Annotated in this window: 54 protein-coding genes and 1 pseudogene (1 of these 55 cut by a window edge); 32 read left to right on the top strand and 23 right to left on the bottom strand. The window is 69.5% G+C overall.

Annotated features, from left to right (window positions below; genetic code table 11):
* Positions 1-275: 275 nt before the first annotated feature.
* On the top strand, positions 276-1,235 hold the full coding sequence (locus JHY01_RS02575; RefSeq protein ID WP_205324014.1) for an ROK family glucokinase: 960 nt from the start codon (positions 276-278) through the stop codon (positions 1,233-1,235).
* A gap of 60 nt (positions 1,236-1,295) precedes the next feature.
* Here JHY01_RS02575 and JHY01_RS02570 read toward each other — a convergent pair whose 3' ends face one another.
* From JHY01_RS02570 to JHY01_RS02550, 5 genes are all read right to left on the bottom strand, one after another.
* Entirely contained in the window at positions 1,296-2,423 is a 1,128-nt protein-coding gene (locus tag JHY01_RS02570; RefSeq protein ID WP_205324013.1) for a right-handed parallel beta-helix repeat-containing protein, read from the bottom strand.
* A 206-nt stretch (positions 2,424-2,629) separates the two neighbouring features.
* Positions 2,630-4,195, bottom strand: a complete 1,566-nt coding sequence (locus tag JHY01_RS02565) for an RICIN domain-containing protein (protein ID WP_205324012.1) — start codon at positions 4,193-4,195, stop codon at positions 2,630-2,632.
* 299 nt (positions 4,196-4,494) lie between these two features.
* Positions 4,495-7,218: a cellulose binding domain-containing protein gene (locus JHY01_RS02560; protein WP_205324011.1), complete on the bottom strand. Its 2,724-nt coding sequence runs from the start codon at positions 7,216-7,218 to the stop codon at positions 4,495-4,497.
* A 324-nt stretch (positions 7,219-7,542) separates the two neighbouring features.
* Complete coding sequence (locus tag JHY01_RS02555; protein WP_205324010.1) at positions 7,543-8,787, bottom strand: TIGR00300 family protein; 1,245 nt, start codon at positions 8,785-8,787, stop codon at positions 7,543-7,545.
* Between the two features lie 88 nt (positions 8,788-8,875).
* Positions 8,876-10,177: an MFS transporter gene (locus tag JHY01_RS02550; protein WP_205324009.1), complete on the bottom strand. Its 1,302-nt coding sequence runs from the start codon at positions 10,175-10,177 to the stop codon at positions 8,876-8,878.
* A gap of 507 nt (positions 10,178-10,684) precedes the next feature.
* Here JHY01_RS02550 and bioA point away from each other — a divergent pair.
* From bioA to bioD, 3 genes are read left to right on the top strand one after another with little or no spacing between them, the layout of a single operon-like run.
* A complete protein-coding gene (gene bioA / locus JHY01_RS02545; RefSeq protein WP_205324008.1) occupies positions 10,685-12,007 on the top strand; it encodes an adenosylmethionine--8-amino-7-oxononanoate transaminase in 1,323 nt (440 codons plus the stop codon).
* Positions 12,004-13,149, top strand: a complete 1,146-nt coding sequence (locus tag JHY01_RS02540) for an aminotransferase class I/II-fold pyridoxal phosphate-dependent enzyme (RefSeq protein ID WP_205324007.1) — start codon at positions 12,004-12,006, stop codon at positions 13,147-13,149. Before bioA ends, JHY01_RS02540 begins: the two co-directional genes overlap by 4 nt.
* Complete coding sequence (gene bioD, locus JHY01_RS02535; RefSeq protein ID WP_205324006.1) at positions 13,146-13,820, top strand: dethiobiotin synthase; 675 nt, start codon at positions 13,146-13,148, stop codon at positions 13,818-13,820. The genes JHY01_RS02540 and bioD overlap by 4 nt, the downstream gene beginning before the upstream one ends.
* 180 nt (positions 13,821-14,000) lie before the next feature.
* On the opposite strand, the gene JHY01_RS02530 is transcribed toward bioD, so the two are convergent.
* Complete coding sequence (locus JHY01_RS02530; RefSeq protein ID WP_205324005.1) at positions 14,001-14,525, bottom strand: NUDIX domain-containing protein; 525 nt, start codon at positions 14,523-14,525, stop codon at positions 14,001-14,003.
* Between the two features lie 57 nt (positions 14,526-14,582).
* The gene (locus tag JHY01_RS27570; RefSeq protein ID WP_205324004.1) at positions 14,583-15,704 is read right to left on the bottom strand and encodes a cytochrome P450; all 1,122 of its coding nucleotides are present in this window, start codon (positions 15,702-15,704) and stop codon (positions 14,583-14,585) included.
* Between the two features lie 153 nt (positions 15,705-15,857).
* Between JHY01_RS27570 and JHY01_RS02520 the strand changes: the two genes are divergently transcribed.
* Together JHY01_RS02520 and JHY01_RS02515 are read left to right on the top strand one after the other, a co-directional pair.
* The gene (locus tag JHY01_RS02520; RefSeq protein WP_205324003.1) at positions 15,858-17,213 is read left to right on the top strand and encodes an NAD(P)/FAD-dependent oxidoreductase; all 1,356 of its coding nucleotides are present in this window, start codon (positions 15,858-15,860) and stop codon (positions 17,211-17,213) included.
* Positions 17,210-17,842, top strand: a complete 633-nt coding sequence (locus JHY01_RS02515; protein WP_205324002.1) for a hypothetical protein — start codon at positions 17,210-17,212, stop codon at positions 17,840-17,842. Before JHY01_RS02520 ends, JHY01_RS02515 begins: the two co-directional genes overlap by 4 nt.
* A 38-nt stretch (positions 17,843-17,880) precedes the next feature.
* Here JHY01_RS02515 and JHY01_RS02510 read toward each other — a convergent pair whose 3' ends face one another.
* Positions 17,881-18,396: a DUF308 domain-containing protein gene (locus tag JHY01_RS02510; protein WP_205324001.1), complete on the bottom strand. Its 516-nt coding sequence runs from the start codon at positions 18,394-18,396 to the stop codon at positions 17,881-17,883.
* The gene (locus JHY01_RS02505) at positions 18,389-19,159 is read right to left on the bottom strand and encodes a carboxylesterase (RefSeq protein ID WP_205324000.1); all 771 of its coding nucleotides are present in this window, start codon (positions 19,157-19,159) and stop codon (positions 18,389-18,391) included. The genes JHY01_RS02510 and JHY01_RS02505 overlap by 8 nt, the downstream gene beginning before the upstream one ends.
* A gap of 225 nt (positions 19,160-19,384) precedes the next feature.
* Here JHY01_RS02505 and JHY01_RS02500 point away from each other — a divergent pair, with 225 nt between their 5' ends.
* Positions 19,385-20,062, top strand: a complete 678-nt coding sequence (locus tag JHY01_RS02500) for a 1-acyl-sn-glycerol-3-phosphate acyltransferase (RefSeq protein WP_205323999.1) — start codon at positions 19,385-19,387, stop codon at positions 20,060-20,062.
* Between the two features lie 173 nt (positions 20,063-20,235).
* On the opposite strand, the gene JHY01_RS02495 is transcribed toward JHY01_RS02500, so the two are convergent.
* On the bottom strand, positions 20,236-20,925 hold the full coding sequence (locus JHY01_RS02495) for a Crp/Fnr family transcriptional regulator (RefSeq protein WP_030158415.1): 690 nt from the start codon (positions 20,923-20,925) through the stop codon (positions 20,236-20,238).
* 328 nt (positions 20,926-21,253) lie between these two features.
* On the opposite strand from JHY01_RS02495, the gene JHY01_RS02490 reads away from it, so the two are divergent.
* Positions 21,254-21,808, top strand: coding sequence for a polyadenylate-specific 3'-exoribonuclease AS (locus JHY01_RS02490; RefSeq protein ID WP_205323998.1), 555 nt, complete (start codon positions 21,254-21,256; stop codon positions 21,806-21,808).
* A 109-nt stretch (positions 21,809-21,917) separates the two neighbouring features.
* Positions 21,918-22,943 (top strand): 6-phosphofructokinase, encoded by a 1,026-nt coding sequence (locus JHY01_RS02485; RefSeq protein WP_205323997.1) that lies wholly within the window; start codon positions 21,918-21,920, stop codon positions 22,941-22,943.
* Between the two features lie 508 nt (positions 22,944-23,451).
* Here JHY01_RS02485 and JHY01_RS02480 read toward each other — a convergent pair.
* Complete coding sequence (locus JHY01_RS02480; RefSeq protein ID WP_205323996.1) at positions 23,452-23,856, bottom strand: hypothetical protein; 405 nt, start codon at positions 23,854-23,856, stop codon at positions 23,452-23,454.
* Positions 23,857-24,070: 214 nt separating this feature from the next.
* Here JHY01_RS02480 and JHY01_RS02475 point away from each other — a divergent pair, with 214 nt between their 5' ends.
* Positions 24,071-24,832 carry a hypothetical protein gene (locus JHY01_RS02475; protein WP_205323995.1) on the top strand — a complete coding sequence of 254 codons (762 nt, stop codon included), beginning with the start codon at positions 24,071-24,073 and terminating at the stop codon, positions 24,830-24,832.
* Positions 24,833-24,837: 5 nt separating this feature from the next.
* On the opposite strand, the gene JHY01_RS02470 is transcribed toward JHY01_RS02475, so the two are convergent.
* From JHY01_RS02470 to JHY01_RS02460, 3 genes are all read right to left on the bottom strand, one after another.
* The gene (locus JHY01_RS02470) at positions 24,838-25,443 is read right to left on the bottom strand and encodes a hypothetical protein (protein WP_205323994.1); all 606 of its coding nucleotides are present in this window, start codon (positions 25,441-25,443) and stop codon (positions 24,838-24,840) included.
* Positions 25,444-25,632: 189 nt separating this feature from the next.
* On the bottom strand, positions 25,633-26,481 hold the full coding sequence (locus JHY01_RS02465; protein WP_205323993.1) for a bifunctional 5,10-methylenetetrahydrofolate dehydrogenase/5,10-methenyltetrahydrofolate cyclohydrolase: 849 nt from the start codon (positions 26,479-26,481) through the stop codon (positions 25,633-25,635).
* Positions 26,478-27,101 carry a cyclodeaminase/cyclohydrolase family protein gene (locus JHY01_RS02460; RefSeq protein WP_205323992.1) on the bottom strand — a complete coding sequence of 208 codons (624 nt, stop codon included), beginning with the start codon at positions 27,099-27,101 and terminating at the stop codon, positions 26,478-26,480. The genes JHY01_RS02465 and JHY01_RS02460 overlap by 4 nt, the downstream gene beginning before the upstream one ends.
* 158 nt (positions 27,102-27,259) lie before the next feature.
* Between JHY01_RS02460 and JHY01_RS02455 the strand changes: the two genes are divergently transcribed.
* Positions 27,260-28,642 (top strand): class II 3-deoxy-7-phosphoheptulonate synthase, encoded by a 1,383-nt coding sequence (locus JHY01_RS02455; RefSeq protein ID WP_307814169.1) that lies wholly within the window; start codon positions 27,260-27,262, stop codon positions 28,640-28,642.
* A gap of 38 nt (positions 28,643-28,680) precedes the next feature.
* Complete coding sequence (locus JHY01_RS02450) at positions 28,681-29,712, top strand: LLM class flavin-dependent oxidoreductase (RefSeq protein ID WP_205323990.1); 1,032 nt, start codon at positions 28,681-28,683, stop codon at positions 29,710-29,712.
* Here JHY01_RS02450 and JHY01_RS02445 read toward each other — a convergent pair.
* From JHY01_RS02445 to JHY01_RS02425, 5 genes are all read right to left on the bottom strand, one after another.
* Positions 29,660-30,655: a hypothetical protein gene (locus tag JHY01_RS02445; protein WP_205323989.1), complete on the bottom strand. Its 996-nt coding sequence runs from the start codon at positions 30,653-30,655 to the stop codon at positions 29,660-29,662. The two genes, JHY01_RS02450 and JHY01_RS02445, sit on opposite strands and share 53 nt — an antisense overlap.
* Positions 30,656-30,812: 157 nt before the next feature.
* Complete coding sequence (locus JHY01_RS02440) at positions 30,813-31,340, bottom strand: hypothetical protein (RefSeq protein ID WP_205323988.1); 528 nt, start codon at positions 31,338-31,340, stop codon at positions 30,813-30,815.
* Entirely contained in the window at positions 31,337-31,846 is a 510-nt protein-coding gene (locus JHY01_RS02435) for a hypothetical protein (protein WP_205323987.1), read from the bottom strand. The genes JHY01_RS02440 and JHY01_RS02435 overlap by 4 nt, the downstream gene beginning before the upstream one ends.
* A gap of 252 nt (positions 31,847-32,098) precedes the next feature.
* Positions 32,099-32,992: a TIGR01777 family oxidoreductase gene (locus JHY01_RS02430; protein ID WP_205323986.1), complete on the bottom strand. Its 894-nt coding sequence runs from the start codon at positions 32,990-32,992 to the stop codon at positions 32,099-32,101.
* 9 nt (positions 32,993-33,001) lie between these two features.
* Positions 33,002-33,490, bottom strand: coding sequence for an Rrf2 family transcriptional regulator (locus JHY01_RS02425; protein ID WP_205323985.1), 489 nt, complete (start codon positions 33,488-33,490; stop codon positions 33,002-33,004).
* Between the two features lie 143 nt (positions 33,491-33,633).
* Here JHY01_RS02425 and JHY01_RS02420 point away from each other — a divergent pair, with 143 nt between their 5' ends.
* Positions 33,634-34,125, top strand: coding sequence for a cupin domain-containing protein (locus JHY01_RS02420; protein WP_205323984.1), 492 nt, complete (start codon positions 33,634-33,636; stop codon positions 34,123-34,125).
* Between the two features lie 58 nt (positions 34,126-34,183).
* Here the strand turns inward: JHY01_RS02420 and JHY01_RS02415 are convergent, their stop codons facing one another.
* The gene (locus JHY01_RS02415) at positions 34,184-35,092 is read right to left on the bottom strand and encodes an acyltransferase domain-containing protein (RefSeq protein WP_205323983.1); all 909 of its coding nucleotides are present in this window, start codon (positions 35,090-35,092) and stop codon (positions 34,184-34,186) included.
* Positions 35,093-35,158: 66 nt separating this feature from the next.
* On the opposite strand from JHY01_RS02415, the gene JHY01_RS02410 reads away from it, so the two are divergent.
* Together JHY01_RS02410 and JHY01_RS02405 are read left to right on the top strand one after the other, a co-directional pair.
* The gene (locus JHY01_RS02410; protein ID WP_205323982.1) at positions 35,159-35,488 is read left to right on the top strand and encodes a hypothetical protein; all 330 of its coding nucleotides are present in this window, start codon (positions 35,159-35,161) and stop codon (positions 35,486-35,488) included.
* Positions 35,485-35,829 carry a DUF3817 domain-containing protein gene (locus tag JHY01_RS02405; RefSeq protein WP_205323981.1) on the top strand — a complete coding sequence of 115 codons (345 nt, stop codon included), beginning with the start codon at positions 35,485-35,487 and terminating at the stop codon, positions 35,827-35,829. The genes JHY01_RS02410 and JHY01_RS02405 overlap by 4 nt, the downstream gene beginning before the upstream one ends.
* Positions 35,830-35,883: 54 nt before the next feature.
* Here JHY01_RS02405 and JHY01_RS02400 read toward each other — a convergent pair whose 3' ends face one another.
* Both JHY01_RS02400 and JHY01_RS02395 read right to left on the bottom strand, forming a co-directional pair.
* The gene (locus tag JHY01_RS02400) at positions 35,884-37,095 is read right to left on the bottom strand and encodes an Ig-like domain-containing protein (RefSeq protein ID WP_205323980.1); all 1,212 of its coding nucleotides are present in this window, start codon (positions 37,093-37,095) and stop codon (positions 35,884-35,886) included.
* Positions 37,096-37,177: 82 nt separating this feature from the next.
* Positions 37,178-38,215 carry a hypothetical protein gene (locus tag JHY01_RS02395; RefSeq protein WP_205323979.1) on the bottom strand — a complete coding sequence of 346 codons (1,038 nt, stop codon included), beginning with the start codon at positions 38,213-38,215 and terminating at the stop codon, positions 37,178-37,180.
* A gap of 251 nt (positions 38,216-38,466) precedes the next feature.
* Between JHY01_RS02395 and JHY01_RS02390 the strand changes: the two genes are divergently transcribed.
* The 9 genes from JHY01_RS02390 to JHY01_RS02350 all read left to right on the top strand — a co-directional run bounded on the left by JHY01_RS02390 (position 38,467) and on the right by JHY01_RS02350 (position 49,022).
* Positions 38,467-38,985: a MarR family winged helix-turn-helix transcriptional regulator gene (locus JHY01_RS02390; protein ID WP_205323978.1), complete on the top strand. Its 519-nt coding sequence runs from the start codon at positions 38,467-38,469 to the stop codon at positions 38,983-38,985.
* Between the two features lie 65 nt (positions 38,986-39,050).
* Positions 39,051-40,553 carry a UDP-N-acetylmuramoyl-L-alanyl-D-glutamate--2,6-diaminopimelate ligase gene (locus JHY01_RS02385; RefSeq protein WP_205323977.1) on the top strand — a complete coding sequence of 501 codons (1,503 nt, stop codon included), beginning with the start codon at positions 39,051-39,053 and terminating at the stop codon, positions 40,551-40,553.
* Positions 40,554-40,598: 45 nt separating this feature from the next.
* Complete coding sequence (murF, locus tag JHY01_RS02380; RefSeq protein WP_205323976.1) at positions 40,599-41,969, top strand: UDP-N-acetylmuramoyl-tripeptide--D-alanyl-D-alanine ligase; 1,371 nt, start codon at positions 40,599-40,601, stop codon at positions 41,967-41,969.
* Complete coding sequence (gene mraY, locus JHY01_RS02375; RefSeq protein WP_205323975.1) at positions 41,966-43,090, top strand: phospho-N-acetylmuramoyl-pentapeptide-transferase; 1,125 nt, start codon at positions 41,966-41,968, stop codon at positions 43,088-43,090. The genes murF and mraY overlap by 4 nt, the downstream gene beginning before the upstream one ends.
* 4 nt (positions 43,091-43,094) lie before the next feature.
* Complete coding sequence (gene murD, locus JHY01_RS02370; protein WP_307814166.1) at positions 43,095-44,492, top strand: UDP-N-acetylmuramoyl-L-alanine--D-glutamate ligase; 1,398 nt, start codon at positions 43,095-43,097, stop codon at positions 44,490-44,492.
* On the top strand, positions 44,489-45,784 hold the full coding sequence (ftsW, locus tag JHY01_RS02365; protein WP_205323974.1) for a putative lipid II flippase FtsW: 1,296 nt from the start codon (positions 44,489-44,491) through the stop codon (positions 45,782-45,784). Before murD ends, ftsW begins: the two co-directional genes overlap by 4 nt.
* 2 nt (positions 45,785-45,786) lie before the next feature.
* Positions 45,787-46,899: a glycosyltransferase gene (locus JHY01_RS02360; protein ID WP_374199480.1), complete on the top strand. Its 1,113-nt coding sequence runs from the start codon at positions 45,787-45,789 to the stop codon at positions 46,897-46,899.
* The gene (gene murC, locus JHY01_RS02355; protein WP_240192230.1) at positions 46,896-48,308 is read left to right on the top strand and encodes a UDP-N-acetylmuramate--L-alanine ligase; all 1,413 of its coding nucleotides are present in this window, start codon (positions 46,896-46,898) and stop codon (positions 48,306-48,308) included. The genes JHY01_RS02360 and murC overlap by 4 nt, the downstream gene beginning before the upstream one ends.
* 105 nt (positions 48,309-48,413) lie before the next feature.
* Positions 48,414-49,022, top strand: a complete 609-nt coding sequence (locus JHY01_RS02350; RefSeq protein WP_205323972.1) for a Uma2 family endonuclease — start codon at positions 48,414-48,416, stop codon at positions 49,020-49,022.
* Here JHY01_RS02350 and JHY01_RS02345 read toward each other — a convergent pair.
* Positions 49,019-49,936 carry a siderophore-interacting protein gene (locus tag JHY01_RS02345; RefSeq protein WP_205323971.1) on the bottom strand — a complete coding sequence of 306 codons (918 nt, stop codon included), beginning with the start codon at positions 49,934-49,936 and terminating at the stop codon, positions 49,019-49,021. The two genes, JHY01_RS02350 and JHY01_RS02345, sit on opposite strands and share 4 nt — an antisense overlap.
* Positions 49,937-50,033: 97 nt before the next feature.
* Here JHY01_RS02345 and JHY01_RS02340 point away from each other — a divergent pair, with 97 nt between their 5' ends.
* The 8 genes and pseudogenes from JHY01_RS02340 to JHY01_RS02305 form a co-directional block, all read left to right on the top strand.
* Complete coding sequence (locus JHY01_RS02340; protein WP_205323970.1) at positions 50,034-50,768, top strand: cell division protein FtsQ/DivIB; 735 nt, start codon at positions 50,034-50,036, stop codon at positions 50,766-50,768.
* 75 nt (positions 50,769-50,843) lie between these two features.
* A pseudogene (gene ftsZ / locus JHY01_RS02335) lies at positions 50,844-51,789 on the top strand (cell division protein FtsZ); the annotation flags it as partial.
* Positions 51,790-52,119: 330 nt separating this feature from the next.
* Positions 52,120-52,827: a YggS family pyridoxal phosphate-dependent enzyme gene (locus JHY01_RS02330; protein WP_205323968.1), complete on the top strand. Its 708-nt coding sequence runs from the start codon at positions 52,120-52,122 to the stop codon at positions 52,825-52,827.
* A 141-nt stretch (positions 52,828-52,968) separates the two neighbouring features.
* Positions 52,969-53,598: a cell division protein SepF gene (locus JHY01_RS02325; RefSeq protein WP_205323967.1), complete on the top strand. Its 630-nt coding sequence runs from the start codon at positions 52,969-52,971 to the stop codon at positions 53,596-53,598.
* Between the two features lie 22 nt (positions 53,599-53,620).
* Positions 53,621-53,914 (top strand): YggT family protein, encoded by a 294-nt coding sequence (locus JHY01_RS02320; RefSeq protein WP_205323966.1) that lies wholly within the window; start codon positions 53,621-53,623, stop codon positions 53,912-53,914.
* A gap of 82 nt (positions 53,915-53,996) precedes the next feature.
* A complete protein-coding gene (locus JHY01_RS27190; RefSeq protein ID WP_205323965.1) occupies positions 53,997-54,980 on the top strand; it encodes a DivIVA domain-containing protein in 984 nt (327 codons plus the stop codon).
* A 240-nt stretch (positions 54,981-55,220) separates the two neighbouring features.
* Entirely contained in the window at positions 55,221-55,889 is a 669-nt protein-coding gene (locus tag JHY01_RS02310) for a hypothetical protein (protein WP_205323964.1), read from the top strand.
* A gap of 480 nt (positions 55,890-56,369) precedes the next feature.
* Positions 56,370-56,706 carry the 5' portion of a TraR/DksA family transcriptional regulator gene (locus JHY01_RS02305; protein ID WP_374199479.1) on the top strand. 83 nt of this gene lie beyond the right edge of the window, so only the first 337 of its 420 coding nucleotides appear in the window; it begins with the start codon at positions 56,370-56,372; its stop codon lies off the right edge, out of view.

The following is a 56,706-nucleotide window of genomic DNA, read 5'->3' as shown; positions in this document are numbered from 1 at the left end:
TCATGTTACCGGTGGGTCAACTTCCGATGGAAGAGGGACTGTGAGGCAGACCATGATGCTAAGGGCAGCTTAGCGGAGCAGGGGCCGAACCGTCGAACGCCGGTTGCAGTCTGTCACTCAAGCCGCCGTCGAGGAATCCCCGCGGTGATACCTTCGCCGAGTGGGACGGAACGGCCGATTTCATCTCCAGGTCATCGCGCTGTAAAGTCCTCGGTGGCCCGCAGCGTCGCGCGGCATCCAACGCCTCAAACCGTGATCCGCTGGAGGGTACAGCAGTGAGTCTGACTATCGGAGTCGACATCGGGGGCACCAAGGTCGGCGGCGGCGTCGTCGACGAGAACGGCAACGTCCTCGCCACGACCCGGCGCCCCACCCCAGCGGACGACACGCCAGGCGTCATCCAGGCCGTCAAGGAGGTCGTCGAGGAACTGCGCGGGAGCCACGACGTGGAGGCCGTCGGCATCGGCGCGGCGGGCTGGATCTCCTCCGACCGCTCCACGGTGATGCTCGCCCCCAACCTCTCCTGGAAGAACGAGCCCCTGCGCGACAAGGTCGCCGCTGCGATCGACCTCCCCGTCGTCGTCGAGAACGACGCGAACGTCGCCATCTGGGGCGAGCACAAGTACGGCGCCGCCAAGCGCCACCGCTCCTCCGTGCTCTACACGATCGGCACCGGCGTGGGCGGCGGCATCGTCGTCAAGGACAACCTGCTGCGCGGCACCAACGGCGTCGCGGCCGAGATCGGACACATCCGCTCCGTGATGCCCGGCGGCCGCGCCTGCGGCTGCGGCCGCAACGGCTGCCTCGAGCAGTACGCCTCCGGCCGGGCCCTCACCCGCGCCGCCCAGGAGGGCGCCGCCGAGCACCCCGACAAGGCCGCGATCCTCCTCAAGCTCGCGGGCGGCGACCCCGAGTCGATCACCGGCCGCCAGGTCACCGAGGCCGCCCGCCAGGGCGACGAGGTCGCCTTGGGCGCCTTCGACTTCATCGGCTTCTATCTCGGCAACTCCGCCGCGGACATGGTCAACCTCATCGACCCCGGCGTCATCCTCATCGCCGGCGGCGTCGTGGACGCGGGCGACCTGCTCCTCGACCCGATCCGCAGGCACTACCGGGAGGCCCTCGGCAACCGGGCCCAGGTGCCCGTGGCCGAGGTCCGCGCCGCCGAGCTCGGCTCCAAGGCCGGCGTCATCGGCGCGGCCGACCTCGCCCGCCACCGCGAGATCATCCCCTAGAACGCGAAGACGAACAGGGCCGGAGCTGCACACTCCGGCCCTTTCCCTATGCGGCCCCGGTCAGCACACGTTCACGGACGCGTTGCCCGTGATCGTCCAGTTCGTGTTCTCGCCGCACGGCGACTCACGCACGGACGTGTTGTCGACCCTCAAGGTGATCCAGACGTCCTCGTTGTTGGCGAACTCCGTGCGGGCCGCGAGGCGCACCTCGCCGCCGCCGTTGACCGTCCCGCCCCTGATCGACACGTTGTAGCAGTTCTCGATCAGGATCGCGTTGTTCCCGTTGTTCGCCAGGTCCACGTTCTTGATGACCACCCCGCCCGACTGCGAGACGCAGAAGACGCCGCGCCCGCCGCCGCGGGAGATCACGTTGTCGACCCAGATGTTGGTGGCGTAGCCGCCGCTCGAGGTCTTGCCGTTGGTGTTCGCCATCCGGAAGGTCGCGTACCCGGTGCCGGCGGCGACGTTGTCGCCGTCGACGGTGCCGACCCAGCCGTTGCGCGAGTTCTGGATCAGCAGACCGGACTGGCCGACGTTCCGCGCCGTCACCCTGGTGATGTTGAAGCCGTCGATGTTCCAGGTCTCGACGGCGTGCGAACCCGCGCCCGACACGTAGACGTCGTTCATGGTCACGTCGTAGTTCCAGGCGGCGTCGCGGTCGAAGCGGATGCCCAGGCCGCCGCTCAGGGTCAGGTCGATGTCGCCGAGCTCAAGGCCGTTGGTGCCGGAGAACCGCAGTCCGAAGTACGGGTTGCCGCTCATCTTCAGGTACGCGATGTTGACGTTCGTGGTGTTGATCGCCTCGATCGCGCCGCGCCCGGAGCGGTTGCCGACGGTGATCATGCCGCAGCCTTCGAAGGTCTTGCCGCTCTGGATGGTGATGGTGCTGGCACCGATGTTGCCGGAGGCCATCACCGCGACGCGCTGGCCGCTGGAGATGGTGTCGACGCCCGCCTGCACGGCGGCGCGGTAGTCGCCGCCGGAGTAGACGGTGGTGGAGCCCTCCTTGGTGACGTAGGCGCCGCTGGAGCCGGTGACGGTCGCGTGGGGCGAGTTGGCGCCGCACGCGGTCTGGGCGACGGCGGCGCCGTCGAGGGCGGGGAGTGCGACGACGCCGGCGGCGCCCGCGATGCAGGCGGCGGCGGTCGCGAGGAGGGTGCGGAGTCTTCGCTTCGGTGCGACTGACATGGGTACTCCTGAGCGTGGTTCCGGTGAAACGATTCAATTGAGATATTGATATGAATCGATTAAAAGGGATCATAGCGGGCGGACCGCGGTCTGGAAAGCGCTACCCCCGGACACATCGCATGTATCCAGCAGGCCATGGCAAAAGTGGCGACAGGACGGGGACCGATCGCGGTGAGCGGCCCCCGTCCTGCCCGGTCACGCGGCCGTCAGCAGATGTTCCTCGCCCCGTTGCCGGAGAGGTTCCATGTGGAGTTGTCCGCGCAGGGCGACTCCCGCACCGAGGTGTTGTTCACCGTGAGCGTGATGTCGGTGTCGCGGGTGTTGGGGAATTCCGAGCGCGCCGCGATGCGCACCTCCCCGCCGCCGTTGACGGTGCCGCCGGCGATGGTGTAGCCGTAGCAGTTCTCGATGAGGATCGAGTTGTTGCCGTTGTTCGCCAGGTCGACGCTGTTGATGCGCACGCCGCCGGACTGCGAGACGCAGAAGATGCCGCGCCCGCCGCCGCGCGAGACGACCTTGTCGACGTAGATGTTCGTCGAGTACGAGCCGTTCGCGAGCCGGCCGGCGGTGTTGGCGGTCCGGAAGGTGGCGTAGCCGGTGCCGGTGGCGACGTTCTCGCCGTCGACGAGCCCGATGTCGGCGTTCCGGGTGTTGTTCAGCAGCAGCCCGGAGTAGCCGGTGTTGCGGGCGACGACGGTGCCGATCTCCAGCCCGTCGATGTTCCAGGTCTCGACGCCGTGGCCGCCGCTGCCCGAGACGTAGACGTAGTCCATCGTCACGTCGGTGCTGCCCGCGAAGTCGCGCTCGAAGCGGATGCCCGCGCCCCCTGAGAGGTTGAGGTTGACCTGTCCGAGGTGCAGGTTCGAGTTGCCGTAGAAGCGGGTCGCGAAGTACGGGTTCCCGGTGATGTTCAGGTACGGGATCGAGACGTTCGAGGTGTTGAGCGATTCGATCGCGCCCCGGCCCGACCGGTTGGCGGTGTCGATGGTCCCGCAGCCTTCGAAGATCCGGTTGCTGGGGATGGAGATCGTGGAGGCCCCGATCGAACCGGAGGCCATCACCGAGGTCCGCTGGCCGCTCCCGGTCGAGTCGACGGCGGCCTGGATCGCGGCCCGGTAGTCCGATCCGGAGTAGACGGTGCTCGAGCCGTTGCGGGCGGTATAGCCGCCGCTGGAGCCCGTCACCGTGGCGGTCGGGGTGCCGGAGCCGCAGGCGCCGGTGCCGGGATCGCCGCCGCCGCCGACTTCGACCAGCTGGAACTGCTGGTTCGAGCCCCCGGTCGGGGTGTACTGGGAGATCCGGGTCCCGGCCGTGGTGGAGTTCTCCCACACGTCGAGGGCCTTGCCCGAGTGCCGGTTGACGAAGGTCGCGTAACCGCCGCTCTCCTGGACCTGCCACTGCTGGTTGGTCCCGTTGAGGTCGGTCCACTGGGCGATGGTCGCCCCGTTGGCGGTGTTCCACTCGTACGTCTCGAGCACGAGGTTGGAGTGGCGCGCCTGGATGCGGAAGTAGCCGCCGCCGGCGTCGATGAACCGGAACTGCTGGTTCGTGGCGCCGGTGGCCGTGTACTGCAGGAGCTGGGCGCCGGTCGCGGTGGAGCGGCCCTCGATGTCGAGGTAGTGCCCTGAACTGCGGCTGACGATGTTGTACCAGACGCCGGTCTCGACGGCGTTCGCCTGCGGGACTGCGAAGAACGTGACGGCGATCCCGGTGACGGCCGCGGCGATGGCGCCTGCGATGAGGAGGAGTCTTCGTTTGAGCGCTCGGGTCATGAGGGTTCCTTTGCGGAGAGGGATTGCTCGATGTGTTCGCTATGGAGGGAGGCGTGGTTCGGTCGGCTGCCTCCGATATGAAACGATTCAAACTAAATATTGATATGAATCGATATAACGGATCATAGCGACCGGGGCCCGATTTGGAAAGCGTCGGCCCTCACGATTTCGCTCGCCCTCGCCCTCGCCCTCGCCCTCGCCCTCGCCCTCGCCCTCGCCCTCGCCCTCGCCCTCGCCCTCGCCTCCCGCCGGAAGTCCAGGGGCCGGCAGCGCCTGCGCGCTCCCGGCCCCGCACCGTCCTAACTGAGCGTGCAGGTCGGCGTCAGCCTCGCCGGGGCGCTGCCCGACATCGTCGCCGTGTAGCCCACCGTCGCCGTCGCACCGCTCGCCAGCGACCCGTTCCAGCCCTCGTTGGCCACGCTCACCTGGGCGCCGGTCTGCGACCAGGTGCCGCCCCACAGGCTCCCCACCTGCTCACCGCCGGGGAACGTCCACGTCAGCGTCCACCCGGACTTCGCCGAACCCGAGTCGTTCTTGACGACCACGCTCCCCTGATAGCCCCCGGGCCATGCGTTCGTCGACGACCACGTCGCCGTGCAGCCGCCCGTGGGCCCGCCCGTCGTCGGCTCCTCGGTGGGCGTCTCGCTCGGCGTCTCACTGGGCGTCGCCGACCCGGTCGGCGAGACCGTGGCCGAACTCGTCGGATCGGTCGGCACGTAGTCCGAGGACTCGCCCACGATCACGCCGCGCCCGTTCGTGCCGATGTAGACGCGCCCGAACACGTTCGGGTCGCCCGTTATCGCCGAGCCGGTCCAACCCCACTGGTGCGCCTCGTCATTGATGCGCTTCCAGCTCACACCCTGGTCGACCGAGCGCCAGATCCCGCGTTCGCCACCGCGCGAGGCGCTGGCGTAGATCGCGGGGTAGTCCTGGCCCGGAGCCGCGGCGCCGAAGCCCACGGTGTCGGCCGCGTCGAACCCGGCGACCTGCGACCAGGTGGCGCCGCCGTCGCTGGAGCGCCACATCCCGTACGTGCCGTCGTCCTCGCCGCCCGCGAGCCACACGTGCCCGGCCTCGCCGGGGACGGCGCCGAACCGCACGTTCCCGCTCGCCGGGAAGCCCGTGTACGGGGCGGCGGTGAAGCTCGCGCCGCCGTCGGCGCTGGAGTAGAACGTTCCGGCCGCGAAGCCGTAGACCCGGTTCGCGTCGGCGCGGTCGGACTCGACGCGAGCCCCGGTCGGCAGGCCCGTCACCGCCGTCCACGATGAGCCGTACGTAGTGGACCGCTGCGGTGCGAGACCGTCGGGGGCCCAGACGATCGCGCCCGCGTCCGCGGTGACGGCCACCGTGCCGCCGCCGGTCGCACCGCTCGGCAGCTGCCCGGCCCACCACGATCCGCCGCTGTTGGAGGAGATCCCCATGTTGACGGTCCCGTCGAGCTCGCCGACCCGCACCACCACGCTCGGGTTGAGTTCGGCGAAGTCGATCGAGCGGGCGGTCGTCATCGTCGGGGCGGTGAAGAACGAGTCGGGCACTTCGTCGAGGTCGGTGTGCGCGAACCCGCCGATGTCGCCGAGGGCGCTGTAGAGCTCCGGCCCGGTGGGCGGCGCGGCGAGGTCCTGCACGGAGGTCTCCTCCAGACCGTGGACCATCGGGGTCACGTCGAAGGTCTGGCCCGCGTCCCAGTTCGTCAGGTTCTCCGAGCCGTAGATGGTCGCGCCGGTGCCCCACATGACCCGGTCCGAGTCGTGCGGGTCGATGGCCATCGAGTCGATCATCCAGCCGTACTTGGGGCTCTTCTCGCCCTCCGCCGGGTTGGTGACGCCCCAGTCGAGCCAGCCCACCGACGAGTGGTCGATGGCGAAGCGGTCGACGCGGTTCGGCCAGCCCTCGAAGGTCCAGGACTGGGTCCAGGTGGCGCCGGAGTCGGTGGAGCGGTACGTGGTCTCCTCGGGCCACCAGGCGTTGACGCTGGTGACCATGAGCGTGCCGGGGTCCTGCGCGTCCAAGGTCAGCCCGCCGAAGCCGAAGCCCTCATAGGAGGCGCCGTTCGGGCCGGGGTGGATCTCGGTCCAGGCGCCGGTGGCGATCGCATACCGCCACACCGAGCCGCCGCGCGCGCCTTCGGCCGGGCTCCCGTTGTAGGGACCGGGATCCCATGAGGTGATGATGTACATGTAGCCGTTCACGGCGTCGATCGCGGCCTGTTTGGGCACGTTGTCGTAGCCGTCCACGGTGCCGATCTGGGAGGCACCGGGGAGCGGCGACCAGGTCGCGCCGTCGTCCGTGGACACGTAGACGGGGTTGGCCGGATCGGCGACGCCCACATAGACATCGTCGCCGTAGAACTCGGTCCAGAGCACGCCCTGGTTGTCGCCGAGGTAGGAGTCGCCGGGTGTGACGACGAAGTTCCCGGGGTTGGGGAAGGCGGTCACTTCGGCCCAGGTGCGGCCATAGTCCTGGGACTTCCACAGCCCGTTGCCGCTCGGCGTGCCGAGGTAGAGCGTGGAGTTGTCGGCCGGGTCGATCGCGAGGCGCTCGCCCATGCCGCGGCCGGGCATGTTGCCGCCCTGCTTGAACGGCAGCTCGGCGATACCCCAGGTCTCGCCCCTGTCGTCGGAGTACAGGACGGCGCCGTTGCCGGGGTCCCAGTCGTTGGTGTAGGTGCCGACGGCCGCGTAGACGCGCTCGGGTTCGACGGGGTCGGTGGCGACGGAGACGACGCCGGTGTAGCCCCATTCGTCCCAGCCGACCCAGTCGAGGAGGGGCTTCCAGGTCTCGCTGCTCTGCTGCCAGCGGTAGAGGCCGCCGATGTCGGTGCGGGCGTAGATGAGGTCGGGTTCGGTCTCGTTGAAGACGATGCCGGGGACGAAACCGCCGCCGGCGACCTGGGCGTTGCTCCAGGTGTAGGTCTCGGCTTGCGCTTCGACCGCTTGGGAGTGGGCGGTCACGGTGGCGACGGCCGCGGTCGCCAATGTAACCGCTCCCACCGTGAGGAGTCCAATGGCTCTGGTTCGTTTCATGGGACTGCTTTCCTTCTGCGCCAACGCATGGCGCGTTTGCGTCGCCCTCGGCCGGCGTGCGGCTCGCGGGCGTCGCGTGAGGGGCATCGAAGGCGAGGGGGCAGAGGCGCCGATCTCTCCGAGGCGCCGTGACGCGCCACGGCGTCGGTGTGCCGAGAACCGAAGTCGCCGAAGGGATGCCGGAATTAGTTGGTCGCCCAAATATAAACGTCTATCAATGTGATGTCAATCTCGGCATGCGAAAGGGCGGTCGACCCAGTCGACCGCCCCGCGCAACTGCCGGTGCCATATCACCTGTCTATGGCGTTTGGCGCGACCGAACCGCTAGTCGCGCTTGTAGCCGACCACGAGCTCGCCCGCGAGCTGCTCGCAGAACAGGCCGATGTCGGTGATCACGCCGATGGCCTGCGCCGATCCCCGGTCGGCGAGCTTCGTCACGGTCGCGGGGTTGATGTCCACGCTCACGAGCGGCACCTTCGCGGGCAGGAGGTTGCCGGTCGCGATCGAGTGCAGCATCGTCGCGACCATGATCGCGAAGCCCACCCCCGGCAGCGCGGCGCGCATGGCGCGCTGGCCTTCGATGACGTCGGTGTGCACGTCGGGCAGCGGGCCGTCGTCGCGTACGGAGCCGACGAGCACGAACTCCTTCTTGTTCTTGACCAGTGCGTGCATGATGCCGCCCTTGAGGACGCCCTGCTCGACGGCCTCGGCGATCGACCCGCAGGTGCGGATCTTGTTGATGGCCCGGATGTGGTGCTCGTGGCCGTGCGGGACGCCGTGCCCCTTGTCGAGGTCCACGCCCAGCGAGGTGCCGAACAGGTTCGCCTCGATGTCATGCGCGGCAAGGGCGTTCCCCGCGAAGACGACGTCGGCGTAGCCCTCGTTGATGAGCGCTTCGAGGGCCTTCCCGGCCCCGGTGTGGACGATGGCGGGGCCGCCGACCCACAGGATCTTCTCGCCGCGGGCCTTGACCTCGCGCATCCGCTCGGCGATCTGGCGCACCTGCAGCGCTTGGGGCCGTTCGGAGGAGACGCCGCCGCTCATGAACTCGAAGTTCGAGGACTCGGGGCTCGTGCGCTCGGGCTCGGGCAACGGGAGGACCTTCACGCCCTCGCCGCCGCAGACGACCAGTTGGCCCTCCTTGACGTCGGAGACGGGGAGGGTCCAGGCGCGGGAGCGATCCTCGGCGACGATGATGCCGCAGTCCATTTCGGAGTTCTCGACGTCCATCCAGTTGCCGTTGAGACGGATCTGGGTGTCGAAGTTGGTGGTGGAGTAGAAGTCCTCGGGGAAGACGCCGTCGCGTGGGGCGGGTTTGAGCGCGGCGATGCCGGGGTCGAGCGGGTTCGCGCCGTGCGTCTGGAGGCGCATGACGATGCGTTCGACCAGCTCGAGCGTCTCGGCGGAGACGGTGAGCTGGACGTAGGACTCGTCGGTGTGGTGGCGGCCCACGTCGAAGCGGTCGATCGTGTAGGCCCCCGAGTATTCGAGGACGTCGTCCATGACTCGGGCGAAGATGCCCTGGTCGATGAGGTGTCCGCGCAGCTCGACGGTCTTTGCGTGTTCCACGTTTGGTGCTCCTGTTGCTTCCCGGCCTCGACTGTGCCGAGACGAGCGTAGCTCTCGGCGCGGGGGAGCGGCGGCTGGCTCCTCGGGGTCAGACCGCGGCGGGGGGCGGCGCGGCCGCGGCCTTGGCGGCCTCGATCTCCTCGGGCGCGGGCCAGTTCCGGGTGACCAGGTACTGGATCAGGAAGCCGCAGAGGCCCCAGGCGCCCACCACGTACGGCAGGGTCGCGCCGAACTCGACGATGAGGCCGATCCCGGCGATGGCGATGCCCTGGCTCAGCTGCAGCCCGGAGTTGGCGGCGGACACCACGCGGCCGCGCCAGCCGTCGGGGATGCAGTGGGCGAGGGTCGCGTTCATCGGGGCCATGATCATGTTCGCGACGCCCGCGCCCATCGCGATGAGGAGCACCCCGGCGAGCGGCGGGTCGAGCAGTGCAGTCGTCAGGACCGCGGGGCCGATGAAGGCGAGCGGCCGGATGAGCTTGTCGCGCGTCGAGGGCCGTACGAACCGCGTGAACAGGAGGGTCGCGATGACGGCTGCGGCCGCGTCGACCGCCATGATGAGGCCCTGCGTCCTCGAGTCCGCGTGGAGGTGCACCGACCACAGCACCGCGACGCCCTCGGGGACGGCGGTGAGCGCGAACAGGCCCCAGATTCCGATCGAGACGGTGCGCAGGACCTTGTTGTCGCGCAGCATCCGCAGGCCGTCGGCGGTCTCGACGAGCACGTGGCGGCGCTCTTCGCGCTTGTTGGCCGGCGGCCGGTACTGCACGAGCAGCGAGATCGCGATCGCGCTGATCACGAAGAGCCCGGCGTTGATCGCCAGGGCGACGTGCGGGTCGAGCGCCGCGAGCAGGCCTCCGGCGAGGTAGCCGATGATCTGGGCGGTCGCGGCGGCGCTGAAGGTGAGCGCGATCGCGACCGACAGGGCGTCGCCGGTGAGGATCTGGGCGAGGGTCGCGACGCGGGCGGCGTTGTAGGCGGGCTGGACGGCGGCGACGGCGAAGACGATCGCGATCATCGCCGCGATCGGGAGGCCGGGAATGAGCAGCAGCGCGATGAGGCCCGCGCGCAAGAGGTCGCACACGATCATGACGTTGCGATACGAATAGCGGTCCACAATGGCCCCGAGGATCTGGGCGAGGCCGAGATAGGGCGCGAAGCTGATCGCGAACGAGGCGGCGGCGAGCGCCGAGGACTCGGTCTGCTGCCAGACGAGGAAGGTGACGGCGACCCGGTTGAGCATCGCGCCGGCGTTCGAGATGCAGAAGGCGAGAAGGAACGCGGCCGCTTCGCGGTCGCCGAAGACCTGGGAAAACGTCGGCCTGCGGTCGGATTCCGCCGCGTCGTCTGCTTGTCCGGCCGGAGCCGGCGGGGGGTTCTGGTTCGACACAGGGCCTTCCTCGTTCTCGGCTCCGCGAGCGTCGGCCTCGGGCGCCGGTCTGCACCGTTGCAGCTGGCCGCCACGGGGTCGTGATGCGGCGTCGCCGTCCGCGTCGGACACGGATGGGGCCGTGTCGGCGCAGGGATTCCCGAGCCTCCGCACTGAAGTGCAGTGGCACCTGAAGGGCGGTAAGTGACAATCCTCCGCGATTGCCGCAAGTGTCACCAGTCTGCCCGTGGCGCATGGGGTTGTCAAGCGTCCCACTGTGTTCAAAGTGCAATAACCCGGACGGAGCAGGTGGGTCCGTTATGACCGCCCAAAACTACGCCTGCCGCCTCAAGAGGACGGCGGCGGCCTCGGTTCGATAACGGTGAAGTCAAGAGGATCGCACGGTGTCGATAACGCAAGGCTCACAGGCCGCGCCGAGAGGGAAACGATTGTGCGCCCCTGCCTCGCCGAAACACCCCGGAGGTATCCTCCAATACGTCTTGTAGGAACCATCTAAGGAGTCGAGCGATGACCGCCAGCGCCGAATGGACCGCCCGGGACGCGTCGACCGTGTGGCACCCCTTCACACAGCACGCCCAATGGACCGGCGACCGGCCCGTCGTCGTCGACCGCGCCGAAGGCCCCTGGCTCATCGACGTCGACGGCCGCCGCTACCTCGACGGCGTCTCCTCACTCTGGACCACCACCCTCGGTCACGGAAACCCCGACATCAACGCCGCCATCACCGCCCAGCTCGCCAAGCTCGACCACTCCACGTTCCTCGGCACCACCCACACCCCCGGCATCGAACTCTCCGAAGCGCTCGTCGAGCTGGCGCCGAAGGGTGACGGGCCGCCGCTGACCAAGGTCTTCTACGCGGGCGACGGCTCCTCGGCCGTCGAAGCCGCACTCAAGATCGCCTACCAGTACTCGACCCAGACCGGCCGCTCCCGACCCAAATTCGTGCGGCTCGAGCACGCCTACCACGGCGACACCCTCGGCGCCGTCGCCGTCGGCGGCCACGACCTCTTCCACGAGGCCTACAAACCCCTGCTGCTGAAGACGATCGGCGTCTCCTCGCCCGGCGACCGCGCCCTCGGCCCCGACCGCAACGCGAAGGCGATCGCCGACCTGCGCGCCGTCATGCGCGACGAGGGCGAACAGGTCTGCGCGATCATCCTGGAACCGATGATCCAAGGCGCCGCCGGCATGCTCGACTACGACGCGGCGTTCCTGCGCGCCGCCCGCGAACTCGCCGACGCCCACGGCGCGTTGCTCATCTTCGACGAGGTCGCGACCGGCTTCGGCCGCACGGGGAAGATGTGGGCCGCTGAGCACGCAGGCGTCGTCCCCGACCTCCTCACCTGCGGCAAAGGCATCACCGGCGGGTACCTGCCGCTCTCGGCGGTACTCGCCGCCGAACACGTCTACGAGGCGTTCCTGACCCGGCCCGGCGACACGACGCCGCGCACGTTCTTCCACGGCCACACCTACACCGCGAACCCGCTGTGCTGCGCCGCCGCACTCGCGAACCTGCGGGTGATGGGGGAGCAGGACGTGATCGGCCGGGCCGCCGCGCTCGGGGACCGGCTCGCGAAGCTGCTGGAACCGGTCGGCTCCAACGCGGGCGTGCTCGAGATCCGGCAGCTGGGGACGATGATCGGCGTCGAAGTGGCCCCGGTCGGCGCACGCACCGGCTTCGCGGTCTGCCAGGCCGCGCGCGAGCGGGGCGTGTGGCTGCGCCCGCTGGGCGACACCGTGGTGCTGATGCCGCCGCTGACCCTCGGCGAAGCCGAGACGGATCTGCTCGTGAACGCCCTCGCCGAAGCGATCGACGAGGTCCTCGCATGAACGACGCGGCGCTCTCCGGCGCCACCGACCTGTGGAACCGCTTGGGCCGCAAAGCGGACCTCCGCGCGAAAGCCGGGTTGACCCGCACCGTCCGGACCCGCGCCGACGCGATCGACCTGGCCGGCAACGACTACCTCGGGCTCTCCCGCCACCCCGCCGTCCTGAGCGCCGCGGCCGCCGCGCTCGCCGAACACGGCCTCGGCGCGGGAGGCTCGCGCCTCGTACGCGGCACCACCGGCGTCCACGAAGCCTTCGAAGCCGACTTCGCCCGCCATACCGGCACCGAGACCGCCGTCCTCTACTCCTCGGGATACCTCGCGAACCTCGGGGCCGTGACCGCGCTGGCCGGACCAGTCCTGCTCGACGCCCACGCCCACGCGTCGCTCCACGACGCCGCCCGCCTCGCGGGGGGACGCTCGGACACCTTCGCGCACAACGATCTCGACGATCTCGAACGCCAACTGCGGACGCTGCGGCCTGCACTCGTGGCGGTCGAATCGGTCTACTCGGTCCTCGGCGACGCCGCGCCGCTTCGTGAACTCCACGCCCTCACCAGTGCGCACGGGGCGATCCTGCTCGTCGACGAGGCCCACGGGATCGGCACGGTCGGCCCGCAAGGCGCGGGCGGGGTCGCGGCCGCCGGACTCGCCGGCGATCCCGGCGTGGTCGTCACGGCCACGCTCTCGAAGGCTTTGGGTGCGGCTGGCGGCGCAGTGGCCGGTCCGGCCGCGCTGCGGCGCCACCTGCACGACACGGGTCGCACGTTCATCTTCGACACCGCGCCGCCGCCCGCGGTCATCGCCGGTGCCGGTGCTGCGCTGGCGATCGCTCGCGAATCCGACAGCGCCCGAACCGAACTGGCCCGTAGGGCGGCCCTCGCGGCCGAGATGCTCGATGCGCCGACCCCGGCCGCCGGGGTGCTGTCGCCGCCTGCGGGGGACGCGAAAGCGGCCACCGGCTGGGCCGAGCGGTGCGCCGCCGAAGGGGTCGCGGTCGGCTGCTTCCGGCCGCCGTCGACGCCGGACCACCGGTCGCGCTTGAGGGTCACGATCAATACAGGGATCGCCGCAGCGGACTTCGACCGGGCGATCGCGGTGGTGCGGACGGCGAGGCAGGGGCCGGCCGTTACGTTATGCGGATGATCGCCTTCGAAGGACCGGTCCTCGTCACCGGCACCGACACCGGGGTCGGCAAGACCGTCGCCACCGCAGCGCTCGCCGCCTTCCTCATGCGGCAGGGCCGCAGCGTCGAGGTAATCAAGCTCGCCCAGACCGGCGATGACGACGACGCCGCCGAGGTCACCCGCCTCTCCGGCGCACCGGCCCGCGCCCTCGCCGCCTACCCCGATCCGCTGGCGCCCTTCACCGCCGCGCGCCGCAGCGGCCTGCCGCTGCTCGACCTCCACGAGGTCGCGGAGACCATCCTCGAAGCGAAGTCCGAGGTGGTCCTGCTCGAAGGCGCCGGCGGCCTGCTCGTCCAGCTCGGGGAGGGCGGCTGGACCGCCCGCGATCTCGCCGTGGAGCTCGGCTGCCCGGCGGTCGTCGTCGCCCGCGCCGGGCTGGGGACGCTCAACCACACGGCCTTGACCCTCGAAGCCCTGTCGCGGCATGGCATCGACGCCGCAGTCCTCATCGGATCGTGGCCGCTCGAACCCGGCCTGGCCGAATACGAGAACCTCAAAGACCTCCCGGGCCGCCGTCTCGGCTGGATCCCCGCCGGCGCCGCCGAACTCGCCCCTGAGGTCTTCCGCCTCAGCGCCGCCGAATGGTTCGACCTGGAAGGGGACCTGAGCCGCTTCGGCCAGAACGGCTGACGCACCGGCAGGGACTCGTTCGCCTACTCTGCCGGTTCGCGTTGCACGCCGGGTGATTCGTCACGACCACTCCGACCCCGCCCCGCCCGGTACCCGAATCGTCACAAGAGCGACACTCGCGACCACGGGGCTTGTCGTGGCCCAGTACATTGTCAGCGAATCGGCCCATGCGGTGCCGAATCAGCGCGATGCGGGCGCCTCTACCCCCGGCGCCCGCATCGCGCTATCCGCAGCACCTCCGACCGGGAACGCCGTCTCGAAGCGGTCCGCCGCAAACGCCAGGAAGCGGTCCATGCCGAACCCGATGTCGGCCTCGCCGACCGGACGGAACTCGCAGCGCATCCGCAAGCCGTCGTCCTCGTCGTGGCTGACCACCTGGTGGTCCCAGGCGTCCCGCGTCTCCACGGTCCGCAGCCAGCAATAGCTCGTCACCTGGTGACCGTGCTCGTACATCGGCCCGCGAAAGAGATTGTTGCCCAAGACTTCGCCGAACGCCGGCGCCTCGACCCCTGTCTCCTCACGTGCTTCGCGCACTGCGGCCTCGCCGATCGTCTCGTGAGGCAGAGCCCCGCCGCCAGGAATTTGCACACCCGCTTCAGGGGCATCGCGGTGGAGTATCACCAGGACCTCGATCTCGGAACGTTTGGGAAGACGCCTCAGGACATATGCGGCGGCACGTTGACGGAAGTCCAGGAATTCACGCATCCGGACAGCCTCCCAAGGAACGCGAAGGGCGACAATCCGATATCACCCACCGAGATGTCAGCGCCGCGCCACCACCAACGGGCTCGGCATCCGGAACGACAAGTTCGGCTCGCTCACCGGAGCCGCGACCACCTCGAGCCGGGGGAGCAGCGGCGCGAACTCCGCCACCACCACCTCGGCCTCCATCCGCGACAACTGGCTCCCCAGGCAGCGGTGCGCCCCCGCCCCGAACGCCAAGTGCCGCCGCGAACCCCGCTGACCCGGCACCATCCTCATCGGACATTCAGCCACATTCTCGTCGGTGCCCGCGGCGCCCAGCCACACCAGCACCGACTCGCCCGCCCGCACTTCGACACCGCCGAGCTCCGTGTCCCGCCTCGCGACCCGCCGCCACGACGTGATCGGCGGCAGCAGCCGCAGGCCTTCCTCCACGATCAGGGCCGGCGGCGACTCCAGCAGCTCAGGCTCCTCGATCAGCCGGTGCAGCAGCAGCGTCAGAAACTGCGACGTCGTCTCCTGGCCCGCGACCAGCAGGAAGAACAGGGCCGCCGTCGCCGCGTCCTCGCCGTACTCGTCCAACAGCTCCCGCGTCGCACCGGTAGCGCTCGAAGTCCAACCACGCAGCAGCGCATGGAAAGGCCCCACCACCCCGGCCAGCTCGCGCTGGCGTTCGGCGGAAGGCTCGCCCCAGAACAGCTCCAGTGCGGCCCGGCTGAACCGTTTGACCTCCATGGCCGCCTCGACCTCCAGGCCGAGCAGCCGCGCCAGCGCGGCGAGCGGGATCTCCGACGACACCGCCGCGTCGACGTCCACGGTCTCGCCCGCCCGCAGCCGCCAGGCGACCCGCGCCGCGGTCCGGCGGGCGAGGCCCGTCAGCCAGGGGCGCAGCGCCTCCACGTTCGCGGGAGCGAAGACCGTCCCGAAGGCCTCGCGGATCCGCTCGTGCGAATCGGTGTCGTTGTTCGCGAGCGTCGCCGGCAGCCGGAACCGGTGCCGCGTCAGCTCCCGCAGGGCGTCAGTGGGGATCGGGGTGATCGCGTCGAGCGCGTTCGCGGCCGAGAACCGCTCGCGGTCGGCCAGCACCTGCCTGGCGAGACGGTGCGAGGACACCACCACCTGGCCGTCGCGGCGCAGGACCGGGGCGTCGGGGCGGGGATGTTTCCACAGCTCGAAGAGCACGCGCGCAGCCTACCTCCCCCGAAAGTACGAGTCCCGTTCACGGTAATCTGCTCTCAGTCTTTCGGCGCCCCGCACCGCGACCCGCCCCGGCGGGCACCCCGCGGGACCGCCGTCCGGCACCTGACTGCATGCCCACCGTAAGGAGCCAGTCCTTTGCAGGAGTACTCCTCCCAGGCCGCCTACGACCGCGGCGAGGCCGTCTGCGTGATCGGCGCCGGAGCGTCCGGCCTCATCGCTGTCAAGAACCTCCGCGAGAACGGCTTCGAAGTGGACTGCTACGAGCGCGACACCGTGCTCGGCGGCCTCTGGAACCCCCAGAACCAGCACAGCCCGCTCTACCCCAACACCCACCTGGTCACCTCCCGGTCCCAGACCGAGATCCCCGACTTCCCGATGCCCGACGACTGGCCGGACTACCCGTCCGCGACTCAGATGCTCGAGTACCTGACCTCGTACGCGAAGCATTTCGGCCTCTCCGAGCACATCTGGTACGGCTCCGAGATCTCCCACCTCGAACCCGTCGAAGGCGCCCGCTTCGAGGTCGTCGTCAAGCCCGCCGCCGGGGCCGCCGCCCGCCGCCTGCGCTACGGCGCGGTCATCATCGCGACCGGCCACCACTGGGCCCCGAACCTGCCCTCCTACCCGGGCCTGGACGAATTCCGCGGCACCGTGATGCACTCCTCGCAGCTCAAGGACCCGTCTCGCCTGCGAGGCAAGCACGTCCTCGTCGTCGGCGGCGGCAACTCCGGCGTCGACATCGCCTGCGAGGCCGCCGTGAACGCCGCCAGTTGCGTCCACTCCGTGCGCCGCGGCGCCTGGCACCTGCCCAAGTACCTCGGCGGCGAACCCTCCGACTACGCGCTCGCGCGCCTCGCCTCCCGGCCGAAGTTCCTTCGGCGCTTCCTCGCCGACCGAATCCTCAAGGGCCCCAAGCTACTCGCTGAGCGCATGGGCATCGAGACGCCCGGCCACGGCCCCGGAAGCGAAGAGCCCGTGCGCAACGGCCGCTACCTCGAGCACGTCGGCGACGGCTCCATCAAGCGCCGCGGCGAGGTCGCCCGCTTCGACGGATACGACGTCGCGTTCGCCGACGGCACCGAGATCCGGCCCGACCTCGTCGTCCTCGCCACCGGGTACCAGCCGAAGATCGCTTGCGTCGCACCAGAACTGCTCGGCGGCACCCCCGATCAGCCCGCCCCGCAGCTGTTCGCGCGCATGTTCTCCCCGAAGGCGCAGACCCTGGCCGTCGCCGGGCTCGTCGAACCCGGCGTCGGCGTGCTGCCGATCGTCCACTGGCAGACCCACGCGATCGCGCGCTGGCTCCAGGTCCGCAAGAGCGACCCCGAACGCGCCGAGAGCTTCAAACTGCAGGTCAACGCCGAATCCAGCCACAACGCGGCGGGCGCGGCCGACGATTCCCCGCGCCGCAGGCTCGTCGTGGACGCCGAGGAGTACCTGGCCAGCCTGGGCCGCATCATCGACACCCTCGAACAGGAGCCCGCCAAATGAGCCTCACCGCCTGGATCCGGCGCGCCCGCACCCCCGAGCCGGTCCCGGTCCGGCGCGAGATCGCCGTCTTCGAGCCCGCCGACCTCTTCGACATCGAGATCAAGGACAACCCCGAGACGAACCCGGTGCTGTGCTGCACCAGCGATGCAGCCGGGGCGGCCGCGTTCAACGCCTTGTGGCTCAAGCGGATCGCGTCCTCGGGCCGGTACGCGGCGGCCGTGAGCGTGCGCGGGCAGGGCGGCACGCCCGCCGCCGTAGGCGGGGCGGAGGCCCGCGCCCACGACGTGGTGCAGGCCGCGGTCACCGTGCCCCGCCAGACAGTCCTCATCGGGCACCGCGAGGGCGCGGCCTGGGCGGCGCTGGCGGCCGGACGCTACCCGGCGGCGGGGCTGGTGCTCGTGTCGCCGCAGCGCTTCCCGAAACAGTTGCCGAAGCCGGTGGGCGAGCCGCCGGTGCTGCTGGTGGTGAGCGAATCCGAGACGCAGTCGAAGGAAGTCCAGGCGGTCGCCGACGAGTACGGCATCACCCCGCTGACGTTCGCGGGCGCCCCCGACGACGTGTTCAAGGGCGCCGCGGCCGAAGGCCTCCTCGACGCGATCCTGTCCTGGCTCGACGCGCAGCAGCGGTGATTCCCGGCGCACGCCGAAAGCACTGAGCGGACCGTGCCTCAGACGACCGCGCCGTCATCGGTGTCGCCCGGTTCCTTGTCGGGGCGCAGGCGGCTGATGAGCAGCCACACGCCGATCAGGAACCCCACGAACCCGACCAGGCGACCCGGACTCGTCCCCAGCGGCGCGATGCCCGGATTCACCAGCAGCGCGATGCCGCCGATGATGAGCAGCACCCCGCCGACCGCCGGCAGGCTCGGCCACGGCACGGGCGGCGGTTCCGGAGGCTCGTAATCCTCCTCGTCGTCGTCCGGCAGCTCCGCGTCCCACAAGTCCAGCAGCGTCGGCTCGTCGTCCGAGCCCGAGGACACGACGGGAGGCGTCATCGGCACGGCCTCCGTCGGATGCTCCTCGGCGCCGAGCCCCTTCACGAGCCCGGTCTCCGTGTCCCCCAAGCCCTTGATGAGCTCGTTGAAACGCCGGTCGACATCCTCCGGACGCAGCTCCGGCGGCCCGTCGTTCTGCTCGCCGCTGTCGGGCTCGCCGTTGCCCTCCTGCTCACTGCGGTCAGTCATGGACACCTCGGGTCTTGACCAGCTGCCGGACCATGAACTCGACACTCCCGGAGAAGATCGTCTCGGCGTCGTAGTCGAGCGTCGCCACATGGAAACTGCGCGGCAGCACCGTCGACTCGACATCCTTCGAACGCACGCCCGCCCGGATCACCGCACTGTTGCGCGGACTCACCACATGGTCCTCCGCGCTGGTGAAGATCCGCAACGGCACCGTCACCCGAGCCAGCTCCGGCCGCGTGACCTGCCACAACCGCCGCAGCGACACATAGGCCGCCACCGGCGTCCGCGACGTCGTCTTCTCGCGCACATCCGGCTTGTTCACGTCAGAGCCGATCGACGGCACGCTCGGCATCACATACCGCAGCATCGGGGCCAGGAACCCCTGCGGCTTGCTGTCGAAGATCGCCGGATTCACCAGCACCAGCCCCGACAGGTCGCCGCCGCGCTGCTCCGCCAGCCGCAGACACAGCGACCCGCCCATCGACAGTCCGCCCGCGAACACCGGACGACCCAGGGCCATCGCCTCGTCCAGCGCCTCCTCGAGCCGCCGGTACCACTGCTGCCAGGTCGCCTTCGCCAGCACCTGCCACGTGTCGCCGTGGCCCGGAAGCAGCGGCGAGACCACGTTGAAGCCCTCGTCCCGCAGGTACTCGCCCCAGGGCCGCATGCTCGCCGGATCGGAGGTGAAGCCGTGGCACAGCACCATCGTGGCCTTGGCGTCGGCACCGAGGTCGAACGTGAACTCCTCGGAATCGTTCGTCACGTCGCCTCCCGGGTCGCTGAATGACGGGGCGCGGGCATCGCGAGGGGCTCGTGCACGGCCCACCGGTCGAACCGGCGGCCGGGCGGTCCCGTTTCGCGCCGCTTGCCCATTCTCGCACGCGTCCGCCGACCGCCGCCACCGCGCGGGAGCGCCCCGCCCCATCGGTACCGACCCCGGGAGCGCTCGACGTGGAGCGGATCGACCGGTACCGATACGCTTGAACGCGTGATCTACTGGGTGCTGAAGGCGACGCTGGGCTCGCTGCTGTGGGTCGTCTACCGGCCGCAGGTCGAAGGGCTCGAACACGTGCCCGAAGACGGCCCGGCGATCCTGGCCTCCAACCACCTCGCCGTCACCGACTCCTTCTTCATGCCCCTCGTCGTCAAACGCCGGGTCACGTTCATCGCGAAAGAGGAGTACTTCACCGGCACCGGCTTCAAAGGCTGGTTCATACGCACCTTCATGAACGCCGTCGGCGCCATCCCCGTCGACCGGGCGGGCGGCGACGCCGCCAGCGCCTCGCTCGACACCGGCAAACGCGTCCTCTCCGAAGGCCGCCTCTTCGGCATCTACCCCGAGGGCACGCGCTCGCCCGACGGCCGCCTGTACCGCGGCAAGACCGGCGTCGCACGCCTCGCGCTCCAGACCGGGTCACCCGTCGTCCCCGTCGCCATGCTCAACACCGGAGAACTGCAGCCGATCGGGCGGCGCATCCCGCGCATCGGCCGCGTCAAGATCAGGTTCGGGCCCTCGCTCGACTTCAACCGCTACCGCGACCTCGTGGGCGACCGCTTCATCGAACGCGCCGTCACCGACGAGGTCATGGACGCCCTCAGGGCGCTCTCGGGACAGGACTACGTCGACGAGTACGCCGCGAAGTTCAAGGGCAAGGGCAAGCATTAGGCGCAATGCCGTTCGGTTCGGGCGTGTTCGGAGTGCCGGATCAGGCGCTCACTTCGGCTCAGCCCCGGCGCGGTCTATTCGGCTCCGCCCGCGTGCCTTCCATTCGGCGCCGCCGCTGTGCTTCTATTCGGCTCCGCCCCTGTGCCTCTTATTCGGCTCCGCCCCTGTGCCTCTTATTCGGCTCCGCCGAAGCCTGCCCGCCGTCTGAGCGCCGGGAGGTCCACCACGACGATCTTGCGGCCCTCCGTGCGCAGCCAGCCACGGTTCGCGAAGATCCCGATCGCCTGGTTCACGCTCTGACGCGAACCCCCGGCCATCTCCGCCAACTGCGTCTGGTTCAACTCGATCGTCGTCATCGGCGACGAGTGCTGCTCCGCGAGCCGCACCAGCGTCTTCGCCACCCGTCCCGGCAGATCCAGGAACACGTGGTCGGAGGACTGCTCCGTCAACCGCCGCACGATCATGCCCATCGACCGCAGCACCGCGTCCAGCATCTTCGGGTTCCCGTGCACCAGCTCGAGGAACGACGACCGCGCCAGCGCCAGTGCCGACGTGTCCTCGAGCGCCTCGGCGCTGGCCGACCGGGGCGATCCGTCCAGCAGCGAGACCTCGCCGAGCACCTCGGGAGCCCGGGCGACGTGGAGCATCGCGCGCTCGCCGGTGGCGGCGGTCCGGAAGACGCTCACCGCCCCCGACCGGATCATGATGAGTGATTCGCCCGGCTCGCCTTCGAAGAACAGGAGGTGCCCACGCCGGTAGTGGCGTTGTACTGCCACCCCCGCGATCTGCCGCCGTGCCTGCGGGTCGAGGCCGGCGAACATGGCGACGCCTGCAAGCGGGTCTTCAGATGGGCTGACACCCATAGTTCTCCCCCTTCGGTGGGTCCCGGGTCCGCGGGCTCCCTCCGATGATCGCTGTCTTTTCCGTCGTTGTACAGAGCCCGGTGTCGGAAACTTCACTCTCCGTTGAGCCGTGTGTCCAGACGGCGCACTTGTCACTCGACCGAGTGTACGATCAACTCTACGTGCTTTCGCGTCGATTGTCCGGTATCACTTCGCCCGTGTGCGGGACGCGAGGTCAGATTCGGGCTGCCTGATCGTATGGCGTAGCGTCGACTCCAGTCCGGCGACATACGGGTGCGGCTCGAGAACGGCCGAAAAGACCGCCCGAGATCATACGAAAGGCCGATGCGTGGCGTACCGCTACTTCTACGACTGCGAGTTCATCGAGGACGGTCGCACGATCGAGCTGGTCTCGATCGCCGTCGTCGACGAGCAGGGGCGCGAGTACTACGCCGTGTCGACCGAGTTCGACCCGTCCCGCGCCATCGACTGGGTGCGCCGCAACGTCCTCGACAAGCTCCCGCCTCCGGCGAGCTCCCTGTGGAAGAACCGCGCCACGATCCGCGATGAGCTGTACGAGTTCCTGGTCGCGCCGGTGCGCCGCAAGTCCGGTTCGCACCCGGGGGAGCGCATCGAGCTGTGGGCCTGGATCGGCGCGTACGACCACGTCGTGCTCGCGCAGTTGTGGGGCACGATGCCGGAGCTGCCGCGGGCGCTGCCCCGCATGACCAAGGACCTGCGTCAGCGCTGGGAGGACCTCGGTCGTCCCGAACTGCCGACGACGCCCGACGCCGACATGCACGACGCCCTCACCGACGCGAAGCTGAACCTCGCCCGCTGGAAGGCCCTCGAGGCGTTCCGCGCCGAGCGCGCCGCGTACGGCCCGGCCGAATCCCACCACTAGGCCGACCTGCCGAACCCCTGGTCGCCGACCCGTGGTCTCGATATAGGCTGGGCGTGTTTCGGCAATGGGGCCGCCCAGTTAACAGTCCTCACTCCAGGGAGTAAGACACATGCGCATTGGCGTGCTCACCGGCGGCGGTGACTGCCCCGGTCTCAACGCGGTCATTCGTGCCGCGGTTCGTAAGGGCAGCAAGGAATTCGGCCACGAGTTCGTGGGCTTCCGCTACGGCTGGCGGGGTCCGATCGAGGGCATCACCCAGCCCCTGGACTGGGACTCGGTCGAGAACATCCTCGACCAGGGCGGCACGATCCTCCACTCCTCCCGCACCAACCCTTACAAGATCGAGGGCGGCGTCGAGGCCATCAAGAAGAACATGGCGGACCTGGGCGTCGACGCGCTCATCGCGATCGGCGGCGAGGACACCCTCGGTGTCGCCACGAAGCTGACCGCCGACGGCGTCAACTGCGTCGGCGTGCCGAAGACGATCGACAACGACCTTTCGGGCACCGACTACACCTTCGGCTTCGACACCGCGGTGAACATCGCGACCGAGGCCATCGACCGCCTGTGGACGACGGCCGACTCGCACGACCGCTGCATCGTCGTCGAGATCATGGGCCGCCACGCCGGCTGGATGACGCTCCACGCGGGCATCGCCGGCGGCGCGAACGTGACCCTCATTCCCGAGGTCGCCTTCGACATCGAGAAGGTCGCGAACTTCGTCAAGGAGCGCAAGGAGGCCGGCAAGGCCACCATCGTCGCCGTCTCCGAGGGCGCGCACGCCCAGGAGGGCATGGTCCTCAAGGACGGCGAGGTCGACGCGTTCGGCCACGTCAAGCTCGGCGGCGTCGGCGACTGGGTCGCCAAGGAGATCAAGGAGCGCGCGGAGATCGAGACCCGCGCGATCATCCTCGGCCACCTGCAGCGCGGCGGCACGCCGACCGCGTTCGACCGCGTGCTCGCCACCCGCCTGGGCCTCGAGGCCGCCGCGGCCGTGAACGAGGGCGACTTCGGCAAGATGATGGCGCTCCAGGGCACCAACGTCGTGCGCATCCCGATCAACGAGGGCACCGACGTCCTGAAGACCGTCCCCGTCGAGCGTTACGCCGACGCCGAGGTCTTCTTCGGCGTGTAGCCGACGGGCACGCCAATGGCGGTGTCGTCGGCTGGGTGAGGTCCCCCGGTTTCCACGGTAGTGGGGCAAACCTGAAGGGGAGCTGAAGCCGGACCGGCGATAACGCACTGTCAGAATTGCGCAACCACGGGCACGTCCGGTCGTTAGACCAGGCGTGCCCGTGGCTTTTCGAGAGACTGATCCCTCTGTGATGGTCGGCGAGATCCCGCATCTCGCCGATTTCACGTATCACAAGACCCTGCCGGACATCGACTTCGAGTCGATCCCGGTGCCGGGTCTCGACGCCGACTTCTACCGGCGCCCGGTCGGCGGCCGGACGATGAGCGTCGGCGTGTACCGCTTCGGCGGTGCCGAAACGCACCGGGCTTGGGGCTGGGTCGGCGAGGAGCACTGCTCTTGGCACGCCTACCGGAACCCTGTCACCGGCGGGTTCGACGGCCCCTTCCGCGGCTGCCCCGAGTTCCGACTGCTGCGCGAAGGCGGTCGGCTCTCCGGTTTCGCCCTCGGCTCAGGCGGCCTCGCCCGGCAGTTCCTGCTGCGACGCCGCTTCGACGGCGCGGGTCCGCTCCTGGCGGGTCACCCTGCGGGTATAGACGATCGCGGCGGTCGTGATCGCGAGGCCGAGGAACAGGCCGCCGCCCGCGAACAGTGCCGAGGCGCTCGGTGAGAACCCCAGGATCGCGACGGGCACCTGCACGAAGGCGATCAGGCCGACCAGCAGCCACTTGCTACGCCCCTTGCCCCAGAGCAGCGCCGTCCAAATCGGAGCCACTACGATGGCGAGGATCGCGATGTCGAGTGCCCAGTGCACCACCGGGTTCTGGACCCTGTCGTGCTGGAACGCCATCGCCGGGCTCGATGCCGAGACGATCATGGCGGCGACGGCCGCCACGAATGCGAGACGACGTGTCATACGCAACCTCCTCTGCGTAGGAAGCCTTAACGCTACGTCCGGTAGTCGCGCATGTCTGTCGGGTATCCGGCACTTGGAGTCATTTTCCGAGGCCACAGCCTTGGTCTCGGAGATCGGGTCCGCATCGGGACGCGACGCGGTACCCGTTGGGGGAGGACGGCCCTTGCCGCGTCGCCCTACAGTGCTCGTGAATCGACAGTGGGAGGAACCTGTGGTGGGTCAGGTCGGCCAGAGCGGCACCGAGTTGGCGGGCGCCGCGCTCAAGGCCGCCGGCGGTCTCGAACCGGCGGCCGAACGCGAGGCACGGTCGGCGCTCGCGGGCTGGCAGCAGTTCGCCCGCAAGTACCGGCTCGCGTTCCGCGCCGAACTCCAGCCCGAGGACTTGGGCGGCCAGACCGCCGAGGTCCTGGATTCCCTTGGGCGCCTGGGCATTCCGGTCGCGCGAGCGCGGGGCTGGCTGCACGGGGTGTGGGAGGGACGGCAGAGCTTCGGGTTCAGCGCGCTCGACGCGACCGCCGCGGGCTCGATCTATCAGTTGCGGTGCAACGCGGTACGGCTGCGGCGCATCGGGCCCGACGTGGTGCAGCACCGGCTGCTCGACGGCGATTCCTCCATGGCCGGGAACTGGCACCGGCACCGGGCGCGCTACGAGCCGGTCGTGCTGCCGGACCCGCCGCGCCCGCCGTCGCGGCAGCGCGGCCGCATCGGGCGGTTCACCGCCGATGCGCTGGACCGGTTCTTCCGGCCCGTGCCGCGGCGGCTGCACACGGACGACCCGGCGTACGCGGCAGCCGTGGCCGCCGCGGCGGAGGGGGCGGGCCTGGACCTGTTCCGCTGGTCGTGGGCCGCGAAGGACGGTTGGCTCGCGGTGTGGAAGAGCGACGGCACCGGCGCCGACACCCATCACCAGCGCGCCCGCTTCATGGATTTCGCCCCGGCCCTGGCCGACTGCCTCGATGCGGCGGCGCTCGGCTGACGCCGCTACTCCCGGTTCCAGAGGACGACGGTGACCTCGGCTTCGGCCGCTTCGCCGACCCATTCGAGTGCGGTGAACGAGACTCCGGCGAGCGCGCCTGACGTGGTGATCAGGCATCCATGCCCGGTCGGCGGGTAGTCGGGGTCGACCTCCTGCTCGAACGATTCGTCGCCGGTGGTCGCGGCGGCGCAGTCACCGGGTTCGAGGCCTTCGCCGAGCGCTGCGGTTCCTGAGGCGCTGAGGGGGCTGTACACGAAGCCGGTCTGCCAGGCACCGCACGAGTACCAGATGAGGTCGGCCCATTCGGAGGCCGCGCTGTCGCCGTGGACCGCTTCGCTCGCGCCCTGGTCGTCGAGGTCGATGTGCCGGTCCCAGCAGTCGTGCCCTTGGAAGGTCGCCGGAAGCCGGATGGTGTAGGTGTCGCTCTGCTGCCAGGTGCCGTCCGCCTTGCCGGTCGCGGAGTCGGATGCCGTCGGAATGGATCCGCTCTGCGAGGAGGCGGGGTCGTTCGAGACGCCGTACCACCAGATCGCGAGGGTGGCGATGACACCCGCGACCGCGGCCAGGGCGCTCACGGCGGCCCAGAGGTTCCTCGAGGGGATCTCGCTCATGGTCGGAGCATAGCGATGACCTGTCGCCTCTCGGGTACGCCGAGTGACCGGGCGAGTACCGGAGTTTCCGGGCAATTCCCAAGAACTTCCCCGATCGAGACCGGGTGTTGTCGTGTATCCGACAGTTCGATGGGTGATGAAAAGGCCGGCCGCCCCAGGGCGGCCGGCCTTTCGACGTCTCGGCGACGGTCAGCCGTGGGTCTTCGTCAGTTCAGCGGCGATGACCGTGTGCCGCAGCAGGAGCGCGGTCGTGACCGGGCCGACGCCGCGCGGCACCGGGGTCAGTCTTCCGGCGATCGGGGCGACCGACGCGTAGTCGACGTCGCCGACGAGCCCGCCGTCCGCGGTCGGGTTGGTGCCCACGTCGATCACCGTGGCGCCCGGCTTCACGAAGTCCGCATTGATCATTCCGGCGCGGCCCACTGCCGCGACCAGCACATCGGCCTCGCGGCAGACCGCGGCCAGGTCCTTGGTACGGGAGTGGCACACCGTCACCGTCGCCGACTCGTTCAGCAGCAGCAGCGCCGCGGGCTTGCCGACCACCGTGGACCGACCGACCACGACCGCCTTCGCGCCCTCAAGGACCAGATCCTCGCGCTTGAGCAGCTCCAGCACCGCCGCGGCCGTCGCCGGGGCGAACGTGCGGAGTCCGGCGGCCAAGCGGCCCAGGCTCTCCGAGTTCGCGCCGTCCACATCCTTGTACGGGCTGATGTACCCGCCCACCTGCGAGAGCGTCACGCCCTCCGGCAGCGGCGTCTGGCAGATGACGCCGTGCACCGCGGGATCCGCGGAGAGCGCCTGCAGCTTCGCGATGATCTCGTCCTTGCCGGGGTCTTTGAGGTGCTCGACCCTGCAGTCGATGCCCTCCTTCTCCGCGGCCTTCCGGATCGAGCGCACGTACCAGGCCGTGCCCTCGTCGTCCGTGGGCACCACGACCGCCAGGGTCGGCACGATGCCCTCCTCGCGCAGCCGCGCCGCGTCGGCGGCGACCTCCGCGCGCAGTGCCGCCGCCACCGCGCGCCCGTCGATGTCACTCATGCCCGAATCCTCTTCGCCACGATCTGCATGATCGCCTCAGCCTGCACCTTCGCCTGGAGCGCCTCGTTGAGCGTGCTCGCGAGCCGTTCCCGCTCGGCGGGGTCCTTGATCGCGACCACGTTGATGTCCACGTTCAGCGCCGCCGACTCCAGCGCCGACTTCGCCGCCGACGCCGCCACGGCCACATCCGAGACCACGTTCGGGTTCGAACCCTCCAGGATCCGCCCCGACAGCTTGATCACCTCGGCCGACACCCGCGCCACCGCGAGCGGCACCGCCGCGGCCTCGACCAGGCCCGCCTGGATCGCCGCGGTCCGCGCCGCCTTCTCCTCGTCCGAGGACTTCGGCAGCTTGTAGGCGGCGACGACGCCCGAGAACGCCTCCGCGTCGTCCTCGGCGAGCTGCAGCGCCTCCAGCCGCAGACGCTCGGCCTCGGCCAGGGCCTCCCGCATCACCGCCTCGTGTTCGGCGAACTTCGGCTTCCCGATGGTCAGGTTGCACACCATGGACACCAGGGCGGCGGCCATGGCCGCGCTCATCCCCGCCGCCGCGCCGCCGCCGGGCGCCGGAAGCTCCGAAGCGAGGTCGGTCAGCCAGTCTTCTATAGTCGTCTTGCGCACCCGGCCAGCCTAGACGCGGCCCCAAAGGTGGGATGTCTTCGCCGGTCCCGGTGTGTCGCGCCGCCCGCCCCGCGAGCGCGAGGACGCACCCGAGTTCACTCAATGAGACACGCAAATCAGCGTGGTCCCCCCGCCCCGCCGCCACGTACCATTACCGCGTGAACCGCCAATGGCATGATCTGCGAAACCCTGGCCTCGTCCCCGTCGTCGCCGACGCGGAGGAAGCCGAGCGCTATCAGCTCGACGCCTGGCGGAACCTGCCCCGTGAGCAGGTTCCCCCCTGGAACGACTACGCCGAGGTCGAAGACGTCGCCGGTGTGCTCGCCGGGGTCCCGCCGATCGTCGCCCCCTACGAGGTCGAGCACCTCCGCGAGCTCCTCGCCGAGGTCTGCGAAGGCCGCGCCTTCCTCATGCAGGGCGGCGACTGCGCCGAGACGTTCATCGACAACACCGAGCACCACGTGCTCGCGAACATGCGCACGCTCCTGCAGATGGCGGTCGTGCTCACCTACGGCGCCTCGCTGCCGGTGGTCAAGGTCGGCCGCGTCGCCGGCCAGTACTCCAAGCCGCGCTCGGCCGCGCTCGACTCGCTCGGCCTGCCCGTCTACCGCGGCGACATGTTCAACTCGCTCGAAGCGACCGAAGAGGCCCGCGTCTGCGACCCGCAGCGGATGATCCGCGCCTACGCGAACTCCGCCGCGACCATGAACATGCTCCGCGCCTACCTGCGCGGCGGCCTCGCCGACCTCATGGCCGTGCACGACTGGAACAAGGACTTCGTCCGCACCTCCCCGGCCGGCGAGCGCTACGAGGCCATCGGCCGCGAGATCGACCGCGCCGTCCGCTTCATGGCCGCCTGCGGCGTCGAGGACGAGAACCTCCACACCGCCGAGGTCTTCGCCTCCCACGAGATGCTCGCCATCGAGTACGACCGGGCGCTCACCCGCATCTTCAACGGCAAGGCCTACGCCCTGTCCGGCCACATGCTCTGGAACGGCGAGCGCACCCGCCAACTCAATGGCGCCCACATCGACTTCCTCTCCCGCGTCGCGAACCCGGTCGGCTGCAAGATCGGCCCGACAGCAACGCCCGAAGGCGTCGTCGAGATGTGCCAGAAGCTCAACCCGGAGAACGTCCCCGGGAAGCTCGTCATCATCACCCGCATGGGCCACAAGAACGTCCGCACCGTGCTGCCCCCGATCGTCGAGAAGGTCCAGGCCGCCGGGTGCAAGGTCGTGTGGCAGTGCGACCCGATGCACGGCAACACCTACGAGTCCGCCTCGGGCTACAAGACCCGCGCGTTCGACCAGGTCGTCGACGAGGTCCTCGGCTTCTTCGAGGTGCACCGCCAGACCGGCACCCACCCGGGCGGCATCCACATCGAACTCACCGGGGAGGACGTCACCGAATGCGTCGGCGGCGCCCAGGAGATCCGCGACGACCAGCTCTCCGACCGCTACGAGACCGCCTGCGACCCGCGCCTGAACACGCAGCAGTCGCTCGAACTCGCGTTCCTCGTCGCGGAGATGCTCCGCCACTAGCGTTGTCCTGCAAGCGACCCGACCCATAGAGTGAGCGCATGAGCGCACACGATCTCTTCCTCCTCGGCGGAGTGTTCCCCGGCGTCACGCCGGCGGCGGCACTCCGCCGAGTCGTCACCTACGCGCGGCAAGCGGAAGCGGCCGGACTCGACGGCGTGTGGACCGCCGAGCACCACTTCATCGAATACGGCGCGAGCCCATCCGCGACGCTCATGGCCGCCCACCTCCTGGCCGCCACCGAACGCCTCCAGATCGGCACCGCCGTCGCGGTCCTCTCCAACCGGCACCCCGTCGCACTGGGGGAGGAGGCCGCCACACTCGACGCCCTCGCACCCGGGCGCTTCCGCCTCGGCGTCGGTCGCGGCGGGCCCTGGATCGACCTCAGCGTGTTCGGCTCCAGCCTCGACCGCTACGAACGCGGCTTCGAAGAAGGACTCGGGCTCCTGACACGCTGGCTCTCCGGCGACACCGAGATCGCCCACTCCGGCGAGTTCTTCGACGTCCTGCCCGTGCGCGTCATGCCCCCCGGCACCGGACGGCCCGTGTGGGTCGCCGCCACCGGCGAAGGCACCGCCCGCCTCGCCGGACGCCTCGGCCTCCCGCTCCTGCTCGGCATGCACGCCCCCGACGAGGACCACGTCGCGCTCGTCGAATCCTGGCGCCGCGAAGCCGAAGCCGCCGGATTCGATCCCGATGCGGCCGAACACGTCTCGACCCACCTCGCGCAGGTCGCCGACCGGCCCGCCGCGGTCGACCGGCTGCGTTCGGCGCTCACCGAACTGCTCACCAGAGGCGTCGGCCAGTACGTGAGCCTCAAACCGGGCCGCGGTGCCCGCGACCACGCCGCCTACGTCGACTGGATGATCGAACGCCACGCGGTCGGCCCCGCCGAGCACGTCGCCGAACGCCTCGCCGCCTCCGCGGAGGCCACGGGTGTCCGCAGGCAGCTGCTCATGGTCGAAGGCACCGGTGACCCGGATGCGGTGGCGGACAACATCGCCGCCCTCGGCGACGTGCTCAGTAGGGCCGGTAACGCGGTGCCGGAGGGCTCTGCGGCGGCAGCCCCCTGAGCGGATCCCGTCCGCGCTGGCGGAACCATTGGTTCGCCGATCCCGTGAACAGGCAGATGAGGGTCACGAGCGGCATCGCGAGGCTGAGCAGCGTCCAGATCAGCCGCGAACCGTCGGCGGGTGCGCCCGCCTGGCCGGCCGTCTCGAACCCGGTGTAGATCCCGATGAACCCGGACACGAAGGCCAGCAGCATGACCGCGATCGTGGTGACCTGCGCCCAGCGGCGTCCCGCACCGATCTTGACGGCGAGGATGCCGAAGAGGACCACCAGCGCCATCGTGGCGGCGATGACGATAGTGACGACCAGGGCCAGGTCCTCGAAGCCCTGCGAGAGGTCGTCCTCGAACTCGAAATCGCTGAAGTTCAACGCCTCAGACCAGAACAACGCGGTCAACCCGCCACCCGCCCCGCAGCAGATCAAGAAGGAGAACTGCAACCAGAGCATCACCTGGGCCGTGGTCACGGTCCCGGGCTTGCGGTGCAGCAACTCGGGCGGCAGGGGCGTGGCAGGCGGCGTGTACATGGGCGGTCCTCCGAGGACGGGGCCACCAGTGTAAATCCGCGTCGCTATGCGCCCGGTTCCGCGTCTGGCACCACGCGATCCGCGTTGCGGCGGAACCGCCGCCAGACTGCAGATCTTCCCGGCTTCGACAACCACCTGCGCAAGCAGGAGCCCGGTCGGGATCGGTACGCCGTTCACGATCGCAGCAACCGTCGCGAAGAGGGAAGCCACGACGAAAAGCAATGCCGCGATCCTGGCCCAGCGGTATCGAAGAGCGATGAAGACCAGATGGACCATCGCGAGCAAGGCGATGCAGCCGAGGCCGATTGTCACCCAAACGGCATCGGCCAGCAGCTCGAGGTTCTCCTGACGGGTTTCGGGGCTCACCCCGTTGTACTTCTCGCTGTCAGACTCCCACATCAGCACCGTCAGCACCATCACGCAGCAGAGGAGGGCCGAGGTCGACAACTGGATTCCGGTGATAACCAGAGCGGTGACTGCTGGAGCTGGGAACCGCTGCTGCGTATGCGTGGCGGGAGACGAGTCGGCGAACTCATTCGAGGAAGGTGTGCGCCTCCGGCGGCACGGTATTCGACCGTTAGCCAGCATGGTCATCGCCGATGTTCTCCGACTCGCTGAGCTGGTTCGGTTCGCTCAGGTACGACTCGCATTCGCGGAACCACCGCTCCGTCGGTTCGGAGTGGGTGCACATCCAGGCGAGCAGCTGGAGCAGGATCGAGGGCAGCGCCGAGATGAGCGCGAGCAAGTGCCCATCGCCTTCGATCGCAAAGAGGAGCAGCGCGCCGGCGACGGCGAGAACGATGAGTGCCGCCAGCCCGGCCCCGACCCAGCTCCGTCCACGACGGTCGCCGTCACCGAGTCGCCGAATGACGACGGTCGCGTAGGCGGCGGCGCCGATCGGCACCACCACCATTGCAACCGAGACCCGGGAATCCACTTCGCTGAAGCCCGGCAGGTAATACGCGATGGCTGCCATGAACGATGGCCACCAGGCGAGTGCCGGCACCGTGCCACAGCAGAAGAGCGCGGCGGCTTGTAAGGCGACGAACACCTGAGCGGCGGTGACGGTGCCGGGCCGTTCTGGGGTCTTCGAGGGGGCGGTCATGCTTCGCCCTCGAACCAGCGGCGGCCTTCGCGGCCGTAGACGCACCGCAGGACGATTGCCTGGATGAACAAGGAAGGTGTGGCGGCGGGGAGGACGTAAATCAGCAGATCCCGATCCACCCATCCAATGACCGCAATGGCCACAGCGGTGAAGCTAACCAGAACCACCGCTCCAATGATTATCGTGGTCCGTGCCCGGCGGTCCGCCCTGCCAGCCCAGCGGTTGGTGAAGTAGGCGTAGGTGAAGATAGCGGCGAAGCCGACTGCCCAGGTCCAGAGGATCGCGAAATCGGCGGCGTCCTCACTGAATTGCGTCGTAATCCAGGCGATCGCGCCGAGGAGCGGAACCCCGAACGAACAGTTCCCGAGGATCATGACCAGCGCGACCTGCAACCCGGTGAGGACCCGCACGGTGGTGATGACCTTCGGCCACTTGGGATGGGGCACAGGCTGAACCAAGATCGGCGATTCGGGGTCGGTCGCTTGCGGCTGGCGGTCGGGTTCCACCGGATCTTGTGAAGGCACCGTCAGTCCCGGCTCTCTGACGGGGTCGCGACGACCGTGCCGGGTCGTGGTGGGCCAGTGAAGACGGGGTGGGTGGGCGTGTTGGAGGGGCTGGGGTTCGGGGTCGGACATCGGCGATCCTTCGAGGGGTTAGTTGAACATGTTCAACTTAGCGGATCCGACCCTGTCCGAAAAGGGCAAGAGACCGGCCCCACATCGGGGACCGGTCTCGTGTGCTGCGTCGATGTGGACTCGTCAGTCGTTGAGGGCGTACCTCAAGGCCTCGAAGACCGTCTGGTCCTGGTACTCGAATCCGTTGGCCTGCAGGACCCCCGGTTTGATCTTGGCGCCGCGGAGCAGTTCGATCGCGGCTTCTCCCGCGACGAGTTTGACCGCCCAGCCCGGGATGATCCACGGGGTCGGGCGGTGGACCGCTGCGCCGAGCGCCTTCGTGAACTCGCGGTTCGTCGTCGGATTCGGGCCGACCATGTTGACGGGGCCGCGCACGGACTCGTCCTCGATCGCCGTGACCGCCGCGCCCACCCAGTCGCGCAGGGAGATCCACGGCAGGTACTGCCTGCCGCTGCCGAAGCGGCCACCGAGGAAGCACTTCCACGCGGGCACGAAGCGGTCCAGCAGGACGCTGTCGGGGCCCAGCACATGGCCCGTCCGCAACCGGACGACCCGCGCGCCCGCCTCCTCGGCGGGGGCCGTCGCCGACTCCCACCTGAGGCAGAGCCGCCCGAGGAAGTCGGCCGCCGCCGGGGTCGATTCGTCCACCTCGACGTCCGCGCGGTCGCCGTACCAGCCCGCGGCCGAGGCGTTCACCAGCGCCGGGACGTTGGCCGCCGCCACCGCTTCGGCCAGGACCCTGGTCGGTATCACGCGGCTCGCCTCGATGCGCTTCTTGTACGCGGCGTTCCAGCGCTGGCCGCCGACGTTCGCACCGCACAGGTTCACGACGACGTCGACGCCGTCGAGGATCTGCGGGTCCAGTGGCCCCTTGTACGGGTCCCACAGGATCTCGTTCTCCTCGTCGGGCTTGTGCCGCACCAGCCGCACGAGGTCATGCCCCTCGCCGACGCTTTCGAGGGCTTCCATCAGGGACTTGCCGAGATAGCCGCTCGACCCGGCGATGACGATCCGCATACCGACAGCCTATGGCCTCGGCTCGCGGTACCACTCTTGAACCTGGGCGCGGAGTCTCGGGGCCTGGAGTTCGGCGTTCTGCTGGATAGCGGCGAGGCTCTGCGCGGCGAGGGCCCGTCGCCATTCGAGTTCGGCGCCGCGCATGGCGGTGTCGATCGCGCATGGTGCGCGGAAGGCCGAGGCGGGTTCGTCGCCCCAGACGCCGTGTTGGCGGATCTCCTTGCACTGGAACGCCTCGGCGGGGCCTTCGATGGCGGTCATGACGTCCATGAGGGTGATGTCCTTGAGGCTCTTGGCCAGACGGAAGCCGCCCTTCTTGCCTGCGGTGGAGGTGAGGATGCCGGCCTTGACGAGCGGTTGCAGCTGCTTGTTGAGGTACGCGGGCGGCAGGCCGTACCCGGCGGCGAGCCGGGCGGTCGACACGGGCTCGTCGACGCCCATCCAGTCCAGGAGCAGGCAGCAGTGCGCGGCCCATTCGACGCCTTCGCTGATCTTCATACCTCGATTTTAGCTGTCCTGGTTTGCGTCTGAACTGTGCTGGGATATCGGCATGGAGACCGCGGTTGCGAATCTTTATCTAGACATGTAATATCTAGATATGAGTTCCGGCGAGGGCCGGAACACCCACCAGAGGAGCACCCATGGACACCGTCCCCGCACCCGTCATCGCCCGCGCCGCCACCGCCGAGCGGCTCGCCCACGCCCAGCAGTCGGTCATGACCCTGCTCGCCGACTCCTCGCAGACCGGCGGCGCCCTCTCGGTCCACCGCTCGACCTTCCCGAACGGCGGCGACGGCGCGCCCTCGCATTTCCACACCGGCACCACCGAATCGCTGTTCGTCATCTCGGGCAGGCTCCAGGTCCTCACCGGCGACGAGGTCATCGTCCTGGAGGCCGGCGATTTCGTGACGATCCCGGCGGGCCTGCCGCACGCGTTCGGCGCCGCCGCCGGGCATGACGCCGACGTCCTGGCCGTGTTCACCCCGGCCGCCGACCGCTTCGACTACTACCGGCTCCTCGAGCGCGTCGTCGCGGGTGAGGCCGACCCGGCCGAGATTCCGGCGTCGGGCGAGCGGTACGACAACCACTATGTGGCGAGCGAGGCCTGGCAGCGGGCCCGTTCGGGGGAGTAGACGCCGAACGGCCGCAGCACACGAAGCAGTGTGCTGCGGCCGTTGGACGCCGTCGGGTCTAAAGTCCCAGCCTGGCGAGGTTCAGGCGGCCGAGGCGGCTGCGCCACGGCACGTCCGCCTTGATCCCGGCGAGCACCGAGCGCTGGAGCGTGTTGTCCTGCGGCAGCTGCTCGACCGGAGTGTCCTCGGTGCGGGCGAAGACGAAGCGCCACAGGTCGGTTCGGTTGCCGGCCGGCCCGCCGGGGCCTTCGAGGTCGAAGAGGGCGCCGAAGCCGGTGATGTTCGACCGCTCGGGCAGCCAGTCGCGCAGCTGCGGGTCGAGCAGCCACGATTCGCATTTGAACACCAGGTCCTCGGGGCCGTCGTAGCGCTCGGGGAAGACCGCCGGGAAGAACTCCAGCGCCCATTCGACCGAGTCGCGCACGGCGTCGAGCGTGAGCGGCCCGCCTTCGCCGCGGATGTGCATGCCCACGAACGGGTTCGGGTCTTCCCCCTCGACGCAGAACTGGAGCCGCCCGAGCTGGTAGAGCGACCCGCGCACGTGCCCGGTGAACCAGTTCGCGACGTCGAGCCCGGCCCTGCCGTAGATCCGCCGGTTGAGCCGCAGCTTCTCGCCCACGTCGAGCAGCAGCCGACGCGAGAGCTCCTCGTCGATGCCGCGGTCGCGGTGGTAGGCGAGCATGTCCGGGACCGCCGCGAGCAGCGGATACAGGCCGAGCAGCGGGTGCGGTCCAGCGACCTTGGGCCACGACAGCCATTTGCGCCCGCCCATGTCCGCGGCGATGGACTGGTAGAGCCGGTCGGCGGTCTCGCGGGCGGCGAGGTCGAGCGCGCCGAGGGCCTTCACGGCGTCGTCGGTGTCCTCGGCCTCGGCGCCGCACCAGTCGATGAGGAGTTCGCGCACGTCATCGGCATCGGGTTCGGGGTACGCCTTCACAGCGCCGGGCAGCGGCAGGTCCTGAGTCATCGGCCTATGTCACCACGCCCGGCCCCCGATCGGCAACATCGGGTGGGTCACCTTAGTCTGGGCCTTGTGCGACGGTTGCTGACGCCTCCCTGGATCGTCCTCCACTGCTTCGCAGTGGTGTTGACGGTCGCCTTCGGGCTGCTCGGCTGGTGGCAGCTCTCCCGCGCCCAGGGCGGCAACGCCATCAGCTGGGGCTACGCCTTCGAGTGGCCGCTCTTCGCGCTCTTCACGCTCGTGCTGTGGATCCGGCAGATGCGTCTGGAACTGCGCAAGGACCGCCCCGCCGAGTCTCGTCGCGGGAAGCCCGAGCCGCCGCCGATGACCTCGCCCTTTGAGTCGGCCATCCTGAAGGCCCGGCAGACCGATATCGAACCGTCCCATGGGAGCCACGCATGAACGCCGCTCTGAAACGCTTCCGGATCGTCGCCTGGATCGTGGGCACGTTCCTGATCCTGCTCATGTTCGTGGCGATGCCGCTCAAGTATTTCGGCGACAACGACTTCCTGGTGACGGCGATCAGCCCGATCCACGGACTTTGCTACATGGTCTACCTGGTGCTCGCCTTCCACCTCGCGCAGCAGGCGGGTTGGAAGTTCTGGCCGCAGACGGTGGGCCTCATGCTCGGCGGCACGATCCCGATCGGCTCGTTCTTCGTGGAGCGCTGGGCGCACCGCCGCATCCTCGCGGAGCACCCGCAGGCCGCCGACCCGAAGGTCCGCACCGAAGAACCCGTGTGAACGCGGCATCGGAAAAGCCCGGCGAGCTTCGGCTCGCCGGGCTTTCGCGTTCGCTCAGGATTGCAGTGCCGAGCCCGCCTTGAACGTGTCCCAGTCGAGGCTCCAGCCGGTGAAGCCGTCGCCCTGCGGTACGTCGAGGCCGGTGTTCTTCACGATCACCGGGTCGCCCCAGCGCACGAAGTTGTAGACCCACTCGCCCATCTCGTCGGAGACGTTGATGCAGCCGTGGGAGCCGTTGGACTTGCCGAGCCGGTCGGCCGCCCAGGGCGCGCCGTGGATGAACTGGCCGGAGAAGGTCAGGCGCATCGCCCACTTGACGTCGGTCTCGTAGTCGTAGAGGTCGGAGACGAAGGTCGACTCCTCCTCGCGGCTCATGATGGTCATGGTCCCGGAGAACGATCGCGCGTCGTTGCCGTCGATCTCCCTGGCGCCCAGGGAGATCGGGATGGTCTGCACGATCGAGCCGTCACGGAAGGCCCGCATCTGCTTCGTATTGTCGTCCGCCTCCAGGTACCGCGCCTCAGCGTCGATGGCGAAGCTCGTCTCGGCGTCGAACTCGCCGTAGCGGCCGTCGCCGATGTCGAGTCCGCCGAGGGCGAGTCGCACCGAGACGCTGGTGTTGGGCTGCCAGAACTCCTTCGGCCGGTACTCCAGCGCCCGCCCGGTGATCCAGTGCCAGGAGCCTTCCTGGGCCGGCTCGGAGGTGACGAAGAGGCGCCGTTCGACCGAGGCCCGCAGGTCTTCGGGGATCTCGTAGCCGGAGAAGCGGAACGCGAGGATGGTGCCCATGCCGACCGTGGAGTCCGGGTTCGGCAGGTAGTTCTCGATCGAGACCCGGTTGCCCGGGGAGGCGATCGTGGTGAACGTCGAGGTCGCGGTGGCGGTGAGGCCTTCCGCGTCGTCGGCGGTGACCGTGGCCGTGTAGGTGCCCTCCCACGCGAGCGGGCTGGAGGGGACCCAGGTGGTGCCGTCGGGGTGCATGGCCCCTTCGACCTCGGCGCCTTCGGCGTCGGTCAGCTTGAACTCCTTGAACTCGCCGGCTTCGACGGTCCAGGAGATCTCGGTGGCCGCGGTCGCGTCCGTGGCGCCGTCGGCGGGGGTGATCTGCACCTTCGCGGCGCTCTGGGGCGCCTCGGAGGAGGCGTCGCCGTCGCCTTCGCCGATGGTGCCCGATTCCTTCGTGCAGGCCGCGGCGAGACCCACCACGGCGAGGCCGCCGGCGGTCAGGGCGCCGCGGCGGGAGAGGGAGGACGGTCCGAAACTCATGGCACCACGGTACACAGGGGCGGCGACGCGTCGTCTGCTTCGCACCTGTGACCTATGCGGTCCCAGGTCAAGGCCGGGCAGGTCAGCGAATGCTGAGGTGCACGTGGTTGGTGTGGTCGGAGTTGGGTTCGCCACCTGCGCCGCCGTAGGACTTCCAGCCGCTGCTGGGCGTCCAAATCTGCCGGTACCAGATGACGTACTGCACGCCGAGCGCGTGGGCGTTCTCCACGAACCAGGCCGCGAGGTTCTGCCCGTAGTCGTAGTCGTCACCGCCGGCGTTGCCGCCGAACCCGTCGGGCTGGGCGGCGTAGTCGCAGGCCCGGCCTTTGCCGTGCTCACCGAACGAGGAGGGCCGGTAGCACTTCACGTAGCGGGTGAAGCCGACGATCTGGGACTGTTCGAGGGCGTGGAGCGTGCGCGGGGTCAGGCAGCCGTTCGTGGTCGGGTCGTTCTCCGAGCAACTTTCGCCGGGCAGCGACCCGTCCGAGTTGCGGGGCGCGGGTTCGGCCGCGGGCGCGTCCGAAGCCGAGGGGCCCACGGCGTCGTCGCCGCCGGAGGCCGCGAGTTCGCGGGCGGCCGCGTCGCGCGCGTCCTCCATCTCCTCGGCGGTCTCTTCCTGCTGGTCGATGTTGTCCGCGAGGGTCTGGCGGGTCGCCTCGATCTCCTGGAGACGGGTGATCAGCTCTTCCAGCCGGACGGCGCGGGACTGGCCGAGGAACTGCAGCAGCTCCATGGCGGCGATGGCGTCCTGCGGGTCGCCCGAGGCCATGAGCGCGGCCGTGGACTGGAGGTCGGAGGTCGTGGACGCTACGTACGCGTACTCCTCGAGCTCGACCTGCAGCGCGGCGGACTCGGCCTCGGAGTCCTTGAGCTCCTGCTCGAGGTCCTCCTGCTGCTGTTTCAGCGCGGCGAGTTCGTCCTGTGCGTCGAGGTAGTCCGAGATGGCCTCGCTGAGCTTGTCCGAGACGTTCCCCTCCTCGTCCTGCGCTGAGGACTGCGAGGCGGGTGCGACCAGGAACACCACGCCGGCGAGGGCCACGATCGGGAGCGAGAGCAGGCGCTTGGCGCCGCTGAGGAACGGTCGCGGAGCGCGCGCGGGGGAGGTCGTGCCGGCGTTCAAGGCTTGAGGGTCCTTCGGTTGCTCGGAGCCGATTGGACGGGATGGTCGGCGTACAGCGTAGAACGGAAGGATTCCTCGAATGCAACGGGTCATTCCGCGCGACCACTGGTAGTCGCGGCGCTACCAACTGCCGATGGGGGCTATGGCGTGGCTTACTCATCGGCGGTCCCCATTCGTTTCGCCTGATAGAATTGTTCGAATTCGAACCAGCCGTCCGGGCGGGTGCCGAAACCGAGGGGGGAGGGCCGCCGATGAGCGCGGGAGACTTCGAGAGCCGCTGGCTCGCACCTGACGTGAACACCGTGTGGACCCGGTTCCTCCACGTCACCCACCGCCTCGAGCACCAGATCGACCGGCGGCTCCAGGAGCAGCACGGCATCACCCACACCCAGTACGAGATCCTGGTGCGCCTGGCCGACAGCGACGGGCGCGCGATGCGCATGAGCGACCTCGCCGAACGCATCGTGACCGCGAAGAGCGCCGTCACCTACCAGGTCAACAGACTCTCCGAGATGGGCCTGGTCTCGCGCAAGAAGTGCGGGCGCGACAACCGCGGCATCTGGGTGCACCTCACCGAAGCGGGCGCCGAGCGCCTCGAACGCGCCGCGCCCTGCATCCTCTCGCTGGTGCGGGAGCTGTTCCTCGACGCGATCAACTGCGACCAGGCCGCCGAGCTCGACAAGCTCCTCGGCACGTGGTCGGACAACCTCGACGAGCACGACCGCAACCCGATCGGCCACGCCCAGCACCCGGAGCCGGAAGCGGCGTAAACGCTTTCGGTGGGCTCTGCCGGTGTAAGACTCGCAGACGGTGCGTGCCGGTGTAGGGTCAGGCCGTGCCGAGCTTTCCGCGTCCTGAGACGACCGTCCCCTACCGAATCGACGGCCTCGCCGATCTCCTCCCCGAGGCCAAGGAGCTGGGCTTCGACGTCACCGGAGTGAGTCTCGCCGCGGACGCCGTGGAACCCGGCGACCTCTTCGCGGCCCTCCCCGGCGCCAACCGCCACGGTGCCGAGTTCTGCGCCCAGGCCGCCGAACGCGGCGCGGTCGCCGTCCTCACCGATGAACGCGGTGCCGCCCTCGCGGCAGGGCTCCTGCCGGTCCTCGTCACCGAGGACCCCCGCACGCTCACCGGCGAAGTCGCCGCCCGCGTCTGGGGCCGCCCCTCCGAGCACCTGAACCTCCTCGGCATCACCGGCACCAACGGCAAGACCTCCACCGCCTACCTGGTCGAGGCCGGACTCTCCTACGCCGGACGCACCACCGGGATCATCGGCACGGTCGAGACCCGCATCGCGGGCGAGCGCATCGAATCCGCCCGCACCACCCCCGAAGCCCCCGAACTCCAGGCCCTCCTCGCCGTCGCCCTCGAGAAGGGGGTCACCGACGTGGTCATGGAGGTCTCCAGCCACGCCCTCGTGCTCGGCCGTGTCGAAGGCTGCCGCTTCCGCGCCGCCGGGTTCACCATGTTCGGCACCGACCACCTCGACTTCCACTCGGACCTCGACGACTACTTCGACGCCAAGGCCCGCCTCTTCGACGGCCGCGCCGAGACCGAGGTCCTCAACGCCGACGACAAGCGCGTCGCGACCCTCGCCGGCCGCGGCAACCTCGAGTTCTCCCTCACCGACTCCGGCGCCGACTACTACGCCTCCGACATCGCGACGGACGGCTTCACCCAGCGATTCCACCTCAAGACCCCGAACGGATCGGGCGAAGGCCTGGTCAACATGCCCGGCCGCCACAACGTCGCCAATGCCGCGCTCGCCGTCGCCCTCCTCGAAGCCGCCGGCATCGACACCCCGACCGCGCTCGCCGGGGTCGCCTCCTGCACCGGCGTGCCCGGCCGCATGGAATTGGTCTCCGGCGACAACCCGATCCGCGGCGTCGTCGACTACGCCCACAAGCCCGAGGCCATCACCGCCGTCCTCGAAGCCCTCCGCGACTCCACCCCCGGCAAGGTCATCGCCATCCTCGGCGCCGGCGGCGACCGCGACCGCTCCAAGCGCCCCCTCATGGGCGCTGCCGCCGCACGCGCCGCCGACCTGGTCATCGTCACCGACGACAACCCGCGCACCGAGGACCCGGCCCGCATCCGCGACGAGGTGGCGGCCGCCGTCCAGGGCGTCCCCTGCCGTAATATTCCGGGGCGGGGCGCCGCCGTCCACGAGGCCGCCGCGCTCGCCGTCCCCGGTGACACCATCGCCCTCCTCGGCAAAGGCCACGAGACCGTCACCGAGACCGCCGCGGGCCCCGTCGCCAGCGACGACCGGGAACTTCTGGCCCATGCGCTACGCGACGCCGCGAGGGTGAAACCGGCGCACGACCTTGAAGCGTGATAGTCCCGAACACCGCACGCACTCACAACAGGAGGAGACCGCCGCGTGATCCCCATGAGCCTTGCCCAGGTCGCCGCCGTCATGGACGGCAAGCTCAGCGAGACGGCCGATCCTGAAGCGGTCGTCACCGGCGGCGTCGAGTACGACTCCCGCAAGGCCGGGCCCGGCGGACTGTTCCTGGCGATCCCCGGCGACAAGGTCGACGGCCACGAATTCGCCGCGAAGGCCGCCGCCCAAGGCGCCGTCGCGACGATCGCGACCCGCCCGATCGAGACGCCCGCGATCTACGTCGACAACGGCATCGACGCCCTGACGAAGCTCGCCAAGCACGTCGCCGCCGCCTCCAAGGCGAAGATCATCGGCGTCACCGGCTCCAACGGCAAGACCTCGACGAAGGACCTCATCGGCCAGCTCTGCGCCGACCTCGGTCCGACCGTGGCCACCGAAGGCAACTTCAACAACGAACTCGGCCACCCCTACACGGTCTGCCGGGTCGAACCCGACACCGAATACCTGGTCCTCGAACTCGCCGCGCGCGGCATCGGGCACATCACGCAGCTGTGCGAGATCGCCCCGCCCACGATCGGCGTGGTCCTCAACGTCGGCATCTCCCACCTCGACGGCTTCGGCTCCATCGAGACCACGGCCGAGGCCAAGTCGGAGCTGCCGCGCTTCCTCACCGCGGACGGCACCGCGATCCTCAACGCCGACGACCACCGCGTCGCCGCCATGGCCGACCGCACCTCGGCCGAAGTCCTGCGCTTCGGCATCAGCGAACCCGCGGACTTCTGGGCCGCGGACATCGAGCCCGGCGACGGCCGCCACCGCTTCACCCTCTGGACGCCCGACGGCCACGCCGAAGTCCGGCTGCAGCTGTGGGGCGCTCACCACGTGTACAACGCGCTCGCCGCCGCGGCCGTCGGCTGGTGCCTCGGAGCGAGCCCGCAGCGGATCGCCGCGAGCCTCTCCGAAGCCGGCCGCCTGTCCGAGCGCCGCATGGACGTCTTCACCCGACCCGATGGCACCACCGTCATCGACGACTCCTACAACGCCAACCCCGCCTCGATGGGCGCGGCCGTCCGCACCCTCGGGCAACTCCCCACCGAGGGCCGCCGCATCGCGGTCCTCGGGCTCATGGCCGACCTCGAAGAGCAGAGCGAGACCTGCCACCGCCGCCTCGGCGAACAGGTCCGCGAAGCCGGCATCGACGAGGTCATCGCCGTCGCCGAAGGCACCGAACCCATCATCGAAGGTGCCGAAGGCGTCACCGCTACCCACGTACCCGATCAAGCCGCAGCCATCGCGCTGCTGCAAAGCCGGCTGCGCCCCGGCGACGCCGTCCTGGTGAAGGGCTCCCGCTACCGGACCTGGGACGTCGCCGACCACTTGCGCGCCAAGGAGGACACAGACCAGTGAGAGCCGTAATCGTCGCCGCGTTCGTGGCGTTCGCGCTCACCATGGCGCTCACGCCGCTCGCGGCGAAGCTGTTCCGCCGTTTGAAGGCGGGACAGCCCATCCGCACCGACGGCCCCCAGACCCACCTCGCCAAGGCCGGCACCCCCACCATGGGCGGCGTCGTCTTCATCTTCACCACCGTGCTCGCCTACATCTGCGGCCACCTGGTCCTCATGGCCCTGCCCGAGCGGGTCAACGGCGTCACCTTCAACCGCCCCACCGGCTTCACCGCCACCGGCATCGTCCTCATCGGACTCTTCGTCGCCTGCGGCTTCGTCGGCTTCATCGACGACTGGCTCAAGATCCGCCGCAAGCACTCCGGCGGCATCTCCGGCCGGGCCAAGGTCGTCGGCCTCTCCATCGCCGCCACGATCTTCGGCATCCTCGCCGTCTACTACACCGGCTCGATCGACTCCAAAGAGATCTCCGAGACCGTCGCCACCCCGTACCTCTCCTTCACCAGCGACATCGGCCCGAACCTCACCAAGGTCGGCATGGTCCTGCTGATCGTCCTCCTCGTCAACGCCACCGCCAACGGCGTCAACCTCACCGACGGCCTCGACGGCCTCGCCACCGGCGCCTCCATGATGGCCTTCCTGGCGTTCATGATCATCGGCTTCTGGGAGTACCGCCACTGGTGCGGCGGCGCCCAGCCCGCCGACAACCTCTGCTACGACGTCCGCGACCCGCTCGAGCTCGCCCTCATCGCCGGGGCCGCCGCCGGGGCCATGTTCGGGTTCCTGTGGTGGAACACCTCGCCCGCCCAGATCTTCATGGGCGACTCCGGTTCGCTCAGCCTCGGCGCGCTCATCGCCGGACTCGCCTTCGCCTCCAAGACGATCCTGCTCCTGCCGATCATCGGCGCCCTGTTCGTCATCACGACCGCCAGCGTCATGATCCAGGTGACCTCGTTCAAGCTCACGGGCCGAAGAGTCTTCCGCATGTCGCCGATCCAGCACCACTTCGAGCTCGCCGGGTGGTCGGAAGTGACCATCGTCGTCCGGTTCTGGATCATCGCCGGCATCGGCGTCGCCATCGCTCTCGGCTTCTTCTTCGCCGACTTCCTGCGGATCGCGGGGTAGCACCGTGCCCATCGACGACCCGCAAGCCTCGCCGAGCGCGAGGATCGCCGGCAACGTGCTCGTCGCGGGGGCCCGCGTCGCCGGGGCCGCGTGCGCCGACGTCCTCCTCTCCCGCGGCGCCACGGTCACCGTCTACGACCGCGAGGACTCGGAGCGGATGCGGGCGCTCGCCGCCCGCGGTGCCACCTGCGTGGTCGCCGACGCGTTCGACCCCGCGCTCCTCGACGGGATCGAGCAGGTGGTGCTCTCGCCGGGCTTCCCGCCCCACCACCCGATCGCCACCGCAGCGGAAGCGGCCGGGATCGAGGCGTTCTCCGAGCCCGAGCTCGCCTGGCGCCTGCGCGAACCCGGGGCCGCGACCTGGCTCGCCGTCACCGGCACCAACGGCAAGACCACCACCACGACGATGCTCGCCGCGATGCTCGAACACGCCGGCCTGCGCACCGCCGCGGTCGGCAACATCGGCGTCCCGCTCGTCCACACCGCCAACGGCCCCTTCGACGTGCTCGCCGTCGAACTCTCGAGCCACCAGCTCCACTGGTCCTCCGAGCTCGCCCCGACCGCCGGGGCCGTGCTCAACCTCGCCCCCGACCACCTCGACTGGCACGGGAGCTTCGACGCCTACGCCGAGGCCAAGGCCGCCGTCTGGCGCGGCGGGCAGGCCGTCGCCAACCTCGACGACCCGTCCGTGGTCGCCCTCGCCAAGCACACGGACGCCGAGGTCACCGGGTTCACCCTCAACCACCCCGAGCGCGGCCAGTTCGGTGTGGCCCTGGGCTTCCTGGTCGACTACACCGGACCCGAGCCGGTGCAGATCTGCTCGGTCGACGACGTCCACCCGGCCGGCTGGCACAACGTCGCCAACGCCCTCGCGGCGGCGGCGCTCGCCCGCCAGGTCGGCGTCTCCCACGCCGACATCGGCGACGCCCTGCGCAAGTACGTGCCCGAACCGCACCGCAACGTCACGCTCGTCGAGCACGGCGGCGTCACCTGGGTCGACGACTCCAAGGCCACCAACCCGCACGCCGCCGCGGCCGCGCTCGCCTCCTACGACTCGATCGTGTGGGTCGCGGGCGGCCAGCTCAAAGGCGTCGACGTCGACGGCCTCGTCTCCCAGTACGCCCCGAAGATGCGCGGCGCCGTCCTCATCGGACAGGACCGGGCCCTCGTGGCCGACGCGCTGGCGCGACACGCCCCGGGCCTCCCCGTCATCGTCCTCGAGGGCCGGGACGATGCGGTGATGACCGAAGTCGCCTCGCACGCGGCGGCACTGGCCGAACCGGGCGACACCGTGCTCCTCTCCCCGGCCGGGGCCTCCTACGACATGTTCACCTCCTACGCGCACCGCGGCGACGCGTTCGCCGCCGCCGCACGTGCGCTGATCGAGGGTGAGGCCGAGTGAGGAGCGGGTTCACCGAGTTGCTGCGCGGTCTGCTCGACCGGCCGCTGGCCTCGTACTACCTGCTGCTCTCCTCCTCGGCACTGCTGCTCACCATCGGGCTCGTGATGGTCTTCTCGGCGACCATGGTCGAGTCCTACGAGGCCACGGGGAACGCGTTCGCCGTGATCCTCCAGCAGGTCGTCTGGGCCGTGGTGGGCCTGGTCTGCTTCTGGGTCGCCCAGCGCCTGCCCTCGCGCACCTACCGGGCGGTGTCGCGCCCGCTGCTGGTGGTCGCGATCCTGCTCGGACTCGTCCTGGTCGTCCTGTCGATCCGCCAGAAGCAGCAGGAGGCCGCCGGAGGCGACTCCACCGGCGGCATCGCCACCGACCAGCTGTGGATCGACCTGGGGCCCTTCCAGTTCCAGCCGGCCGAGATCGCCAAGTTCGCGCTGCTCCTGTGGGCCGCGGACTCGCTGGTGCGCCTCGGCCCGCGCATCGCGTCCTGGCGCGAGCTCGCGATCCCGATGTTCCCGATCGCCGGGCTGCTGCTCATCGTCATCGGCTACGCCGACCTCGGCACGATGCTCATCATCCTGGCGATGTTCCTCGGCCTCCTGTGGGCCTCGGGCGTGCCGCTGCGCATCCTCGCCGTGCTCGTCGCCATGGGCCTGCTCGGCTCCGCGGTCCTCATCGCGTTCGAGGGCTACCGGATGCAGCGCATCATCTCGTTCTCGCGGCCCGAGGACTTCGCCGACACCTGGGGCTACCAGGCCATCCAGGGGTACTACGCGATCGCTGACGGCGGCTGGTTCGGCGTCGGCCTCGGCGAGAGCCGCCAGAAATGGGACTGGCTCCCCAACGGCCACAACGACTTCATCTTCGCGCTCATCGCCGAGGAGCTGGGCGTCGTCGGCTGCCTGGTGATCCTGGCGCTGTTCGCCGTGCTCGTCTACACCGGCTTCCGCATCGCGCGCCGCTCCGACGACCCGTTCCGGGCGCTCGTCGCCGCGGGCGTCACCATCTGGATCGCGGGCCAGGCCTTCATCAACATCGGCGGGGTGCTCGGCCTCATCCCCATGACCGGGGTGCCGCTGCCGTTCATCTCCGACGGCGGGACGGCGCTGGTCGTCATCCTCGCGGCGGTCGGGATGCTCGCCGGGTTCGCGCGTGCCGAACCCGACGCCGCCACGGCGCTGCGGGCCCGCAATCCCTCACGTCTCGTACGCTTGCTGTGGGCCCCCCTGCCGCCCGCACCCCGCTCCGAGTCCGACTCGGAGCCCTCCAAGAAGAAAACTACGACCAGAAAGACATGACGTTGCCTCAGCTTCGATCGGTCGTCCTCGCCGGCGGCGGCACCGGCGGCCACATCTACCCGCTCCTGGCCTACGCCGACTGCCTCCGCCGGCACGACCCGTACGTCCGCGTCACCTGCCTCGGCACCGAGAAGGGCCTGGAGAACGACCTCATCCCCAAGGCGGGCTACGACCTGCGCAACGTCCCGGCCCATCAGCTGCCGCGCAAGATCAACCTCGACCTGCTGCTCACCGCGCCGCGGATGCTCAAGGCCATGAAGGCCACCCGCGACATCATGGACGAGGTCCAGGCGGACGTCGTGGTCGGCTTCGGCGGCTACGTCGCCGTCCCCGCCTACCTCGCCGCGTGGCGCCGCAAGACCCCCATGGTCATCTTCGAGTTCAACGACCCGCCCGGGGTCGCCAACAAGATGGCGCTCAAGTTCAGCGACAACCTCGCCCTCGGCTTCCCGCACCTCCCGCAGGCCTCGCCGATCCTCGCCGACGGCACCATCACCGGCGTGCCCCTGCGGCCGGAGATCGCCCACCTCGACCGGAACGCCATGCGCGCCCAGGCCTGCCAGTACTTCGGTCTCGACCCGCGCCGCCCCGTGCTGTTCGTCTACGGCGGCTCGCAGGGAGCGGCCTCGATCAACAACGCCGTCTCCGGCGCCGCCCAAGCGCTCACGCACCGCGGCGTCCAGGTCCTGCACATCACCGGCGCCCGCCGCGAGGAGCCGATCCACATCCCCGAGGGCCTGCCCGTCCCGTACCGGACCCTGCCCTACCTCGACCGCATGGACCTCGGCTACGCCGCCGCCGACATGGTGCTCGCCCGCGGCGGCTCCATGACCGTCGCGGAGGTCTCCGCGCTCGGCGTGCCCACCGTCTTCGTCCCGATGCCCTGGGGCAACAAGGAGCAGTACCGCAACGCCGGGCCCGTAGTGGACGCCGGCGGCGCGATGTTCTGCGACGACGAGAACCTCAACCCCTCGTGGATCGAGGCCAACCTCATCCCGGTCATCACCGACCCGCACCGGGTCGCGGCGATGTCCCGGGCCTCGGCCGCGTTCGGCAGCCGCACCGGCGACGAGGCGCTGCGCAACTACACACTGAAAGTGCTGGAGCAGCCATGAGCGACGACCCCAACGACCTGACGAGCCCGATCGACGAGGGCATCACGGCCGAAGACCTCGGCCGCACGCTGTTCATCGGCGTCGGCGGCGTGGGCATGAACGGCCTCACCCGCCTCTACGCCACCCGCGGCCTGCCCGTGTCCGGCTCCGAGCTGAAGGACTGGCCGAGCCTGCCCGAGCTCGAACGCCTCGGCGTCACGCTCCACCGTGAGCACGTGCCCTCGAACCTCGACGGCATCGACACGGTCGTGCGCTCGACCGCGCACAACGACGAGCACCTCGAAGTGGCCGAGGCCCGCAGGCGCGGCATCCGCGTCTACCACCGCTCCGAGGCGCTGGCCGCCGCCATGACCGGCCGCCGCTCGATCGTCGTCACCGGCACCCACGGCAAGACCACCACGACCGCGATCATCTCGCAGATGCTCGCGCACGCCGGCCTCGATCCGTCGTATGTGAACGGCGGCGAGAACATCGGCGCCCACACCGGCGCGCACGGCACCGGCGAGTACTTCGTGGCCGAGGCCGACGAGTCCGACCGCTCGTTCCTGCGCTTCCGCCCCGAGATCGGCATCGTCACCAACATCGACGTCGACCACCTGAACACTTACGGCGACATGGCATCCCTCACGGAGGCCTTCGAGCGCTTCTGCCGCAACACGGACAAGGACGGGCTCCTCGTCCTCTGCGCCGACAGCCCGGGGACGCTCGCGCTCGCCAAGAAGCTCCGCGCCGAGGGCCGCACCGTCGCCACGTACGGCTTCTCGGACGGCGCCGACATCCAGCTCGGCGAGGTCGAGTCCACCAAAGACGGCGTCGACTACACCGTCCTCGCGCACAACCAGCTGCTCGGCCGCTTCCATCTGCCGATGCCCGGCAAGCACATCGCGCTCAACTCGGCCGCCGCGATCGCCACCGGACTGTACGTCGGCCTGGAGGCGGACGCGATCGCCGCGGGCATCGCCGCGTTCGGCGGCGTCAAGCGCCGCTTCGAGAAGCGCGGCGAGAAGGACGGGTACGCGGTCTTCGACGAGTACGCCTACCACCCGACCGCGATGACCGAGGCCATCAAGACCCTCAAGGAGGTCGCCGCGCCCGGCAGGCTCATCGTGGTCTTCATGCCCTACCGCGTCTACCGCACCGTCGAGATGCGCGCTGACATCGCCGAAGCGCTCTCCTTGGCGGACAAGGCGGTCGTGATGGAGATCTTCGGCCCCGGCGAGACGATCCCCGAGGGCCAGGGCGGCCGGGCGCTCCTGGACGCCGTGGACCTCCCCGACGCCGACAAGGTCTTCGTCCCCGAATGGGACGACGTGCCCGCCGCGGTCAAGGCCCTCGCGGCCGAAGGCGACGTGGTCGTCACCATGGGCGCCCCGCCCGTCCAGCTCATGCCGGATGACCTCCTGCGGTAGGACGAATTGCGTGAGCGGCGGGTGCCGCGCACCCGCCGCTCGGCCTATAGTGGTGATACGCAACCGCGTACGCAAACAAGGGCAGAGCCCGCCAAGGAGGCGACGATGACCATGACCCTCCCAAAACCGGACACCACTGAGCAATCGTATGATGACGATCGTGCTGTCTTCCGTCGTCTCTTGAACACCGCGAGTGACTGGGACATGGACGGCTTCAACGCAGAGGTCTTCGGAAGGAACATCGTCGTGTCCCCCTGGTCCAAGGGCTCTTACCGCAGGCCGATGAAGTCGCTCGTCCGTCAACTCGATCAGCATGCGCCGGAAGGCCATGAGGCGGGCGCGGAGCCCTTCCTGTTCGTCTTCCCCGAGCATTCCGGTGCTCTCGGCCCGGACATCTGCGTCGCGGATGTCGAAATGGTCGACATCGATTCCAATCTGCTTCCAGGTACCGCACTGTCACTGGTCGCTGAACTCACCTCTCCCGCCACCCGAAAGAACGACTTCACTGCGAAGGCCGTCATCTACGGCCGTGCGGGGGTCCCGGTTTATCTGCTCTTCGATATGAAGGAACGGATGCTCACGGTGTTCTCCGATCCGTCACCGAGGCACGGCTACCAGTCGCGCACCTCAGCCGAGTTCGGCAAACCCGTGCACGTGCCCGAGCCGTTCGACTTCGAGCTCGACACGACCGCATTCAACTCCGAGGGGCGCTAGTCCCAGGAGGCGCCATTGCGCCAGTAGCCCATGAACGCCCCGCACTCCTTGGGGAGGCCGAGTTCCTTGCGGACGGTGAAGCGGAGGGTCTTGACGACGCCGGTCTCGGCGGCGATCCACACGTAGGCCTCACACCGGGCGACCTCCTGCGGGGCCTCCCAGATCATCTCGTCCTCGTTCTCGTCGAACTGCCCGCTCTTGGCGAAGTCCATGGCGCGGGCCGCTTCGGTGACCGCGGGGACGAGCCTGTCGCCCCACGCCGCGCCTTCGCGCGGCAGCCACACGACCTCGACGTCCTCGGGAGTGTCGAGGTCGAGCACGTCCGCCGCCTCGGGGACTTCGATGAACGCCTTGCCGCGCGCGGTGATCGGGAGGTCCTCCAGGATCGCGGCGATCGCGGGGGCCGCCGTCTCGTCGCCCGCGATGAGGAGCTCCGCGCCCTCGGGGGCGTGGAAGTCGACGCCGCCGTGCGGGCCGTCCCAGCGCGCGTCGGGCCCGAGCAGCAGGACCTCGTCGCCCACGGCCGCGTCGCGGAGCCAGCGCAGCGCCGGGCCGCACTCCTCGTCGCCGTGCGCCTCGTGGACGACCATGTCGACGTCGACCTCGCCGGCCGCGCGCCGGACGGCGCGCACCGTGTACGTGCGGACGCCGCACTGCTCCGCTTCGGGGAGGGCCCGCAGCTCGGAGTACCAGCGCTCGCTCGTGGGCATCTTGTCGAAGCCGCAGGCCGGGGCGGGGAAGATGAGTTTGAACCGCTGATCGTAGCCGTTGTCGGCGAAGTGCCGCAGGGTCGCGCCCGCGAAGGTGACCCGTATGAAAGAGGGGCTCAGCCGTCGCAGCGCCCGCACTTCCACGGGGAACAGCTCGAACGGCCGAACGGTGGACTCGGTCGATTCCTCGGTCTGCGTCGCCACGCGGCACTCCTCCTCATAGATAAGGTTTGCCTTACCTTATCTGAAGGCTCGGGCGAGCCGCCACCGCCGAACGCCCGCGACATGGAATCATCGACCCATGCGCGGCCCAGAGAACACGTCCGAACCCGGGCCCTGGCGGCTCGTCCACGTGGTGCGCCGCAAGCTTCCCGATCGTCGGTTGCGGTGGATCTCGATCAGCGCCCTGGCGCTGCTCGCGCTGGCCTTCGTGATCGTATGGACCACACCGCTGTTCGAAGTGAAGCGGATCGAGGTCACCGGGACCTCCGTCCTCACCCCCGAAGCGGTGGCCGCGCTCGGCCGAGACGCGGTGGGCGACTCCGTGCTCGGCGCCGACCTCGATGCGATCGCGGCGGCGGTCGCGAAGCTCGCCCCCGTCAAATCCGTCGACGTCACCCGCGCGTGGCCGGACGCGCTGAGCATCGCCGTCACCGAACGCGAGCCTTATATGGCCGTACCGGTGGACGACGAGACTTTTCTCATGGTCGATTCCGAAGGTGTGGTATTCGACGAGACCTCGACCGCTCCGGGATCAATTTGGAGGGTCGAGCTCGCCGAGCCGGGACCGGACGACCTGGCGACCATCGAGACCCTCATAGTGCTGCAGGCACTCCCGTCAGACCTCGCCGACGAGGTCGAACACGTGGAGTCCCCGTCCCCCGCGAGCGTCACCCTGTATCTCGAAGATGGACGGACGCTCCGGTGGGGCGACGGTTCGGAAAGCGAGCAGAAAGCCGAGGTCGCCGATCGATTGTTGGCCGGCGGGTACGAACATGTCGATGTCAGCGCACCAGATGCCCCCACTGTGAGTTAGCGTTAAGGGGGGAGCGGGTGTGCGCGCACATCCGTTTGCCGTACCCAGGGCCGAAGGGGAAGGAAGGCAGCAGCGATGACACCACCGCACAACTACCTCGCCGTGATCAAAGTCGTTGGAGTCGGGGGCGGCGGCGTCAATGCTGTCAACCGGATGATCGAGGCGGGCCTCAAAGGCGTCGAGTTCATCGCGATCAACACCGATGCACAGGCGCTCTTGATGAGTGACGCCGACGTCAAGCTCGACGTCGGTCGCGAACTGACCCGCGGTCTCGGCGCGGGCGCCAACCCCGAAGTCGGGGCGAAGGCCTGCGAGGACCACCGCGACGAGATCGAGGAAGTCCTCAAGGGAGCGGACATGGTGTTCGTGACCTGCGGCGAGGGCGGCGGCACCGGCACCGGTGGCGCGCCCGTCATCGCCAACATCGCCCGCAAGCTCGGCGCGCTCACGATCGGCGTGGTCACCCGGCCGTTCGCCTTCGAGGGCAAGCGCCGCCAGACCCAGGCGGTCTCGGGAATAGACGATCTGCGCAACGAGTGCGACACGCTCATCGTGATCCCCAACGACCGGCTGCTGCACCTCGGCGACCGCTCCATCTCCATGATGGACGCATTCCGCCTCGCCGACCAGGTGCTGCTCTCCGGTGTCCAGGGCATCACGGACCTCATCACCACGCCCGGCCTCATCAACCTCGACTTCGCCGACGTCAAGAGCGTCATGAGCGGAGCGGGCTCGGCGCTCATGGGCATAGGCTCGGCCCGCGGTGAGAACCGCGCCGTCGAAGCCGCCCGCGCCGCGATCGAATCGCCGCTGCTGGAGCAGAGCATGGAAGGCGCACGCGGCGTGCTCCTCTCCATCGCGGGCGGTTCGGATCTCGGCCTGTTCGAGATCAACGACGCGGCCGAGCTCGTCTCCGACTGCGCCCACACCGACGCGAACATCATCTTCGGCGCGGTCATCGACGACGCCCTCGGCGAAGAGGCCCGCGTGACCGTCATCGCCGCCGGATTCGACGTCGAGGACGAGGCCGAATTCGAACTCGCCCAGCCGACCCGGATCTCCGCACTGCCCGAGCAGAAGCCCGAGCCCGTGCGCGAGACCAAGCCCGAACCCGAGCGCGAGTCGAGCAACGGCAAGGTCCTGTTCGACGACGTCGACGTTCCGGCCTTCCTGAAAGACGGCTTCTAGGCGGCGGACCGTCGGGGCGGCAACACGTCTCGGCGGCCCGTCGGCCTCGGCAGCACCAAGTCGTGCCTCGCACGCGTCGGCAGGAGCACTCGCGAGCCGCACCGGCGCTGCGCTCGCCGACGCACCCGCAGACCCCGCGATCGAATTGCTAGGACCTTCACTCTTGACCACCCAGTCGCGCCGAGACCAGTTGCGGGACAACCTCAACCGGACGCGCGAGGCCATCGCGGCCGCCTGCTCCGACGCCGGCCGCTCTCCGGACTCGATCCGCCTCATCGCCGTCACCAAGACCTTCCCCGCCGCCGACGCCGCCGCGCTCGTCGAACTCGGCCAGGCCGACCTCGGCGAGAACCGCGACCAGGAGGCCGCGCCGAAAGCCGCCGAACTCGCCGCCGCCGGACTGCAACCGGTGTGGCACTTCGTGGGACAGCTCCAGCGCAACAAGGCGAAATCCGTCGCCGCCTACGCCGACTGGGTGCACTCCGTCGACCGCGCCCCCCTCGCGAACGCCCTCAACGCCGCCGCGAGCACCCACGGCCGCAACCTGAACGCACTCATTCAGGTGAGCCTCGACGGCGACACCGTCCGCGGCGGCGTGCCCGTCGCGGACCTCGAACCCCTCGCCGAGGCGATCGCCGCCGCGCCCGCCCTCACCCTCAAAGGGGTCATGGCCGTCGCGCCGCTCGGCTGGGAACCGGCCGAAGCCTTTGCGCTGCTTGCCCGATGCTCGGACACCGTACGGCGCGTCGACGCCGGGGCCACCGAGATCTCGGCGGGCATGAGCGGCGACTACCGCGACGCGATACGAGCGGGGGCCACAATGGTCAGACTGGGAAGAAACGTGCTCGGCGAACGTGAACCGATGGCGTAAGGTGTGGGGCAGCAGTGGGACAGACAGACGCACGATGACGGTTGACTAGTCGGGCAAAAACACCTCCGTGTAAGGAGTCGGCGCTAGGATGAGACCGCGTACCTGACTCAACAGGGGCGGCCCGAGGAGGGAGCACGATCGATGGGCGCGATGCGGAAGGCAGGCATCTGGCTCGGCCTCATCGAGGACGAGGACGATCGCGGCTACGGCAACGGCTACGAGGAGAACGACGAGTTCGCCGAGGAACGGCAGCAGACGGCATCCCAGCGGGTGCGGGGCGCGCAGCGCACCACCGGCCGGGTCGGCCGGACCGCGTCCGAGGACCGTCCCGTCCGCCAGCTCAACCGCGGCTCCGGTTCGGTGACCCCGCTGTCCTCCCGTGAGGGCGGCACCCGCGAGACCGGCGTCCGCGAGACCCTGACGCGGGACAACCTCGCGCTGGCCGAGCCCGCCACGGTGCGGCCGGTTCCGGCGGAAGAGGAGTCCCACGCGAACTACCGGATCACGACGCTGCACCCGACCACCTACAACGAGGCGCGCACGATCGGCGAGCGATACCGCGACGGCACCCCGGTCATCATGAACCTCTCGGAGATGGAGGAGGCCGACGCGAAGCGCTTGGTCGACTTCGCGGCCGGACTCATCTTCGGCACCCGGGGATCGTTCGAGCGGGTGACCAATCGCGTGTTCTTGCTCTCGCCCCCTCATGTTCAAGTGACGGCCGAGGACAAGGCCAAGATCGCCGAGGGCGGGTTCTTCAACCAGCCTTGATCCGAGGGATACACTGCGAACCGTGAACCTGGCACTGCAGCTCATCTATCTGGCACTCTTCGCTTTCTACCTCTTCCTTCTGGCCCGTCTGGTGTGCAGCGTCGTGGTGCAGTTCTCCCGCCGCTGGGAGCCCGGACCGAAGTCCGCGGCCCTGCTGGAGACGGTCTACAGCGTGACCGACCCTCCCCTGAAGGGGTTGAGGAAGGTGATTCCGACTCTCAGGCTTGGTACTGTATCGATTGATCTGGCGTTCCTGGCGCTGCTCATAGGCGTGTGGATCCTGATGGACGTTGTCATCAGGAACCTCATCGTCTAGCGGTTCCGGGCGGGGGTGCGAGACACGGTTATCGTGTTGAGTGGCCTTGTGCGCCAGGCGAACAGCTGAGAAGGAGTTTCGAATGCCGCTGACCCCAGCCGACGTTCACAACGTCACGTTCAAGAAACCCATGCTCGGGAAGCGCGGATACGACGAGGACGAGGTCGACGGTTTCCTCGATGAGGTGGAGCGAGAGCTCGCACGCCTCAGCGATGAGAACGGCGAACTTCGCGCACAGCTCGAGAGTCTCCGCGCCGGTGCTCCCCCCGGGGCCGCCGACCACGCCGAGATGGCCGCCGCACTCGACCGAGTGCAGCGGGAGAAGCACGCCATGGAGCAGCAGCTCCAGGAGCTCGACGCCGAACTGCACGAGATGCACCAGCAGATGGTGGCCGCGCAGCAGCAGGCGCAGCAGCTCCAGCAGGAACTGGCCCAGCGCGGACCGGAGCAGCAGGCCTCCGCCCCCGCCGGCGGCGGCGAGCAGGAGGCCCTGCGTCTCCTCATGGTCGCCCAGCGCACCGCCGACGAGCACCTGGAGGACTCCCGCCGGGAGGCCGACACCGTGCTCGGCGAGGCGCAGCGCGAGGCCCAGTCCATGGTCTCCGAGGCCCAGCGCGAAGCGCAGACGATGGTCTCGCAGGCGCAGCGCGAGTCGAAGTCGATGATGGCCGAGGCGCAGCGCGAGTCGAAGGCCCTCCTGACCGACGCCCAGCGCGAGTCCGAGTCCCTGGTCACCGAGTCGCGCGCCGCGGCCGAGGACCTGGTGGGCCAGGCCCGCGACAAGGCCGAGCGCATGGAGATGGAAGCCGAGCAGGAGCGCCAGAAGGTCATCGGCCAGCTGGAGGACTCCCGTTCGTCGCTGCTGAAGAACATCGAGGAGCTGAAGACCTTCGAGCGCGAGTACCGCACTCGTCTGAAGCTCTACCTCGAGAGCCAGCTGCGCGACCTCAACGGCCAGCAGGGCCGCACCGAGGACGAGGGCTTCGAAGAGGTCCCGCAGCAGTCGCCGCAGAACGAGCGCACCGGTGGCAGGTCCGCGTTCGTGATGCAGGGCGGGCGCGGGTAACCCCTCCCGCTCCTCCCCGGGACACCCTCCTCGGTTGGGTTCGCGCGCACCGCAGATTGGTCGCGCCGAGCCATAACCTGAACGGGGATCGCCTCGTTAATCATGGTTGAGCGGGTGAGGGCGCGGGTCGAACCGCCGCCCTCACCGCCGCACCATGCTTTAACGATGCCGCGGTCCCCGCAGGGGGCCGCGTCGGACCGCGCGAGGGCCCCGCTACCCGCGCGCAGGGGAGGAATCGACGTGATCGTCAGCAGCCTGCTGATCCTCGTCACCGCGGCGGTCTTGCTGATCACCGGCATGATCACCGGGAACGACCAGTTGCTGGTCTCGTCCATCGCGGCGAGCCTGGCCGCCGGCGTGGCCCTGTACGTCGGGATCCGCGGCCGGGGCGCCAAGCGCCCCCGCGTGGCTCCGGCCGGGCGGCGCCGCGGTTCGCGATCGTCCTCGGGGACGCGCGGGCCGAGGGGCCTCGACGATGACGACACCCAGCAGTTCCGCCGGATCGGCCTGGACGACACCCCGACCACGGAGATGCCGCTCCTCGAGGGCAGGGTCTTCGAACCCACGGACTACGCGGTGGACCGCGATCCCGAGATCCGGTTCGAGGACGTGCCGCCGCGCCAGTCCCGCGGCGAGGTCGTCAACCGCCACCGCGCCCCGGAACCCACGGTCGACGAACCGAGCGAGCAGCGCATGACGAGCGTCGAGTCCGCGGCCCTCATGCGGCTGGACACCGAGGTCGCGGTCGTCGACGGCCGCCCCCGCTTCCACCACTCCGCGTGTTCGCACCTCACCGGGCGCGACCATGAGCCGCTCCCCGTGTCCGAGGCCCTGGAACTCGGCTTCACCCCGTGCGCGATGTGCGAGCCGGTGTCGCGGCTGCTCCTGGTGCCGACCGCCGGCCGCTGATCGGCCGCTTTCGGCAAGGGACTGCTCTGCCCCCCGCTTCTCTCGACTCCCGTTCACGGTGACGCGCTGTCCGGACACAAGTTCTCGAAGTAATTGACCTACTTGCAGGACTTGCGTATCCTGTGTGCTTAATTGCGCGGCAGGTACCCGCCTCGGCGGGGCCTGGCGCGCATTGTCCTCGTTTCGACGAGGCCGTCACGAGTACGCGATTTCGGGAGCCGCCATGCCGAACACCCGATGCGGGCCGCCAGAGCGGCGCCGCCGCGCTCTGACGCCACCGGAACCCGAGCCGACATACCCCTCCAGAGGCGCGTCATGAGTCCAGCGAAGAAGACCCAGAAGCAGGCCGCCAAGAAGGCGGTCAAGAAGGCTCCGGCCAAGAAGACGGCGGTGAAGAAGGCCGCCGCGAAAGCGCCGACCGCGGGCGCGGCGAAGCAGACGGCCAAGAAGACCGCCGCGAAGAAGGCCGCCAAGAAGACCGTGAAGCAGGCGCCGCCCGCGCCGCCCGTCGCCGAGGAGACCGAGGCCCTGCAGTTGCGCACCGAGAGCGAGCAGGCCGAGCTGCGTGCCGCGCTCAAGGAGCGGTTGGACGAGCTGGTGGAGGAGCAGCAGCGCTACACGGACTCGATCACGCTCGCCCAGCGCGAGCGGTTGAGCGACACGGCGGGGGACGACCAGATCGACTCCGGTTCGAAGACCGTCGAGCACGAGCACGAGGTGGCGGTGGCCGGTTCGCTCTCCGAGCGCATCCGGCAGGTCAGCCACGCGCTCGAACGCCTCGACGAGGGCGGCTACGGCTTCTGTGAGAAGTGCGGTA

Origin of the sequence: Glycomyces sp. YM15, from assembly GCF_016918015.1 — a bacterium.
Taxonomy (GTDB): domain Bacteria; phylum Actinomycetota; class Actinomycetes; order Mycobacteriales; family Micromonosporaceae; genus Glycomyces.
Note: the sequence above shows the minus strand (reverse complement) of the source record. Positions and strands in the feature narration are given on the sequence as shown.

Coding starts and splice junctions, on each gene's coding strand:
- JHY01_RS02340 (WP_205323970.1), top strand. CDS start 50,034: ATGCGCGGCCCAGAGAACACGTCCGAACCCGGGCCCTGGCGGCTCGTC.
- JHY01_RS02570 (WP_205324013.1), bottom strand. CDS start 2,423: ATGTCAGTCGCACCGAAGCGAAGACTCCGCACCCTCCTCGCGACCGCC.
- murC (WP_240192230.1), top strand. CDS start 46,896: ATGAGCGACGACCCCAACGACCTGACGAGCCCGATCGACGAGGGCATC.
- JHY01_RS02325 (WP_205323967.1), top strand. CDS start 52,969: ATGGGCGCGATGCGGAAGGCAGGCATCTGGCTCGGCCTCATCGAGGAC.
- JHY01_RS02480 (WP_205323996.1), bottom strand. CDS start 23,856: ATGACACGTCGTCTCGCATTCGTGGCGGCCGTCGCCGCCATGATCGTC.
- JHY01_RS02440 (WP_205323988.1), bottom strand. CDS start 31,340: ATGACCGCCCCCTCGAAGACCCCAGAACGGCCCGGCACCGTCACCGCC.
- JHY01_RS02405 (WP_205323981.1), top strand. CDS start 35,485: ATGAACGCCGCTCTGAAACGCTTCCGGATCGTCGCCTGGATCGTGGGC.
- JHY01_RS02560 (WP_205324011.1), bottom strand. CDS start 7,218: ATGAAACGAACCAGAGCCATTGGACTCCTCACGGTGGGAGCGGTTACA.
- JHY01_RS02495 (WP_030158415.1), bottom strand. CDS start 20,925: ATGGGTGTCAGCCCATCTGAAGACCCGCTTGCAGGCGTCGCCATGTTC.
- JHY01_RS02465 (WP_205323993.1), bottom strand. CDS start 26,481: ATGAGTGACATCGACGGGCGCGCGGTGGCGGCGGCACTGCGCGCGGAG.
- JHY01_RS02450 (WP_205323990.1), top strand. CDS start 28,681: ATGAGCGCACACGATCTCTTCCTCCTCGGCGGAGTGTTCCCCGGCGTC.
- JHY01_RS02425 (WP_205323985.1), bottom strand. CDS start 33,490: ATGAAGATCAGCGAAGGCGTCGAATGGGCCGCGCACTGCTGCCTGCTC.
- JHY01_RS02430 (WP_205323986.1), bottom strand. CDS start 32,992: ATGCGGATCGTCATCGCCGGGTCGAGCGGCTATCTCGGCAAGTCCCTG.
- JHY01_RS02565 (WP_205324012.1), bottom strand. CDS start 4,195: ATGACCCGAGCGCTCAAACGAAGACTCCTCCTCATCGCAGGCGCCATC.
- JHY01_RS02400 (WP_205323980.1), bottom strand. CDS start 37,095: ATGAGTTTCGGACCGTCCTCCCTCTCCCGCCGCGGCGCCCTGACCGCC.
- JHY01_RS02350 (WP_205323972.1), top strand. CDS start 48,414: ATGACCATGACCCTCCCAAAACCGGACACCACTGAGCAATCGTATGAT.
- JHY01_RS02540 (WP_205324007.1), top strand. CDS start 12,004: ATGAACGACGCGGCGCTCTCCGGCGCCACCGACCTGTGGAACCGCTTG.
- bioA (WP_205324008.1), top strand. CDS start 10,685: ATGACCGCCAGCGCCGAATGGACCGCCCGGGACGCGTCGACCGTGTGG.
- bioD (WP_205324006.1), top strand. CDS start 13,146: ATGATCGCCTTCGAAGGACCGGTCCTCGTCACCGGCACCGACACCGGG.
- JHY01_RS02530 (WP_205324005.1), bottom strand. CDS start 14,525: ATGCGTGAATTCCTGGACTTCCGTCAACGTGCCGCCGCATATGTCCTG.
- JHY01_RS02470 (WP_205323994.1), bottom strand. CDS start 25,443: ATGAGCGAGATCCCCTCGAGGAACCTCTGGGCCGCCGTGAGCGCCCTG.
- JHY01_RS02515 (WP_205324002.1), top strand. CDS start 17,210: ATGAGCCTCACCGCCTGGATCCGGCGCGCCCGCACCCCCGAGCCGGTC.
- JHY01_RS02415 (WP_205323983.1), bottom strand. CDS start 35,092: ATGACTCAGGACCTGCCGCTGCCCGGCGCTGTGAAGGCGTACCCCGAA.
- JHY01_RS02390 (WP_205323978.1), top strand. CDS start 38,467: ATGAGCGCGGGAGACTTCGAGAGCCGCTGGCTCGCACCTGACGTGAAC.
- JHY01_RS02485 (WP_205323997.1), top strand. CDS start 21,918: ATGCGCATTGGCGTGCTCACCGGCGGCGGTGACTGCCCCGGTCTCAAC.
- JHY01_RS27190 (WP_205323965.1), top strand. CDS start 53,997: ATGCCGCTGACCCCAGCCGACGTTCACAACGTCACGTTCAAGAAACCC.
- JHY01_RS02510 (WP_205324001.1), bottom strand. CDS start 18,396: ATGACTGACCGCAGTGAGCAGGAGGGCAACGGCGAGCCCGACAGCGGC.
- JHY01_RS02420 (WP_205323984.1), top strand. CDS start 33,634: ATGGACACCGTCCCCGCACCCGTCATCGCCCGCGCCGCCACCGCCGAG.